Annotated in this window: 51 protein-coding genes and 1 pseudogene (1 of these 52 running past the window's edge); 33 read left to right on the top strand and 19 right to left on the bottom strand. The window is 60.1% G+C overall.

The genetic code is table 11. The features are described 5' to 3' along the window. From ACSFB7_RS34170 to ACSFB7_RS34130, 9 genes are all read left to right on the top strand, one after another. On the top strand, positions 1–260 hold the final stretch of the coding sequence (locus ACSFB7_RS34170) for a glutathione S-transferase family protein (protein WP_435476776.1). It extends 421 nt beyond the left edge of the window; the window shows 260 of its 681 coding nt (coding positions 422–681); its start codon lies off the left edge, out of view; its stop codon occupies positions 258–260. Between the two features lie 61 nt (positions 261–321). Next, on the top strand, positions 322–771 hold the full coding sequence (gene gloA / locus ACSFB7_RS34165) for a lactoylglutathione lyase (protein ID WP_435476775.1): 450 nt from the start codon (positions 322–324) through the stop codon (positions 769–771). A 95-nt stretch (positions 772–866) separates the two neighbouring features. Continuing rightward, positions 867–1,214 (top strand): hypothetical protein, encoded by a 348-nt coding sequence (locus ACSFB7_RS34160; RefSeq protein ID WP_435476774.1) that lies wholly within the window; start codon positions 867–869, stop codon positions 1,212–1,214. A 155-nt stretch (positions 1,215–1,369) separates the two neighbouring features. Next, positions 1,370–1,639, top strand: a complete 270-nt coding sequence (locus ACSFB7_RS34155; protein ID WP_435476773.1) for a hypothetical protein — start codon at positions 1,370–1,372, stop codon at positions 1,637–1,639. Beyond that, a complete protein-coding gene (gene parS / locus ACSFB7_RS34150; protein WP_435476772.1) occupies positions 1,636–2,205 on the top strand; it encodes a type II RES/Xre toxin-antitoxin system antitoxin in 570 nt (189 codons plus the stop codon). The genes ACSFB7_RS34155 and parS overlap by 4 nt, the downstream gene beginning before the upstream one ends. Positions 2,206–2,255: 50 nt before the next feature. Beyond that, on the top strand, positions 2,256–2,723 hold the full coding sequence (locus tag ACSFB7_RS34145) for an RES family NAD+ phosphorylase (protein WP_435476771.1): 468 nt from the start codon (positions 2,256–2,258) through the stop codon (positions 2,721–2,723). A gap of 36 nt (positions 2,724–2,759) precedes the next feature. Beyond that, positions 2,760–3,929: a hypothetical protein gene (locus ACSFB7_RS34140; RefSeq protein ID WP_435476770.1), complete on the top strand. Its 1,170-nt coding sequence runs from the start codon at positions 2,760–2,762 to the stop codon at positions 3,927–3,929. A gap of 119 nt (positions 3,930–4,048) precedes the next feature. Further along, the gene (locus tag ACSFB7_RS34135) at positions 4,049–5,869 is read left to right on the top strand and encodes a hypothetical protein (protein ID WP_435476769.1); all 1,821 of its coding nucleotides are present in this window, start codon (positions 4,049–4,051) and stop codon (positions 5,867–5,869) included. Next, positions 5,866–8,946 carry an AAA family ATPase gene (locus ACSFB7_RS34130; protein ID WP_435476768.1) on the top strand — a complete coding sequence of 1,027 codons (3,081 nt, stop codon included), beginning with the start codon at positions 5,866–5,868 and terminating at the stop codon, positions 8,944–8,946. Before ACSFB7_RS34135 ends, ACSFB7_RS34130 begins: the two co-directional genes overlap by 4 nt. A 122-nt stretch (positions 8,947–9,068) precedes the next feature. Here ACSFB7_RS34130 and ACSFB7_RS34125 read toward each other — a convergent pair whose 3' ends face one another. The 6 genes from ACSFB7_RS34125 to ACSFB7_RS34100 all read right to left on the bottom strand — a co-directional run bounded on the left by ACSFB7_RS34125 (position 9,069) and on the right by ACSFB7_RS34100 (position 14,380). After that, positions 9,069–10,364, bottom strand: coding sequence for a hypothetical protein (locus ACSFB7_RS34125; RefSeq protein WP_435476767.1), 1,296 nt, complete (start codon positions 10,362–10,364; stop codon positions 9,069–9,071). A 533-nt stretch (positions 10,365–10,897) separates the two neighbouring features. Then, entirely contained in the window at positions 10,898–11,539 is a 642-nt protein-coding gene (locus tag ACSFB7_RS34120; protein ID WP_435476766.1) for a hypothetical protein, read from the bottom strand. 84 nt (positions 11,540–11,623) lie between these two features. Beyond that, positions 11,624–11,824 carry a hypothetical protein gene (locus tag ACSFB7_RS34115; protein WP_435476764.1) on the bottom strand — a complete coding sequence of 67 codons (201 nt, stop codon included), beginning with the start codon at positions 11,822–11,824 and terminating at the stop codon, positions 11,624–11,626. Between the two features lie 226 nt (positions 11,825–12,050). Further along, complete coding sequence (locus ACSFB7_RS34110) at positions 12,051–12,215, bottom strand: helix-turn-helix transcriptional regulator (protein WP_435476851.1); 165 nt, start codon at positions 12,213–12,215, stop codon at positions 12,051–12,053. 375 nt (positions 12,216–12,590) lie between these two features. Continuing rightward, positions 12,591–13,691, bottom strand: a complete 1,101-nt coding sequence (locus ACSFB7_RS34105) for an ATP-binding protein (RefSeq protein WP_435476763.1) — start codon at positions 13,689–13,691, stop codon at positions 12,591–12,593. Further along, entirely contained in the window at positions 13,691–14,380 is a 690-nt protein-coding gene (locus tag ACSFB7_RS34100) for a response regulator (protein WP_435476762.1), read from the bottom strand. The genes ACSFB7_RS34105 and ACSFB7_RS34100 overlap by 1 nt, the downstream gene beginning before the upstream one ends. Before the next feature lie 212 nt (positions 14,381–14,592). Between ACSFB7_RS34100 and ACSFB7_RS34095 the strand changes: the two genes are divergently transcribed. The 5 genes from ACSFB7_RS34095 to ACSFB7_RS34075 all read left to right on the top strand — a co-directional run bounded on the left by ACSFB7_RS34095 (position 14,593) and on the right by ACSFB7_RS34075 (position 23,855). Then, positions 14,593–15,861 (top strand): efflux RND transporter periplasmic adaptor subunit, encoded by a 1,269-nt coding sequence (locus ACSFB7_RS34095; protein WP_435476760.1) that lies wholly within the window; start codon positions 14,593–14,595, stop codon positions 15,859–15,861. Next, positions 15,861–19,031, top strand: coding sequence for an efflux RND transporter permease subunit (locus tag ACSFB7_RS34090; RefSeq protein ID WP_435476759.1), 3,171 nt, complete (start codon positions 15,861–15,863; stop codon positions 19,029–19,031). The genes ACSFB7_RS34095 and ACSFB7_RS34090 overlap by 1 nt, the downstream gene beginning before the upstream one ends. Positions 19,032–19,120: 89 nt before the next feature. Next, positions 19,121–20,602, top strand: a complete 1,482-nt coding sequence (locus tag ACSFB7_RS34085) for an efflux transporter outer membrane subunit (RefSeq protein WP_435476758.1) — start codon at positions 19,121–19,123, stop codon at positions 20,600–20,602. Positions 20,603–20,641: 39 nt separating this feature from the next. Then, the gene (locus ACSFB7_RS34080) at positions 20,642–21,874 is read left to right on the top strand and encodes an efflux RND transporter periplasmic adaptor subunit (RefSeq protein ID WP_435476757.1); all 1,233 of its coding nucleotides are present in this window, start codon (positions 20,642–20,644) and stop codon (positions 21,872–21,874) included. A 19-nt stretch (positions 21,875–21,893) separates the two neighbouring features. Beyond that, entirely contained in the window at positions 21,894–23,855 is a 1,962-nt protein-coding gene (locus ACSFB7_RS34075) for a MacB family efflux pump subunit (protein WP_435476756.1), read from the top strand. A gap of 680 nt (positions 23,856–24,535) precedes the next feature. On the opposite strand, the gene ACSFB7_RS34070 is transcribed toward ACSFB7_RS34075, so the two are convergent. Beyond that, positions 24,536–25,813: a bifunctional O-acetylhomoserine aminocarboxypropyltransferase/cysteine synthase gene (locus ACSFB7_RS34070; protein WP_435476755.1), complete on the bottom strand. Its 1,278-nt coding sequence runs from the start codon at positions 25,811–25,813 to the stop codon at positions 24,536–24,538. Between the two features lie 119 nt (positions 25,814–25,932). Continuing rightward, positions 25,933–26,853: an IclR family transcriptional regulator gene (locus tag ACSFB7_RS34065; protein WP_435476754.1), complete on the bottom strand. Its 921-nt coding sequence runs from the start codon at positions 26,851–26,853 to the stop codon at positions 25,933–25,935. Between the two features lie 175 nt (positions 26,854–27,028). Here ACSFB7_RS34065 and ACSFB7_RS34060 point away from each other — a divergent pair, with 175 nt between their 5' ends. The 9 genes from ACSFB7_RS34060 (at position 27,029) to ACSFB7_RS34020 (ending at position 37,637) form a co-directional block, all read left to right on the top strand. Then, a complete protein-coding gene (locus tag ACSFB7_RS34060; RefSeq protein WP_435476753.1) occupies positions 27,029–27,832 on the top strand; it encodes an SDR family NAD(P)-dependent oxidoreductase in 804 nt (267 codons plus the stop codon). Between the two features lie 662 nt (positions 27,833–28,494). Next, positions 28,495–29,358 (top strand): PCC domain-containing protein, encoded by an 864-nt coding sequence (locus ACSFB7_RS34055; protein WP_435476752.1) that lies wholly within the window; start codon positions 28,495–28,497, stop codon positions 29,356–29,358. Next, positions 29,358–31,673: a molybdopterin-dependent oxidoreductase gene (locus ACSFB7_RS34050; RefSeq protein ID WP_435476751.1), complete on the top strand. Its 2,316-nt coding sequence runs from the start codon at positions 29,358–29,360 to the stop codon at positions 31,671–31,673. The genes ACSFB7_RS34055 and ACSFB7_RS34050 overlap by 1 nt, the downstream gene beginning before the upstream one ends. 37 nt (positions 31,674–31,710) lie before the next feature. Next, positions 31,711–32,730, top strand: coding sequence for a TRAP transporter substrate-binding protein (locus tag ACSFB7_RS34045; protein WP_435476750.1), 1,020 nt, complete (start codon positions 31,711–31,713; stop codon positions 32,728–32,730). A gap of 128 nt (positions 32,731–32,858) precedes the next feature. Further along, the gene (locus ACSFB7_RS34040) at positions 32,859–34,670 is read left to right on the top strand and encodes a TRAP transporter large permease (RefSeq protein WP_435476850.1); all 1,812 of its coding nucleotides are present in this window, start codon (positions 32,859–32,861) and stop codon (positions 34,668–34,670) included. Between the two features lie 14 nt (positions 34,671–34,684). Beyond that, positions 34,685–35,536: a transketolase gene (locus tag ACSFB7_RS34035; protein WP_435476749.1), complete on the top strand. Its 852-nt coding sequence runs from the start codon at positions 34,685–34,687 to the stop codon at positions 35,534–35,536. Next, positions 35,533–36,543, top strand: a complete 1,011-nt coding sequence (locus ACSFB7_RS34030) for a transketolase family protein (protein ID WP_435476748.1) — start codon at positions 35,533–35,535, stop codon at positions 36,541–36,543. Before ACSFB7_RS34035 ends, ACSFB7_RS34030 begins: the two co-directional genes overlap by 4 nt. A gap of 92 nt (positions 36,544–36,635) precedes the next feature. Continuing rightward, positions 36,636–37,418, top strand: a complete 783-nt coding sequence (locus ACSFB7_RS34025) for an SDR family NAD(P)-dependent oxidoreductase (RefSeq protein WP_435476747.1) — start codon at positions 36,636–36,638, stop codon at positions 37,416–37,418. A 66-nt stretch (positions 37,419–37,484) separates the two neighbouring features. Then, entirely contained in the window at positions 37,485–37,637 is a 153-nt protein-coding gene (locus ACSFB7_RS34020; RefSeq protein ID WP_435476746.1) for a hypothetical protein, read from the top strand. A gap of 26 nt (positions 37,638–37,663) precedes the next feature. Here the strand turns inward: ACSFB7_RS34020 and ACSFB7_RS34015 are convergent, their stop codons facing one another. The 9 genes from ACSFB7_RS34015 to ACSFB7_RS33975 all read right to left on the bottom strand — a co-directional run bounded on the left by ACSFB7_RS34015 (position 37,664) and on the right by ACSFB7_RS33975 (position 46,884). Continuing rightward, positions 37,664–37,846 carry an IS66 family transposase gene (locus ACSFB7_RS34015; protein ID WP_435476745.1) on the bottom strand — a complete coding sequence of 61 codons (183 nt, stop codon included), beginning with the start codon at positions 37,844–37,846 and terminating at the stop codon, positions 37,664–37,666. A gap of 391 nt (positions 37,847–38,237) precedes the next feature. Next, positions 38,238–39,449 (bottom strand): MFS transporter, encoded by a 1,212-nt coding sequence (locus ACSFB7_RS34010; protein ID WP_435476744.1) that lies wholly within the window; start codon positions 39,447–39,449, stop codon positions 38,238–38,240. 3 nt (positions 39,450–39,452) lie between these two features. Continuing rightward, positions 39,453–40,799: an MFS transporter gene (locus tag ACSFB7_RS34005; protein ID WP_435476743.1), complete on the bottom strand. Its 1,347-nt coding sequence runs from the start codon at positions 40,797–40,799 to the stop codon at positions 39,453–39,455. 105 nt (positions 40,800–40,904) lie between these two features. Further along, positions 40,905–41,354, bottom strand: a complete 450-nt coding sequence (locus ACSFB7_RS34000; protein ID WP_435476742.1) for a MaoC family dehydratase — start codon at positions 41,352–41,354, stop codon at positions 40,905–40,907. A 19-nt stretch (positions 41,355–41,373) separates the two neighbouring features. Beyond that, positions 41,374–42,546 carry a thiolase family protein gene (locus ACSFB7_RS33995; protein WP_435476741.1) on the bottom strand — a complete coding sequence of 391 codons (1,173 nt, stop codon included), beginning with the start codon at positions 42,544–42,546 and terminating at the stop codon, positions 41,374–41,376. Between the two features lies 1 nt (position 42,547). After that, positions 42,548–42,991, bottom strand: a complete 444-nt coding sequence (locus ACSFB7_RS33990) for a Zn-ribbon domain-containing OB-fold protein (protein ID WP_435476740.1) — start codon at positions 42,989–42,991, stop codon at positions 42,548–42,550. After that, positions 42,988–44,145, bottom strand: coding sequence for a thiolase family protein (locus tag ACSFB7_RS33985; RefSeq protein ID WP_435476739.1), 1,158 nt, complete (start codon positions 44,143–44,145; stop codon positions 42,988–42,990). The genes ACSFB7_RS33990 and ACSFB7_RS33985 overlap by 4 nt, the downstream gene beginning before the upstream one ends. Then, positions 44,142–46,112, bottom strand: a complete 1,971-nt coding sequence (locus ACSFB7_RS33980; RefSeq protein ID WP_435476738.1) for an acetoacetate--CoA ligase — start codon at positions 46,110–46,112, stop codon at positions 44,142–44,144. Before ACSFB7_RS33980 ends, ACSFB7_RS33985 begins: the two co-directional genes overlap by 4 nt. A gap of 187 nt (positions 46,113–46,299) precedes the next feature. Beyond that, positions 46,300–46,884, bottom strand: coding sequence for a TetR/AcrR family transcriptional regulator (locus tag ACSFB7_RS33975; protein WP_435476737.1), 585 nt, complete (start codon positions 46,882–46,884; stop codon positions 46,300–46,302). A 173-nt stretch (positions 46,885–47,057) separates the two neighbouring features. Here ACSFB7_RS33975 and soxC point away from each other — a divergent pair, with 173 nt between their 5' ends. The 3 genes from soxC (at position 47,058) to azu (ending at position 49,445) form a co-directional block, all read left to right on the top strand. Beyond that, positions 47,058–48,350 carry a sulfite dehydrogenase gene (soxC, locus tag ACSFB7_RS33970; RefSeq protein ID WP_435476736.1) on the top strand — a complete coding sequence of 431 codons (1,293 nt, stop codon included), beginning with the start codon at positions 47,058–47,060 and terminating at the stop codon, positions 48,348–48,350. Next, positions 48,337–48,924 carry a c-type cytochrome gene (locus ACSFB7_RS33965; RefSeq protein ID WP_435476735.1) on the top strand — a complete coding sequence of 196 codons (588 nt, stop codon included), beginning with the start codon at positions 48,337–48,339 and terminating at the stop codon, positions 48,922–48,924. Before soxC ends, ACSFB7_RS33965 begins: the two co-directional genes overlap by 14 nt. Before the next feature lie 77 nt (positions 48,925–49,001). Next, positions 49,002–49,445: an azurin gene (azu, locus tag ACSFB7_RS33960; protein WP_435476734.1), complete on the top strand. Its 444-nt coding sequence runs from the start codon at positions 49,002–49,004 to the stop codon at positions 49,443–49,445. Positions 49,446–49,565: 120 nt separating this feature from the next. Here the strand turns inward: azu and ACSFB7_RS33955 are convergent. Then, positions 49,566–50,226 (bottom strand): annotated as a pseudogene (locus ACSFB7_RS33955) (aldehyde dehydrogenase family protein); the annotation flags it as partial. 554 nt (positions 50,227–50,780) lie between these two features. Between ACSFB7_RS33955 and ACSFB7_RS33950 the strand changes: the two are divergent. The 4 genes from ACSFB7_RS33950 to ACSFB7_RS33935 all read left to right on the top strand — a co-directional run bounded on the left by ACSFB7_RS33950 (position 50,781) and on the right by ACSFB7_RS33935 (position 53,611). Then, entirely contained in the window at positions 50,781–51,242 is a 462-nt protein-coding gene (locus ACSFB7_RS33950) for an OsmC family protein (protein ID WP_435476733.1), read from the top strand. Between the two features lie 32 nt (positions 51,243–51,274). Next, the gene (locus tag ACSFB7_RS33945; protein WP_435476732.1) at positions 51,275–52,063 is read left to right on the top strand and encodes an enoyl-CoA hydratase; all 789 of its coding nucleotides are present in this window, start codon (positions 51,275–51,277) and stop codon (positions 52,061–52,063) included. A gap of 62 nt (positions 52,064–52,125) precedes the next feature. Continuing rightward, on the top strand, positions 52,126–52,440 hold the full coding sequence (locus ACSFB7_RS33940; protein WP_435476731.1) for an HpcH/HpaI aldolase/citrate lyase family protein: 315 nt from the start codon (positions 52,126–52,128) through the stop codon (positions 52,438–52,440). A gap of 10 nt (positions 52,441–52,450) precedes the next feature. After that, positions 52,451–53,611, top strand: a complete 1,161-nt coding sequence (locus ACSFB7_RS33935; RefSeq protein ID WP_435476730.1) for a LysR family transcriptional regulator — start codon at positions 52,451–52,453, stop codon at positions 53,609–53,611. Positions 53,612–53,613: 2 nt separating this feature from the next. Here the strand turns inward: ACSFB7_RS33935 and ACSFB7_RS33930 are convergent, their stop codons facing one another. Next, complete coding sequence (locus ACSFB7_RS33930) at positions 53,614–54,075, bottom strand: Lrp/AsnC family transcriptional regulator (RefSeq protein WP_435476729.1); 462 nt, start codon at positions 54,073–54,075, stop codon at positions 53,614–53,616. A gap of 335 nt (positions 54,076–54,410) precedes the next feature. On the opposite strand from ACSFB7_RS33930, the gene ACSFB7_RS33925 reads away from it, so the two are divergent. The 3 genes from ACSFB7_RS33925 to ACSFB7_RS33915 all read left to right on the top strand — a co-directional run. After that, the gene (locus tag ACSFB7_RS33925) at positions 54,411–55,799 is read left to right on the top strand and encodes a branched-chain amino acid transporter BcaP (RefSeq protein WP_435476728.1); all 1,389 of its coding nucleotides are present in this window, start codon (positions 54,411–54,413) and stop codon (positions 55,797–55,799) included. Positions 55,800–55,838: 39 nt separating this feature from the next. Beyond that, positions 55,839–57,137 (top strand): MalY/PatB family protein, encoded by a 1,299-nt coding sequence (locus tag ACSFB7_RS33920; RefSeq protein ID WP_435476727.1) that lies wholly within the window; start codon positions 55,839–55,841, stop codon positions 57,135–57,137. Between the two features lie 57 nt (positions 57,138–57,194). Then, positions 57,195–57,671: transposase (locus tag ACSFB7_RS33915; protein ID WP_435476726.1), on the top strand; the 477-nt coding region annotated here is incomplete at its 3' end.

The raw sequence follows: 57,671 nt of genomic DNA, 5'->3' as shown, positions 1-57,671 counted from the left end.
CGCTGGGCACCGGCCCCTATTTCGCGGGCGCGGACTTCAGCCTGGTCGATGCAGTGTTTGCGCCGGTGTTCCGCTACTTCGAGGTGTTCGACGCCCTGCACGACTCGCACATATTCGACGCGCTGCCCAAGGTGAACGCCTGGCGCCAGGCCCTGGCGGCTCGCCCGAGCGTGCGCAACGCTGTGGCGCCCGAGTACCCGCAGCACCTGATGGCCTTCCTGCAACGCCACCAGGCCCACCTGCTGACACTGGCGGCTTGATCGCCGCGCCCGGAGGCCGACAATAGCGGCCTTCCCACCCATAACTACACGGCACCACGAGATGCGACTCCTTCACACCATGCTGCGCGTTGGCAACCTCCAGCGCTCCATCGACTTCTACACAAAAGTGCTCGGCATGAACCTGCTGCGCACATCGGAAAACCCCGAGTACAAGTACAGCCTTGCCTTCATCGGCTACGGCAAGGGCAACCCCGACCAGGCCGAGATCGAGCTGACCTACAACTGGGGCACCGAAAGCTACGAGTTGGGCACCGCCTATGGCCACATCGCGCTCGGCGTGCCCGATGCCTATGCGGCCTGCGAGAAGATCAAGGCCGCGGGCGGCAACGTCACGCGCGAAGCCGGCCCGGTCAAGGGCGGCACGACCGTCATCGCCTTCGTAACGGACCCTGACGGCTACAAGATCGAATTAGTACAAGAGAAATCAACAACTTACGACGACAGACGCCACTTAGACGCCAAAACCGTCGATCCGCTGCGTAGCGCGTAGCGGAAAGGCAACAAAAAGCCTGCGCAAGCAGGCTTTTTGTTTGTCCGTGACCCGTCCTATCCAGCGTTGACAACTCGACCTTGCAGAAAGGGCAGGTGTCATGGAAGCCACGCTCGGACAACTTCTTCAATCGGGATACGACCTGCTTCCGCGCGGCGCTCAAGCTGGCCCTGGAGGATGGTTTCGTCACCCGCAACTTCGCATGGCGCAGCAAGCTCAAGCCCTTGAAAGGTGTGGACCGTTGGCGCGAGCTGTATCCCAACACCAAGAAGCGCCGCACCTTTCGCCATGCGGTCGAAGATCTCGCGCTGTTTGTTCGAGGTATGACCGTCATACCGCTGCGGCCCGGGGCACTTGCGAAGTTGCAGGTGGCACGCTACGTGCCCTCGTCCGCAGACCCGATCCATCGACAACGACAAGGCCGGCCGAGGCCGGCGTATTGACACAACTGCCAAGTTCTTCGAGAAACTCTGCGAGGGCCAGCCGGAACCAGGAGGCCAGCAGAGACCACTGCGTCGCTCATCGGGTGCTTTCAGGCGTCCTTGTTTCATGGCTTGCCATCGGCTCGTCGGAAGGCGGCCTTCCCTCGGGCACCACCATGTACACCCTGCGGCACAACACAATCACCGACCTCGTACAAGCCGGCCTCGACACCCTGACCGTGGCGCAGATTGCCGGCACATCGGTCTGGATGATCGAGCTGTACTACGGCCACCTGACCCGCGAACACGCGAAAACCGGCTGGCTACGCTGGCGCTCTGAAGAATGCCCCTCATGCGCTACCCCCTTGACTCCCCGAGAGAACACCTCAGATTCTCACCGTATGGCACACTATCAGTGCCAAATGGCAGAAGAGGTGCCTCCATGACGACCAAGGAAACCCACGCCCTCCACTCCGGAACCACCGGCTCCTGGGTATTGGCGAGCGATCCCCAGCCCCACATCACGGCAGAGTTGAGGAAGCGATATCGCGCGCTCATCGATGCTAACGGCACGCATCTGGTGATCGCATTGGAACTGCTGGGTGGCCACAAGGTGTTCTCCCATGCGCCCGAAAACCTGCTGGACGTCCATCGCTGGGTATCCCATGGCATTCCCAGCGTCTCGATCACCCACTTGGCCCTCGCCGTGGAACCGCTCTCATCGCACACCTTGAGCGAAGCGCTGGGCGTCAGCCTGCGCACCCTGCATCGCAAGAAGGGGGCGCCAGGCAACACCCTCAGCGTGGTGCAGGGTGGGCGCACCTTCAAGTTCGCCGAAGTGGTCGCCAAGGCCACCGTGGTGCTCGGAAGCCGGGAGACCGCCGTGCAATGGCTGACCTCCCCCGCCATTGGCCTGGACCAGCAAAAACCCATCGATCTACTGGCAACGCCTGTGGGCACCCAACTCGTCGAAGAGTTGCTCGACCGCATCGAGCATGGGGTCTACGCTTGACGCGCGACCACCCGATGATGTCCGTCCCCCGGCTAGTCACAGGTGTTCCTGTGCTCGCCTGGCGCCTGGACCGCGAGCACTACGCCAACACCTGGGACAGCGGCATCGGCGCCGAGAAGCTGGGTGGCCGCTGGAACGTCAAAGGTCAACGCACCGTGTACTGTTCGATCGACCCCAGCACCGCGATCCTGGAGGTTGCGGTGCATGCCGGTTTTCCGGTGTTGGACACCCAGCCTCACATGCTCACCTGCGCGGAGATCATGAAAGAACCGATCCACGTCGTGCAGCCAGAGGACGTGCCCAACCCGGCTTGGCTGATCCCCGGCACGCCCAGCGCCGGCCAGCAAGCTTTCGGCAGCCAGTTGCTCGCGCAGCACGGCATTGTCCTGCTCCCAAGCGCCGTGTCTCGGTTCAGCTGGAACCTGGTGATCGAGCCCAGTGTCGCCAAAGACAGATACCGTCAGCACTCGCAGGCACCGTTCGTTCTCGACACGCGCCTGCATCCTCCCAAACCGTAGTCAGGATGGCGGCCACCTGCACATCGGCGAACAGCGATGACCGGTACGCTGGCGGCCGGTAGCGCACCGATGCAAATAGCCCCTGCAGGGATCGGCGCGTCCATCGATGCGCACCGGGCTCACCCGGAAGTCGATCTGGAAAGGCACAGCCGGAACAGGCAGATCGACTTGGCTAAGAGCCTGAAGGGGCGACGCGCCATCTATCTGGATCTCAAGTTCTGGATCGGCATCCGCGACGCCCAAGCCACCAGTCCCACACTTCATCCCTACAGCGCTCTGCTGGCCTCGCTGCGCGAAGCCGTGGTTGATGGCCGTGCGTTCTTCCCCATCTCGGACAGCTGCTTCCTGGAAGTCTTCAAGCAATCGGACGCCGACACGCGCCGGAGGACCGCAGCGCTGATCGATGAACTGAGCCTCGGGGTTACGATCATTTCGTTCGATCTCCGCATCGGCACCGAGATTGCCCATCTGCTGCATGCAACACTCACGCCGGAGCAGGTTTATCCACTGGATCATCTTGTCTGGACCAAGCTCAGCTATGCGCTGGACCACTTCAGCCCGCCCGTCGGCATGTTCGACGAACAAACCGGCAGGGCAATCGAGAAGGCATTTTTCGATCACATGTGGACCATCCCCTTGGTCGAAATCGAACAACACATCGGCGACGCCATGTCCACCAAAGATCCTGGGCACCATGAGCGCCTGGCTCACACCCTGAACCAAGGCATCGCAGAACATGCGCCGGGGATCAGGAGCTTCAAGCAAGTCTATGAACACGAGCTCGTCGGCGTGATGGATCTTTATGCTGGCCGAGCCGCGGACATCTTGTGCAACATGGCCCCACCCTCCTTGGGACCACGCCCGGCAAAACACACCGACCAATACAAGGCCATAGAACGGCAGTGCCTCAGCTTGCTGGTGGGCGCAATGAGTTCCGGCAAGGGCAAGGCCACCCTGCGAACGCTGCACATCAATACATCGATACATGCTGCCGTTCGCTGGAACAAAGGACAGAAGCTCAAAGCCAACGACTTCTTCGACATGCAGCACGCAGCCGCGGCGGTCGGATACTGCGATGCCTTCTTCACGGAACGCTCACTTGCCAACGTCCTGACCCGCAGCGACCTGGCCTTGGGCAAGCTCTACGACTGCGCTGTCGTATTCACTCCCGAAGCCGCCCTGCAGTACGTCCAGGCGAAGGTCTGACAAGGAACCGATCTATACATGTTGTTACACTGAATCCATAAGGAGCATCACGTCTCAACGCGTGCCTTCTCGCGCGACAAGTATGTTGTCGTATTCACCCGCTCTGAAGAGGAGGAATAGTGACGATAAACATCGTAGACGTCGAAGAGGTGCTGCGTCAGCAGCCGCGTCCTCTGACGCTCCTGAGCCTGGAAGCCCTGAATCCAGCACGCGAGCCCTACCGGACAATCTTGCTTCAGCCAACGGGCATGGTCGAAGCCAATGATGTCCGGGTTGGTCACGCAGATGCTGCACTGGGTCACGCCTTATGCAGCGGATTTCTTTCCTCCGCGGCACAAAGCCATTCTGACCTCGCAGTAGCACCGGAATATTGCGTCCCGTGGTCCGTCGTACAAGAAATCGTGGCGGGGCACTATCGCCCCCCACAAGGCGCAATCTGGGTGCTTGGATGTGAAAGCATCTCTCCGGCTGATTTCCAAGCGTTGGCTCAACGGTACAACGCGGCTGGTGACTGCGTGTTTCACCATGAACCTCTCGACGCGCGGCAAGCTGCGCAACGGCGTTACGTTGACCCGCTGCTCTACGTCTTCTGGGCTGAAAACCAGGACGGACAGCCTGTGCTAGTCCTCCTCACGCAACTCAAGACCGTGGCCTGCCGGGACTACCGGGACGTAGAGCAAACTTCACTGTGCCTCGGCAAGACGGTGTACGCCTTCAATCGCGGCATCGGCCGAATGAGCCTCGTCTCCATTATTTGCTCCGATGCCTTTGACTTCGCTGAGCATATCGAGGCGATCCATATCAACTGTTTGCTCATTCATATCCAGCTCAACCCGAAGCCAGCACATACCGACTATGCGGCCTACCGCGCCAAGCTATGTTCAGTGGGAACCAACAGCCACGTCGAACTCCTGTGCTTGAACTGGGCCAAGAACATCAAAGAGGTCAAGGACGGCGGCAAGCATGCCGATTGGAACAACGTCGCAGGTTCGGCCTGGTATGCGCCGCCCGCAAAATTCAGCGCTGACGATGGGCTCATAGATTCGCTGCACCGCGGCGGTCTTTACTACTGCTTGCTGGCCCAACGATGGCACTCGTTCTTCCTGAACTATGAAGGCCAGATTATTCAGTTGCAAAAGCAGAAGCTGCTTTTTCCCGGTGAGCAAGCGCTGGCCCCGAAGAATTTCGTTGCGGTGGAAGAGCGCTGGTCCTGGAAAGCAGACAGCAACAGCTGGGAGTCTGGTGCGGTTGCCAACGACGGTTTTGCTGACGCCCTGACGGATTACCACGCGATTGCCGAACACCTGCAGCGGGCCTCTCAGGCCAGCCCACTTGCGGTCGAACGAGCTATCGAGATTCTCATGGGGCCCCGTGGAACCCCGGCATCGTGGTACACCGTCAAAGAGCTCGATGCGGTCCATCTGGACAAGGACGAGGAATCGATACGCCGAGTGACGGTCCATCAAGACGTTGATCTGACTCGGCCAGGATCGTCCTACCGGATGCAAAGATTGCAGCGCGCACACGATGCGATCGGACTCGCCCAAAACGAGGTTCCGTGGCCACCGCCGGTACAGGACTTGGCGAACGGCTTCAAGTTCTCATGGAAACGCAAGTCCCCGCACCACAATGTCGAACCCAACACCGGTGGGCGCGGGCCTGCATCACTAGCCTACCTTGCTGACCAGGCGAACAATTCAGCGGTTGAAAGTACGCACCAGAAGCTTAGGCAGGCCATCACCACCCATGCGGTCAATGAGGCCTGCGAAGCAGGCAAGAGCGGAGAAGAGTTGAGCGACGCCATCGTACGCGCCCAAGACCGGCTTTGCGTCGTGTTCCGACGGGACAACCGCTTTGTCGCACGCGGCCCCGAAAGCACGAATCTCATCGACACCCCGGCCAGCGCATCACCGGTAGATTTCTCAGAGGACAGATCATGATCAATGCGCAACGCGTTGAAGCGATGCTCAAGGATCGCTACCCCGATCTTGAAAGCGTTGGGCAGGGTGTATTTCGAGGCGTTGACCGCTTCGGCGCTCGCGACTATGCGATTCGCTACTTCGACCTGAACGATCGGCTCGCAACGACTGTTGATTCGTTGAAAAGCTACCAGGAAGAAGTTCTCTCGCCAATGTATTTCTCCAGCGACGTCGCGACCGATTTGCGCTGGAACCATTACCTGTACTTCGTCACCAGCGATGAAGAAGCCCAGAGGGGCGAATTCGGACGCCTCAAAGCCAAGGTAGAGGCGGACAGGGAGTACGCCCGCAAGCAGGTCGTACGAGAAGGCGAGATCGCCGGTTTGCTTGCCAACGCACAAGCACCCGACCCGCCGACCGCCCTGCCGATCGACCTCGCGACAACATGGTCAAACACCCTCGAACAGCACGGCCTTGCCTTCATTCTGGATAGTGACATCTCCGTTCCGGACGCCGTTCGGCGAATCGTTGCGGGAACGCAGGATGGAGCGTCGCGCCCGATTTCCCCTGTCGCTCTACTCGCTGCCGAACAGGCCGCTGCAAGTCACTTCATCGAGCACTTGACCATCAAGGGCTTCCGCACACATCCGGAGGAGAAGGACCACCCGCTAGGTCGAGTGAATTTGATTGTCGGCAGCAATGGCGTCGGCAAAACCTCACTCCTTGAGGCAATTGAATTCGCCTACTGCGGAAGGAATCGGCGATCCTCCACACTGCTCGGCAACACATCCATTACTGCAGATCTTCTCGGTGTCGTGCACAAGCTGTCTTCGACCACTGATGCCACACGACTTCGAGCGCGCCATTCAAATTGGTATGCTAAGACCGAACTGAAGACGGTCACCATCCAGGACAGTTTCGGGAAATTCAACTTTCTCGACACCGATGCTGCGGTGGGCCTCAGCGTATCGGCAAGTTCAGCACAAATTGGAACGGACGTCACCCGTTTGGTGTTGGGTGCGACTGCAGAGAATCTGGCAGACAGGCTGCGTCGCGTCCTCAAGCAGTTGCAGGATGAGCTGAAGGATCTACGGCGCGACAAGACGAGCAATGAACAGTTGAAGCTGGCCGCCCAGACCCGCCTGGATGCCATCAAAGCGGCCCCCAAGCTATCCGACAGCCTGTTCCTCGAACTTCTCGCGGCGCTGAAGGGCCAGGGATGGAGTCAGCCCCCAGATGAAAAAGGTCAACTCGAAGCATTGCGAGAGCGCCTGCAGGAGGCGACTTCTGCCATCGCACTGGTCCGCCATTCGTCGATCAACGTGCTTCACGCCGAGTCCGATTCCGCGCTTCGGCTACTGACGAACCTGAACGACGAAGCCAGCAAGGCGGAAGCCCTGGATCAGCGGGCTAAAGCCGCCCGGTTGGCACAGGCCAATGCACTTCGAGAGGCGCATGCAGCGGCGGAACTAAGCGCCGCTACGGAGGCACTGCTTCCCTATGCCCGCACCAACTTCCCACAACTTGTCAAGCAGGCATCGGAGTGTCGGGATCGGGTCCGCGCGCAGACTACGAGGCTGAGCCTGGTCGCCAACCTCAGCGATACGAGTGCAATCCATCAGTTTCTGGAAACACCTGTAGCCGACGCCATTGACTCAGTCGACACCGAGATCGGGGAGCATCAGCGGCGGCGCGACGCGGCGCAAACTTCACTTCAGGCTCTGGAAAAGACACAGAGCACGATGACCGTTCTGCGGCAGCGCCTGCTGGGAACCGCCCAGGACATACTGCAGCGGTCGACCAATCCCGATCATTGCCCTCTGTGCAGAACAGAGTTCGAGGAAGGTCAGCTGCTTGCGCGGATGATGGCCGATGTCGAGGTGGGTACATCCGAGCAAGCCAGCCTGCTGCAGGCAGCCATCTCGTCGGCCAGCGAATCGATGGAGGGCGCCCGGGCCATGTTGGCCACGCTGCATCCGTTGCGCGCGTTTACCGGAGACAGTGCACTGACCCTCACGGTAGCCCAAGCGCTTGAACAGATCGCCCAAGAACGAGCTGTATTCGATCGTGATCGACAGGAACTGGAAACGATCCAGGCGCAGGCTCAGCAACTGCAGTCCGATGGGCTGTCCTCCAAAGACCTTGCCAGCAAGTTGCTGGCCGCGGGAATGGCCGAATTGCCTTCATTTGAGGAGTTGCAACGAACCCAGTCGAATCACAAAGAGACGCTGGAAACACTGCAAAGCGCTGAAAAGACCGCGGTACATGAATCGGACGTCGTGCGGCAGGAATGCGATGCAATGGCCGAACGCCTGTCCATCGAGGCCCTCGGCGACACAGACCACCTCGCAAGATCGGTCAAAGAACTGATCTCAGATGCGGAGGCTGCCTTGGGAGCACGCCAAATTCTCGCGTCAATCCTGACGATCAGTACTGAGGCGACCACGGAAGAAATCGCGCTGAATCTCGCAGCTATCCAGCAGTTGCTCGCCCAAGTCGCCACGGCCGTCGCGCAGGAAGGTGCCAACGGCAAGGCGCTCAACGACGAAACCAAGAATGTCGAAGGCCTTGTCAAGAAGATTGAAACCGGCGGCACGAAGATCACGTGCGCAGGCGATGCAGAGCGGGTGCTGGAAGCGCTAGCCGAACAGAGTTCCGGGGGCGAGTTGGAAAGCCAGATCCTGACCGAGAACGCAACAGAGATTGCTCGCACCTTTGCCAGCATCCACATGCCCAACGAGTTTGAAATTCAGGTCGTCCAGGGAAAACTCGTCATTTCTCGCAGGAGCACCGGCGCAGAGGTTCAACTCGAACATATGAGCACAGGTCAGCGCGCCGCGTTTGCTTTGTCGCTGTTCCTGGCGATGAACGGCCGCCTCCGGTCAGGCCCCCCAGTGCTGCTGTTCGACGATCCCGTCGCGCACATCGACGACATCAACATGCTGTCGTTTCTCGATCATCTTCGCCACCTTGCCATCGGCGGATCGAGGCAAATCTTCTTTGCTACAGCAGACACCAAACTTGCAGGGCTCTTCCGTCACAAGTTTCGCTTCCTGGGCAATGAGTTCAAGGAGCTGCGACTATCTCGGACCTCGTGAGAAGGTTGGGCAAAGTTCAACCGGCGCCGACAGCGCAGGCGCACCACGCATGGCACGGCCTTTCCAGCTACGCCGATAAATTGTGGGCGCAATGCTCAGCGCTGCGCCCACAATAATTGCCCCTATGACGCTCGGTACCAAGTGTCAAGCGAGCGCTCCGCTGCCCCCAGGTGCCTCGCGAGCGCGCCCCCGTAAGCCTTGAAGGCGAACTCCTGCAGAAGCAACCCACGAAGCTTGCGCATGTCTTCCTCCAAGGTGCGCCGCTGCTGCCAATCAGGACGAAGAATCGGTTGCGCCGAAGTTTTGTTGACATCGTAGATGGCCAACAACTCGGCATCGGACACGTCTTCCTCGGCCGAGGAGGTCATAAGTAGTTCACGCAGCACATCACGCACGGATTCAAGATGCGTCTTGATTCCGGACCGTCGGCGGCAAAGATTGATCAGCTTGTTGAGCAGCAATCCTGCTTCCCTGTGAAATGCAATCGCCGGAGTCGCGGGATCGCCGTGCTGCATGCGAGCACGCAGCGTTGGCTCAGGCTTGGGAATTGGTTGCCCCTCCAGAGGGCTGCTGAAACGCGATGTCGCGGCAGCAGATTCCCCCGTCCAACGGTCTGCGGTGCACGGGGGAATCGTTTCGACTGCCGCAACCAAGGGCTGCAATGCCACGCCACTGAATGCGTGACTAATGAAGAATATTTGCGATCCGCTCTGCGGCTGGGGGCTGTACATCCCTTTCCACGCAGGCTTGACGATGACCTGGAGATGGCTGATAGCCCATCTTTCACGCTCACGCTCTTCGCTCTCGCCGATGGCCATTTCGTACGGCTCGTCGACAAACAGGTAGCGCCGAGTTGCAGGTTCAAACCAGACGCTAGGATGATCGGAGTGCGGCGCACAGTTGCGCGAGCTTCCCTTCGGATAAACACGGCTGAAACTTGCAGAAGGTCGCAGCCGAGTGGCCACCATAAACTGGAATGCCCGTGCCGCAGCGCATGCGTGTTCACGAGCCTCCATCTGGCCGCCGCAGTTGTATTTACCTTCCAGGTGGTCCAGCGCCATCGGTTGCAAATCGTTTAGAGCGCGGTTGTGGCTCAGCTGTTGAACCGTGATCAGCGACGTCCAGGGAGCCGCAAGCTGAATCGTGAGGGTCTCACGACCCCGTTTGCCGGTCTCCTTGTCCTTCCAGTAGAACGTGAGATACAGCGGATGCAAGTTCGACCGCGTTTCCACCAACGTTGATGCCGCATCGACATGGGCAGCCAACGTTCGCTGCGCGTGAGCGTAGTTCTGGAAATGCGCAGTCTGGGCCGCGCTGTCGAGGGCCGCCGTGTGGGAGGCGCCCGTCGATTGCTTGATCTTTCGGGCGAGGCTCTTGATGCCGCCGATCGATGAGGGGACAGGGGAAATCATGGACATGACAGTTCTCCATGGTCCATATCGAAAACGTCGCCCGCCACCGTCTCCGCATGAACCTTGAGAAAAGGCATGTCAGGAGTTTTAGAATTGAGGGCAAGACTCTCGGAGCTTCGCTGCTGCGGGCGGCGTGCCTATGCCAAAGGCAACGACATATTAACCGGTTTCCCGGCACGCCCGTGGCCGGGCAGCAGGCCTTCGGCAGCGAACTGCTTTCGCAGCACAGCACATGCTGTTCCCCAGCGCCGTGCCCCAGTTCAGTCGGAAGCTGGTGATCGAGCCCAGTGCCGCCAAGGGCCGCTAACGCCAGCATTCGCAGGCCCGGTTCGTCCTCGACACCCGTCTCCATCCTCCGCGGTCCCACCTAGGCCGGGACTGCAGCGGCCAACAGGTGGAGAGACATGATGCCCCGCCCTCACGTCGGCGGTTTGAATGCGAGGAAGTCTTCCAACGCGTGGAATTCGAGTTGCTTAGGAAGCTTCGAGGGTGTCAGGTAGTCGGCGATGTCCGCGAAGATCTTGTCGTGATCCTGAAGATCATTGTCCGTATACACGATTACCGGGATGCCTCTCTTGCGAAAGTAAGCCTTCAGCTTCGACATCTCGCGCTCGAAATTCGCCCTCGCTTCCTCGTTGATGGCTTTCTGGGTCTTGTCCCTTGGTCCCCGTGAGGAGGCCATGGGTCGACCACGGAGACAGTTCAAAGCCTACTTTGGACAGCGTGAACGGATCGATGATGGTGAAGTCCAGCCGGTGTTCATTCTTGACGTCTTTCCCTCCATAGCGCAACTCAGGGATCAGCAGCGGCACCTCCTGTGGCGCCTCGCTCGCTCTGACGAATTCGCAGTAGCGCCTGGCGATGGCCAGTTCGTGGGTTGAACCGGAATTGCGAACCAGCGTGTTGCGGAAGAACGAGAGGTATTGCTCCACGTCCGTGAAATGCATGCACTCGTCCTCGTCCGGAATGACGAACCCGGTCTCCCAAACGTGTCCGATCGTCCAGTATCTCGGTTTGAAGTGCCGAATCTCGCTCTTATCGTTTTCCCAGACGCCGTTCTTGAACCGCGGCGTGACCAGGAGCCCATAGGCGGCATTCTTCTGGCCTATCCAGATCTCGGCCTCCTCGACAAGTGGGCGCTTCTTGGACAGAGCGTCGTATTGCCTGAGATACGTACGCATCAGGAAGAGCCTGAGCCACTTCAGGACCTTCCTGTGCTTGCGGACGTGAACATAGGCTTCGTAGTACCGGTTGCCAGACCTGGCCTAGATGCCCAGGCCCTCCAGCGTGCGAAGAAAGCCTTGGAAATACAGCGCCACGAACTGTTCGGGCGTATCGATCACCTCATTCTTGACGTCGATGTACTCCGCGTGCTTGCCGCCATAGGTCGCATTGAGCGAGTGTTCGTTTTCAAACCCCGTCGACGCAAGCACGTCATCAAGGAGATCGTTGATCTCATCGGTCAACTTGCCGATCTGCTTGTTGCGAAGGGTCTTCGCGGGATCTCGGGTTGCCACAGTCGCTGCCTCCTCCAAGCATTAAATTTTTGAACTCAAGCGGCATTGCGAACTGGCAGCGTGTTGCAAGCAGCTTTCAGGCGCCAGCTTCGTGACCGCCTGCTTGAGGTCGGCATTGGCCATCTCGTTGGAGTCTCCCCCCGATGTGCCATTGACGTTGCAACTGCCGGTGCGCTTATCCTTCTACTCGCTGCGCTATCCAGTTGCGTACCGCTCTGGCCGACCAAGAGGCTGCGCGTAGCTCGATCTTGATCGAACGCGGAAACTGTCCTCGCGACATCTGATCATAGAGTGCCGAACGGCACAGACCCCTCCGACAAAGGACCTCAGGCAACCGCATGAGTCGGTCCTCTTCGACCGCAGCAGGCAATGGCCGGGAATCATCGCCACCCAGCAGCGACAAGACTTCCTGCAACAGCCTCGCAGCTCGATCGAACGTCTCGCCATCGATGTTGCCCGCGCCCTTGTCTCGCTCGTCCGCATCCCTGTTGCTCCCTGGTCCTGGCGTTCTCGACGACCTGCAATCGAAATACACCCGCGTCGAATCCCGACTGTCCCCGAACATCGACCAGCGGGCATCTTGCAGCCGCCTCGAACGTCGGCCGGGACAACATCGATGCGCCCTCCTCTGCACTGCGCGGCACCCCGTGACCGTCGCAAGGCATTCGAACAGCGCGCGGGCATGTACGCGCTGCCTCGCACTTCGGTTGCAACGTCATGGCGGAACGTCGAATGCACGAAACCGTGTCGGCTTCCCAATGGCGAACGGAAGCTTCACCTCAAAGATGGATCCCCCGGCGGACGACCTCAGATATCGCACTTCGCCTGAGTGAGCCAAGACGATCGCCCGGACCACTGCCAATCCGAGGCCCGATCCCCCATATTGCCGCAGCCGCGACGGCTCATCGCGCATGAAGGGGTCGAATGCCTGACGCGCAAATTCTGGCGTCAGTCCCGGGCCTTCGTCTTCCACCCTTAGCACCACATGGCTGGTAGTCGATTCAAGTTCGACCTTGAGCTTTCCTGGGTGGGCATACCGTCGCGCGTTATCAAGAAGCGCCAACAGCGCTTGCCTCAGCCGTGCGGCATCATATCGCAGCACGATTTCTGACTGAGTCACCTCGACAGACAGCCCGGCTTCAGAGAGTGCCGGTCTCATCGATTCGACGGTGCGCCGAACCTCTGCACCAATGTTTTCGGGTTGAATTCGTATATCCAGATGGCCACTGTCCTGCAAAGTGACGATACGCAGGTCATCAACCAAGCGCGAAAGGTTTTCGACGTGCGCGAGAAGACCGCCGATCAATTCGTCACTGGGCGGAAAGACGCCATCTTGGACGCCCTGCAATCGACCCCGCAAGATCGTCAGTGGTGTTCTCAGTTCGTGAGCGATGGCCGCGTTCCAGGAGGCCATGCTCGCGGCCATGTCCTGCAGTTTCGACGCCATGACGTTGAAGTCATCCACGAGATGGGCCGTTTCGCCAAGCGACCGATCGCCGGGAATAGCGCGGGCCGCAAGATCCCCTGCGGCAATACTGCGAGCACTCTCCGCCAAAGAGTTCAGCGGGGTAAGGATCCGACGAGTCAACCGTAGCGCGATGACCACAGCCGCGATCAATCCCATCATCAGAAATGCTGCGACGATCAGGTAGTCCGGGCCGTGAGGAAGAAAGCTGTCCGGCGGTCCCGGGGGTGGAGGAAGAAACCGGAAAAGCATCGCGTAGGCGATGAACGAACCAACAAATCCGATAGCTGTCGTAATGGCCGATACGAGGCTCATCGACAGCACAATTTGACGGCTTAGTTTACCGGCCATCAGACGCCCATCAATCGGTAGCCCACACCGCGCGTACCTACCATCATCCCAGGCGCACCAGCCTGGTCAAGTTTCTTACGCAGGTTGCTGACGTGACTGTCTACAGTCCGCTCCAGCGCATCACCCCCGGGCAGGCAGGCGTCGACCAGCTCGCTTCGGCTGAAAACGCGGCTTGGTGATTTCCCCATGTGAGACAGCAGCCGGAATTCGGTCAATGTCAACCCAAGAGGTGTGTCACCAGCTTCATTTACGACACGCACGACATAGCCCTCCAGATCGATCTCTAACGGGCCCAGCCGAATCACGCTCGAGGTGTTTGCTAGTGCGGCCCGGCGTAACACTGCCTGCGTACGCGCGACAACCTCCACGGGATTGAATGGCTTGACGATGTAGTCGTCGGCACCAAGGCGCAGGCCCTGCAGGCGGTCGATGTCCTGGTCCAGAGCGGTAAGCATGATGACCGGGGTATGCCCCCGCCGACGCAATTCGGCCAGCACGGCCCATCCGTCGATCTTTGGCATTTTGACGTCCAACAAAACCAAGTCTGGCTTCAGCACCCGATGGGCGTCGATGGCCATCTGGCCATCGGGGACCCGGTAGGTGCGAAATCCCTCCCGCGACAGATACGCGTCGAGTATTTCGGCGATTTCCGGTTCGTCTTCGGCAATAAGGATAAGCGAGTTGTTCACGGTTTGGGATGGATCTCTCAATACCAATATTGTCTGCCCTGCCGAAGCGCTGCGGCGAGTACGGATGGGGTTCTCCACGAAATCTCCACGATAACCCAACACTTTCTGGCTCGATGCCGTCGACGATGCGCAGGCCGCAAAAGATGCGACCAGCGCCTGGGTTCGGCAGGCGACACACAACGAAAACGCTCCGTGCAGGAATGAACAGAAGCATGACAGTCAGGACCACCGTAGCGGCATTGCTGCTTTTCGCCCTTGCGGCATGCAAGCAAGCCGACGACGGGGCCACAGTTGCTGAGAAGAAACCAACCGTCAGCGTCGTGACGCTGCATGTGCAGTCGGTTCCGCTCACGGAAGAACTGGCCGGTCGCGTCGTCGCCTCACTGGAGGCGGAGGTCCGCCCACAAGTCGGCGGCATCATTCAGACGCGCCTGTTCACAGAGGGTGGCGAGGTCAAGGCGGGCGCCCCGCTGTACAAGATCGATCCGGCCACCTATCGGGCCGCTTACGACAGCGCCGTCGCTGCGCTTTTGAAAGCCCAAGCCGCTGTACCCAGCGCACAGGCCAAAGCCGATCGCAACAAGGACCTGGTCAGCCAGAAGGCGATCAGCACGCAGGACCATGAAGCAGCGATCGAGGCCTTGGCACAGGCCCGGGCCGGTGTTTCCGCAGCCCAGGCCGCTGTACAGACGGCGAAGATCAACCTCGACTACACCACGATGACCGCACCTATTTCCGGGCGCATCGGCAAATCGTCACTGACTCCTGGTGCGCTTGTCACTGCGGGCCAGGCCACTGCGCTTGCGACCATCCACCAACTCGACCCCATCAACATTGACCTGACCCAGACCAGCGCCAGTTTGCTCAATCTGCGCCAGGCGATCAAGGCCGGACGCATCAAGGCTTCCGGCACTCACATCGACGTGACGCTCAAGCTGGAAAACGGCACGGTCTATCCATTGACAGGCAAATTGGCGTTCGCCGAGTCCAGCGTGAGCACCGCAACAGGCTCCTATACGCTGCGCGCGACTTTTGCCAACCCGGACCGCCTGCTGTTGCCCGGCATGTATGTGCGCGCCGTTGTCGACAAGGGTGCGGCGCCGCAGGCCTTTCTCGTTCCTCAGCGCGCTGTCAGCCGCAATGCGCGCGGAGAAGCCACGGCACTCTTTCTCAAGGACGGCAAGGTGGAGCAGCGCGTGCTGACTGCCAGTCGCTCTATCGGCAACGCATGGGTGGTCGAGAACAACGTGACCGACGGTGACCAAGTGATTGTGGAAGGCACTCAGGGTGTCCGTGAAGGAGACTTAGTCGCATCGGTCAGCGTGGCGATAGATGAGGCGACGGGCCAGATCCCTCAAACGGCCCAGGGGGACGCGGACACTCGGCGGGTGCCAGCGGGAACTAGCGATTCTCGAGCCGTCACCGGCTCTGCCGCATCGGCGACTTTCAATCAACGCGATACGGCGAGCCGAGGCCAGTAATGTCGGAATTCTTTATCAAACGACCGGTCTTCGCCTGGGTCCTTGCCATCGTCGTCATGCTGGGAGGCCTGATGGCACTCCGCACACTTTCGATATCGCAGTACCCGGAGATCGCCCCCACCACCATATCGATTAACGCAAGCTATCCCGGCGCGGATGCCCAGACCGTCGAAAACTCGGTCACCCGCATCATCGAGCAGGGCATGACGGGTCTCGACAATCTTCAGTACATGTCTGCGTCCTCCGACTCCACCGGGTCGGTTGAAATCTCGCTGACCTTCAGCAACGCGGCGAATGCAGATGTGGCCCAGATGCAGGTGCAGAACAAACTCCAGCTCGTCACCTCGTTGCTGCCGTCTATTGTGCAGAGCACGGGGTTGACGGTGACCAAGTCGTCATCCAGCTTCCTCATGGTGATCGGTTTCGTCTCGACGAATGGCAAGCTCACTGCGACCGACTTGGACGACTACGTCAACAGCACGTTGAACGAGACGATCAAACGGGTACCCGGGGTCGGCAAGACGCAGTTGTTCGGCTCCGGCTATGCCATGCGGATCTGGCTCAACGCCGAGCGTCTCGCGCAACATGCGCTGATGCCCGGAGATGTCGAGACTGCCATCAAGGCGCAAAACACCCAGGTATCTGCCGGCCAGCTGGGCGCGCAACCCGCGCGGCAGGGGCAGCAACTCAACGCGACGGTTACAGCCCAGAGCCGTCTGCAGACGGTCGAGCAATTTGGCAACATCATTCTCAAAAGCGCTACCGATGGGTCGGTTGTTCTCCTTCGAGATGTTGCCCGCATCGAAATTGGTGCCGAAAGCTACACCGGCAGCGCGACCTACAACGGCAAGCCGACGTCGGGCCTCGGCGTCAACCTCGCAACCGGCGCCAACACCATCACCACCGCTAAAGCTGTCAAGGCCGCGATCAGCGGGCTCGCAACAACGTTACCCGCGGGCGTGGAGGTCGTCTATCCCTACGAGACGACGCCATTTGTGACACTCTCGATCAAAGAGGTGGTCAAGACGTTGGTAGAGGCCATCGTGCTGGTGTTCATCGTGATGCTTGTGTTTCTCCAGAACGTGCGCGCGACGCTCATCCCCACCCTGGCCATTCCAGTGGTTCTACTTGGAACCTTCGGGGTTTTGTCCATCTTCGGGTATTCAATCAACACGCTGACGATGTTCGCGATGGTGCTCGCGATAGGCCTGCTCGTCGATGACGCCATCGTTGTGGTGGAAAACGTGGAACGCATCATGGCCGAAGAGAACCTCTCGGCGCGCGAGGCGACGCGTAAGTCTATGAAGGAAATCACCGGTGCACTGCTGGGTATCGCAGTCGTGCTGTCTGCCGTATTTGTGCCGATGGCTTTCTTCGCAGGCTCGACCGGCATCATCTATCGTCAGTTCTCGGTCACGATTGTCTCCGCCATGGTGCTGTCGCTCATGGTTGCCTTGATCCTGACGCCGGCGCTGTGCGCATCGGTACTGAAGCCCCCGAAGCCTCATGCGCCGCAACGCGGATTCTTCGGCTGGTTCAATCGTACGTTCGAGCGCGGCTCGCAGCGCTATCGTAGCGGCGTAGAAAAGATTTTGACCCGCCGAAAGCGCTTTTTCATTGCCTTCGTAGGCATTGTGCTTGTCATGGCGTGGATGTTCGCGCGCCTGCCCAGTTCATTCCTGCCCTCTGAAGACCAAGGCATTCTGATCACGTCCGTACAGCTGCCGGCTGGGGCGATGCAGGACAGAACGCGACAGGTGCTGGAGCAGGTTACGGACTACTACCTTCAAGAGGAAAAGGACGCCGTCGACGGCGTCATGGCAGTAACGGGCTTCGGCTTCGGCGGTGCCGGCCAGAACGTGGGCATGGTCTTTGTTCGCCTGAAGGACTTCGACCAACGAAAGTCGACGAGTTTGTCCGCAAGCGCTCTTGCCGCCCGCGCTACCACGGCGTTCGCCAAGACAAAGGATGCCCAGGTGTTCGTACTTTTGCCGCCCGCCATCGAAGGCCTTGGCTCATCGAACGGATTCGACTTCTACCTACAGGACGCCGGTGGGTTGGGTCGCGAACAACTCACCGTCGTCCGCGATCAGTTGCTCAGCGCCGCAGCGAAGGATGCGAGCTTGCGCAACACCCGCCAGAACGGCCAGGAAGGCACGCCACAGTACGCCATCGATATCGACCCGGCGAAAGCGAGTGCGCTGGGCGTGAGCCTGGCCGACGTGAACACCACACTGTCAACGGCTTGGGGTAGCAACTATGTCAACGACTTCATCGATCGGGGGCGCGTCAAGAAAGTGTACGTGCAATCCGATGCGGATTTCCGGATGCAGCCCAAGGATTTGGACAACTGGCACGTACGCAACTCCAGCAACGCCATGGTGCCGTTTGCATCGTTTGCTAGCGGCCATTGGACCTTTGGTCCTGCTCGACTGGAGCGATACAACGGTTTGCCTGCTCTCCAGATTCAAGGGGAAGCCGCTGCAGGCGTCAGCTCGGGCACTGCCATGACCACGATTGATCAACTCGTCGCGAAGCTGCCCAAAGGCTATAGCCATGAATGGACAGGGCTGTCGTACCAGGAGCGCATGTCGGGCAGTCAGGCCATGTCGCTTTACGCGATCTCCGTGCTGGTGGTTTTCCTGTGCTTGGCTGCACTGTATGAGAGCTGGTCTATTCCCTTCGCCGTGATGCTGTCGGTGCCGATCGGGATCGCCGGGGCGCTTCTGGGAGCCCTGCTCTTCGACCAGTCCAATGACGTGTACTTCAAGGTCGGCCTGCTGACGACGATCGGCTTGGCGGCGAAGAACGCTATTCTGATCGTGGAGTTCGCGCTGGAGGGTCAGGCGCGCGGCGCGGGATTGGTCGAAGCCACGCTGGAAGCTGCCAAGCAGCGTCTACGCCCCATCTTGATGACCTCATTTGCCTTCATCCTGGGCGTCGCACCGCTGGCCCTGGCCACCGGCGCTGGCTCCGGCGCGCAACGGTCGATCGGGATTGGGGTGATGGGCGGCATGATCGCCGCCACCGTGCTGGGGATCTTCTTCGTGCCACTGCTCTTTGTAGGTGTGCGCGCTATTTTCAAACGGCAGTCGTCTCCCGATCTTGAACCAGACAACGGATTGCCTGCGAAGAATCCTGCCGCCGGTGATGTGACGAACCCAATATGAGCAAACGGAAAATGATCAGCACGATGGCGACGGCGACGCATGGTCTCGCCCGCCCCCCCCACTCCCTGCCCCAACGCTGCGCACCCGTCATGGCGTTGCTGGTCAGCATGTTCCTTGTGGCCGGCTGCGCCGTGGGCCCTGACTACCACGCACCGCCGGTAACGTTGCCCGCCCAATGGGCCACGACGCAAGATCGCACACTGTCGTCCGCCGCACCGGACCTGTCCCGGTGGTGGACGCGTCTGGACGATCCGCTTTTGAATGAACTTGTGGAAGAGGCAGTAGCCGGCAATTTGGATGTGGCTACCGCGAGTGCCAAGATTCGTGAGGCTCGGGCCACTTACAACCAGGCAGCCGGCTCGTTGGTCCCATCGTTGACGGGCACAGCGTCCGCAACACGGTCCGGCAGCAACGGCGTTGCGTCCGGCGGGACAACCGGCACGACAACTACCGGTCTCACGACCTCCTCAGGCGGCAATACATTCAAGGCGGGGTTCGATGCGAGTTGGGAGCTGGACCTCTTCGGTGCCAACCGGCGCGCGGTCGAAGCGGCGGGTTATGGCGTGGACTCCGCCCAGTGGAGTCTGCGCTCAACGCTGCTCACCCTGATCGGCGATATCACATCCAACTACATTCAGGCGCGCGGCTACCAGACTCGTCTCGCACTGGCTCGCGACACCGTCTCATCGCAAGAAGAAACAGCACGGATCACGCAAGTCAAGTTCGACGCAGGCGCATCTTCCGGCCTGGATGCTGCCAATGCTACAGGCCAGGCGCAAACCACCAAGGCGGCGATTCCAACGTTGGAAAGCTCCTACGCACAGACCGTGCATAGCCTGTCTGTCCTGACGGGCCAGGCACCGGCTGCGCTGATGCAGCGTCTGCAGGCGGTTGAGCCGATCCCCACGCCACCGTTGCCAATCGCGCTCGGCATTCCTGCGAACGTGCTGCTCGCCCGTCCGGACGTTCTGCTGGCTGAACGCCAATACGCCCAATACACAGCCAAGATCGGCCAGGCAGAAGCGGCGCGCTACCCGAGCGTCAGCCTGACCGGCAGTCTGTCGACCTCTGGCAAACAGGTCGGCGACTTGGCAAAGCATTCTTCGATCGGTTGGTCATTCGGTCCGTCCGTGACACTTCCGCTTTTTAATGGCGGCAAGCTGAAGGCTGCGGTGGACATCACTCGGGCACAGCGTGATCAATATTTCATCGCCTACCAGTCCTCTGTATTGGCCGCGCTCAAAGATGTGGAGAACGCTGCAGTCGGCCTGTCCCAAGAGACGGAGCGTGTCCAGAACCTGGAGGCCTCGGTCGAGGCCTATCGCCAAGCGGCGCGCCTATCCCAGGTCCTCTATCAGGCCGGCTCCACGGGCTTCCTGGATGTGCTGACTGCCCAGCGATCGCTTTATACGTCGCAGGATGCGCTGATCCAGAGCCGGGTGCTGATCACCACTCAATATATTGCGCTGAACAAGGCGTTAGGCGGCGGCTGGGACGGTGAGATCGATACGTCAACGCCAGCCGTTAGCGACTCCTATAACGGGCCACGTCTGTCCAGGAGTGCTAAATGAGTACAGCTTGGCTTGGCGTGGCTTGAAGAATGGCCTGAAATGAAAAATCCTCTTTTCTTCCGACCGAGTGCACGCGTTGTGCTCATCGGAGTGTTAGTACTGGGTGTGCTTGCCGCTGCTGTCTGGGCTTGGGTCGCACTGGCCTCGCCGACAACCCCTTCACTGATCACCGCGCAGGTGGCCCGAGGTGATGTGGAACAAAGTGTGCTCGCAAGCGGTACCTTGAAACCCGTGAGGCTGGTGGCGGTGGGCGCGCAGGTGTCAGGCCGGCTGACTGCACTGAAGGTCGCGCTTGGACAGAAGGTCTCCAAGGGCGACCTCATTGCGCAGATCGACTCGGTCACCCAGGAGAATGCCTTGCGCACGGCAGAAGCTGCATTAGCCAACTTGCGGGCGCAACGCGACGAAAAAATAGCAACGCTGGCGCTTCATAATCTGACGCTCGCTCGGCAGCAGACGCTCATCGAACAGAAGGCCATCGCGCAGTCAGACCTGCAGACTGCCGACGCGAATGTCAAAACCACGCAAGCGCAGATCCGCGCGCTTGACGCGCAGATCATTCAAGGTGCAGTCGGAGTTTCCACCGCGCAAGCCAACCTGGCCTACACGCGGATCACCGCGCCCATCGCGGGAGTAGTGCTGTCCGTCGTCACGCAGGAGGGTCAGACGGTCAACGCCGCGCAGTCGGCGCCAACCATCGTCATTCTGGGACAACTGGACACGATGACCATCCGAGCAGAAATTTCGGAGGCCGATGTTGTCAAAACGGCGTCGGGACAGAAGGTTTACTTCACCATCGTCGGCGACCCTGCCCGCCGCTACGATGCCACGCTAGCTTCGATCGAGCCCGCACCGGAATCGATCCGCAGCGACTCGAGCTTTAGCACGTCCTCGACGTCGACATCGAGTTCCTCCTCGTCGACCTCTTCATCGGCCGTCTATTACAACGGCCTGTTCAACGTACCGAATGTCGAAGGGCGGCTTCGGACGTACATGACTGCGCAAGTCCACATTGTTCTCGGCGAAGCCAAAGGTGTTCTGACAATTCCGTCTTCGGCGCTTACGAAAGGTGCTGGAACCAGTCCCTACGTCGTTCGGGTGAAGGACGATAAAGGCAAACTTTCCACGCGCGCGGTCACCGTGGGACTGAATGACAAGGTAATGGCCGAGATCCAGTCCGGACTGAAGGAGGGTGAGCAGGTCGTGATCGGTGAAGCGTCCAAGGCCTCCTCCTCTACGTCCATGGGCGGCCCTCCGCCCATGGGCTTGTGAGGAAAGAACGGTGATTGCCATGACCGAACCGCTCATCGCGATGCGCGCGTTGCGGCGCGAGTTTCCTTCTGGCGACAGCACTATCGCTGTACTCCACGATATCAGTCTCACCATTCGATCTGGCGAAATGGTGGCGATCATCGGCCCGTCCGGCTCCGGCAAGTCCACCCTGATGAACATCCTGGGATGCCTGGACCGGCCAAGTGGCGGCAGCTACCGGATTGCGGGCCAGGAAACCGCCGATCTTGACGCCGATGAACTGGCCAAGCTGCGACGCGAACACTTCGGGTTCATCTTCCAACGCTACCATCTTCTGCCCGAACTGAGTGCACTCGCAAATGTCGAGATGCCAGCGATCTATGCCGGACGTCCGACGGAGGACCGCAGGCAACGTGCGCAAGCTCTGCTGGAGCGACTGGGCATGACACAACGGACGACCCATCGGCCTGGGCAACTCTCAGGCGGTCAACAGCAGCGCGTGTCCATAGCCCGCGCGCTGATGAACGGAGCGTCGGTGATTCTCGCTGATGAGCCCACTGGCGCCTTGGACAGTCACAGCGGAGAGGAGGTGTTGCGCATCCTGGATGAGCTGCATGCCGAAGGTGTGACGGTCATCATCGTCACACACGACATGGCGGTCGCCCGCCGGGCGGACCGCATCATCGAGATCAGCGATGGCCAAATCCTCTCTGATCACGGGAGCGATGCGGTTGGTCCAGCGCCGAGTGAGCCAGCGTCTTTTTCGGTGCACAGCCCTAAAGAAGGTGCCAGCCGCCTGATCGGCGTGCAGTTGAAGGAAGCATTTCGCATGGCATTGGTGGCCATGAACGCCCATCGCCTGCGCACCTTCCTGACGATGCTCGGCATCATCATTGGCATCGCCTCCGTGGTTTGTGTGGTGGCCCTCGGCGAAGGCTCTCGGCAGAAGGTTCTCGCTGACATCTCCGATCTCGGAACAAACACGTTGGAGATTTTTGCGGGGACTGGTTTCGGGGACATGCGCTCCGCGCGGGTAACCACTCTCGTGGCAGCAGATGCGACCGAATTGGCCAAGTTGCCTTATGTAGCAGCTGTCACGCCCACGGTCTCCACGTCCAAGACAGTTCGCTTCGAGGCCATCGAAGCCAGCGCGCTGGTCAACGGTGTGAGCGAAAAGTATTTCGTGGCAAAAGGATCCAAGCTGCTTGAGGGTCAGTTTTTCGATGCCGACAGTGTCCAAACGCGAGCACAGGATGTGGTGATTGATGAGAACACGCGCAAGACCCTGTTCGCAGATGCTGCTGGTGGTGTGATCGGAAAACTCATCCTGGTTGGCAAGGTGCCTTGCCGAATCGTCGGCGTGGTCCAGACTCAGCAAGGCGGATTCGGGTCAAGTCAGAACCTGTCGCTGTACCTGCCGTACACGACTGTGCAGACGCGCATCCTGGGCACCGCCTCGCTGCGGAGCATCACCGTGCGCGTGGCGGACAATGTTGCTCCTGGCGACGTGGAATTGGCCATCTCACAGTTTTTGCTTCAGCGTCATGGCACCAAAGACTTCTTTGTCCTGAACACAGACGACATTCGAAAAACCATTACCGGTGCGACGCAGACAATGACGGTCTTGATTGCAGCCATCGCGCTTATCTCGTTGCTCGTCGGGGGGATTGGAGTGATGAACATCATGCTGGTGTCAGTGTCCGAGCGCGTTCCGGAGATCGGTGTACGAATGGCTGTCGGAGCCCGGCAAGAAGACATACTGCAGCAGTTCCTAATCGAGGCAGTGCTCGTTTGCCTGGTCGGCGGCGTCCTTGGCATTGGGAGCGCGCTCGCCTTCGGCACCGTGTTCACGGCTTTCGGTTCGAGCTTCCCTCTGGTCTATTCGGGAACATCGATCATGGTGGCGTTCGCATGCTCTAGCCTGATCGGTATCATCTTCGGCTACCTGCCGGCGCGCAACGCTTCCATGCTGGACCCTGCGACCGCGTTGTCCAAGGTTTAGGTGAATGGCAGCAGCACATGCGGGGCGAGTTTCAAGTCGGGCTCGCGCGTAGCGAAAGCCCAGCACCCTTTGACTACGGCCTCTCGATCAGGTGTAGACGGCGTGAAGCACCATGGTGAACGGAACGCGCCATGTGTGCCTGTAGCCCGTGTCGGCGATAGCAGTCCGCTGGTTGTTGTTGCACGACAATATCTCTCGCGGCTGGAGGTAGTTGTCATCGAACGAGACCCTCTCGCCGCCGCGTGTAGGTAGGCTCTTCGGCGACACCGCGCGCGCAGAAGCCGTTGCAGCTGGGCTCCGAGGTCCAGGCGCTTCGACCGCCGTATTAAGGCAGCCTCTGCTCACGCGTCCGGGCTTGCCGATGCGCAATCATCAAGTCCCAGGGGCCCAGAGCCTCGTGGCCTTGCTCCGGCCGCGCCCAAGCGAGAGCACCGCCCCCCTCCCGCCGGCGTGACGTCGGCGCGGAAGTTGGCGCCGGCCACCGTGTAGCAAGTAAATGCGTCGATCAGAGGGCGGGCAGCTTTTGCTCTGCGGACGGGCGGGCGGCCTTACACGCTCATAGCGTCAAAGACCCACTATCGGTCCTCCCGTGTGTTTCGGTTCACTGTGCCGGCTGTGCCAGCCATTCAGGATGACGACCGTTAAACTGCGTGCTCGTCGAGGGCAGCGTGCCGATGCTTCTAGCCGGCGGCCGCAGCCAACGCCTGCGTGAGGTCGTCCAAAAGGTCGTCGCAGTGCTCAATCCCAACAGACAGTCGCACCATGTCCCGCGGGACCCCGGCCTCTTCAAGCTCTTTCTCGTCGAGTTGGCGGTGGGTTGTTGAAGCAGGATGACAGGCCAGGGACTTGGCGTCGCCGATGTTCACCAGGCGGACGAATAATTTGAGAGCATCGATGAAACGTGCGCCGGCTTCGTGCCCTCCCTTTACCCCGAACGACAAGATGGAGGCCGGCCGGCCGCCCATGTAGCGTTTGGCCAATTCATGCTCGGGGTGGTCAGTCAGCCCAGCGTACTTTACCCATGACACCGCGGGATGCTCACGCAAGAACGTAGCGACCTTCAAAGCATTCTCCGTGTGACGCTCCATCCGTAGCGCAAGCGTTTCGAGACCCTGCAAGATCAAGAACGCATTGAACGGCGACAGCGCGGCCCCGGTGTTGCGCAATGGCACGACACGGCACCTTCCAATGAACGCGGCTGCTCCGAATGCTTCCGTGTAGGTAACACCGTGGTATGACGGGTCGGGCGTGTTCAACATGGAAAACCGGGCCGCGTTCTCGCGCCAGGGAAAGGCACCCGAGTCCACGACGATGCCGCCAATGCTGGTGCCATGACCGCCCATGTACTTCGTGAGGGAGTGCACCACGATGTCTGCGCCGTGTTCGAACGGTCTGCACAGCATCGGCGTGGCCACGGTGTTGTCGACGATGAGCGGGACTCCGTGCTTGTGCGCCACGTCGGCCAGGGCCCGGATGTCAACGATGTTGCCCGCGGGGTTGCCGATGGATTCGCAGAACACTGCTTTTGTCCTCGCATCGATCAACGCCTCGATGCCCGCCACATCGTCGTGGCCTGCAAAACGCGTCGTGATGCCGAAGCGCGGGAGGGTGTGCGCGAACAAGTTGTACGTGCCTCCATAGAGCTTTGCAACCGAGATGATGTTGTCACCGGCTTCAGCGACCGTTTGAATCGCGTACGTGATCGCCGCCATGCCGGATGCAACGGCCAATGCGCCAACACCCCCTTCCAATGCAGCGACTCGTTTCTCGAGCACGTCGTTGGTCGGATTCATGATGCGCGTGTAGATGTTGCCCGCGACCTTCAGGTCAAACAGATCCGCACCATGTTGCGTGTCGTCGAACGCGTAAGCGGCCGTCTGATAGATGGGCACGGCGACGGACTTCGTCGTCGGGTCGGGGCTGTAGCCGCCGTGGATGGTGATGGTTTCCAGTTTCATAGGTGTCTCCGGTGGGCTGAAACATGACCGCGTTGCGCCCGACGGCTCATGCGAATCAGTGAAAAATCTTTGACTTGGCTAGCGTACGCTGCGCTGTCGAGACAGGCCGCAAAACGTCGTCAGCGATATGGCTTTCTTGCCTGTTCGGCACGAGTCGGCACCTTTTTCTCGTCGGCGACTGTGGGCTTCGTTCTCGCCATCAATTTCCTGCGCAGCTTCTCCGCTTCCTCTCGCATGAGCGGTACCAGAGACTCCTGGCGCGCTTCGGGCAACCGGGTGTCGATCGCGCCGATGGAGAGCGCCGCATTGGGTTGACCGAACTGGTCATAAACAACGACGCCGATGCCCCAAGAACCAGGGTGCACCAGACCGCGGTGTGCTGCAAATCCCCTCGCCCGGGTTTCGACCACGAGCGTCTTCAGACTGTCCACAGATATGGCCGGATACTTTTCTCCATAGATGAGGGCGTTGTCGGCAAGGATCGAATCAACTTCTTCATCTGGCAATGCAGCCAGGATGGCGATGCTCCCTGCACCCACACCTAAAGGGTGCCGGTCGCCAACCGACAGCACATGAGCCCGAATGGGATAGTCACCCTCTTCACGGTGCATGCAGACAGTGAAGTGTCCTCGGCGAACGGTCAAGAACGCTGTGTCTTGAGACACTTGGGCAAGACGCGCGACGCTGCTTTGTGCGAGTTGATGGATGCCGAACCGATCCTTCGCGAGCTCTCCCAACACATAGCTCTCATAGCCCAGGTGGTAGCGCTTGGTTGCGACGTCCTGCTCGACCAATCCCCCGCGGATCAACGCAAGCAGCAATCTGTGGACCGTCGGCTGCTTGAGCCCGCTCTCGGTCACGAGTTGACTGAGTGAAGCGCCTGCCGCGTGCAGCTTGGACACGTGCAACAGGACGGCAATGGCCCGGTCGATAGCCTGGGCCCCATCGGGGGCAGCGCCGCCTGCAGCAGTTCGGACCCGTCTTTCGCTACTTTCCATCGCTTCTCCGTTAGTTCTTAAATCCATATAGTGGATCTCCATGACTCACCAATTCTCTCGGTTTTATTTAAACCTCCACCTTACTTTTACAGAAGAAATAAGGGTTAGTACCTGCAGCAAGCGCGCCCGGATTCAGTATGGTCAAAATCAAGCGCCAACTTCATCAGTCCATTATATGGACTTCTAACATCTTTGTCATTTTTTGTAGAATTCCACCATGTTGCGAACACTTGAGGGCAAATCAGCCCTTGTCTTTGGCGCTGGATTCGAGGGCGACGGCTGGAGCAACGGAAAGGCCGCAGCGGTTGGCTATGCGCGCGCGGGGGCTTGCGTGGCGTGCGCAGACATCGACTTTGCAGCAGCAAAGGCCACTGCGGCGGTCATCGAAAGCGAAGGCCATCGGGCCATCGCCGTACATAGCGACGTGAGAAATTCGGAATCCGTCGAAGCCGCTACGCGCTCTGCACTGTCGTTCTCGGGCACTTTGGACATCCTTCATAACAACGTCGGCGTGACCCACATGGGTGGGCCCGTGGAATTGGATGAAAGCACCTTCCAGTTATCGCTGGACCTGAACCTGGGCTCGGTGTTTCGCACGGTCAAGGCAGCCGTGCCGCACATGCTCAAACAAGGCAGCGGCGCCATCGTCAACATTTCTTCGTTAGCAGCCTTGCGATGGACTGGTTACCCGTACTTCGCGTACTCGGCATCCAAAGCAGCCGTCAACCAAGCAACGGTCGCGATCGCCATGCAGTACGCGAGACAAGGCATTCGAGCCAACTGCATCATTCCTGGCGCAATCGACACGCCCCTCATCTACCGGCAAATCGCGTCCCAGTACGCATCCGTTGAAGAAATGCTGGCGGCGCGCAATCGGATGGTGCCACTGGGACACATGGGTGATCCATGGGACATCGCCAACGCGTCCGTGTTTCTGGCGTCAGACCAAGCCAAGTTCATCACTGGCATCTGCCTTCCAGTCGATGGCGGTCAAAGTTGCGCCACCGCGCCACTGGACTGACAACACCCATTCGCAATAACCCAGTCTAGGCAGCAACCGGCCGAAGGCTGCACATTCGCCAACTCCTGCGCCGACCCAGTGCAGGCCAACGCCAGTTGGCGCGCCCGCGCGCACGACTTGTCGCCACGCCAACGCAAGCAGCCTAACCCGCATCAACGGGACTGGAGTCGCTGCCCGCCGACGTCCCAGGCGCAGTCCTGCCAATCGCAAGGGCTGCGCGCGCGATCATTTTTAGCGGTGTCGCTCCGGCGGACCGCCTTCATGCGATCAAGAACTCGCAGCCCAAACGAGCTCGGCGACCCCCGCAATTTGCGCGCGGCCACAGCCGTCGGCAGCCTTGAATCGCTCACCGAACAAGTCCATAAAGTACGTTGTAAGCCCTCAAAACACGATATGACGAAATCCATAATATGGACTTTAAAAATCGCATGGGCCAGTACTCATCGAACTTCAACCTGTTTGATCCGAAGACCCCATGGAAAACCCCGATCCCGTGGCCGGCAATCCGCGAATAAAGTCCATTTGCCGCATTAATCCGGCAAAGACGATTAGTCCATAATATGGATTTACTGCAGTTTAGATACACCCATATTACGGACTTTAGTTTGTTACCTCTGGCCAACTCCTAGTTCAAATCCCTCGTTGACCTTCAACTAACGACCATGTTCACGACCCTCGTACAACCAGGAATTCCCGAGACCCAGCGACTGGAATCCATAGAGGGGCCGCTGCGCAGCGCCCGCTTCAGCGTTGCCGCAGGGGTAGCTCTGCTTGCAGGGATCAGCCAGGGGATGCATCACGCAGGCATGCGCAGTGGGACGCTTCGCATGGCGGACTTCGATGTGCACGCCCTGCAATACGTTCGGCCGACCGAGACGGACGACGAGGAGCACGTGGCGTTCTACAGCGCGACCCACCGCATCGATGCACCGGTCCGCATCCTGCTGGCGGTGGCGACTTTCGGCGAGAAGGATGGCCAGCCATTCGTGCATTGCCACGCTCTGTGGACGGACGACGAAGGCAAGGTCAAGGGCGGCCATCTGCATAACGACTGCGTACGAGTGTGCGAAGACACGCCAGTAACGGCCTGGGGGCTCGGAAATGCCGCAATGTCTGTCGAGTTCGATGCCGAGACGAACTTCAGCTTGTTCCGTCCCCGGGCAGTGCAAGAGAGGCTGCCTCCGCCCCACAACGCGTCTCGCTGCGTCGTCGCAAAAATCCGCCCGAACGAGGATCTGTTGACCAGCATCGAACACGCTTGCGAGCGGTACGGAATCCGTCGGGCGCGCATCGCCGGCAGCGTAGGCAGTGTGGTGGGTGCAACGTTCAGCGACGGCAGACGGGTATCCGACATCGCCACCGAGATCCTTGTGATCTCTGGACGCGTGGAGCCCGATGCCGAGGGGCCATGCGCTCAGTTGCGCATCGCACTGATCGATCCCAGGGGCGATGTCCATTTTGGGGAGCTCGCCCGCGGGGAGAACGCCGTGCTGATCTGCTTTGAGCTGGTGCTCGTTGAGGTCTGATGATGGCGCGGTACACCCTCTCCCATTGGGGCTTGTATGAGGTCGAGAAGACGGTCGCTGGAGATACGTCTATCGCCGCGTACCGGCACGATCCAGATCCATCCGCCATCGGACTGCACCAACTGGCGCCCGAACTCTCTCGACTCCGTGTACGCAAACCTGCGGTACGCAAAAGCTGGCTTGAGAACGGCCCCGGCGCAAATCCAGAACTCAGGGGGCGGGAAGCGTTTGTCGAAGTCGAATGGGACGAGGCGTCGGATTTGGTGGCCGCCGAGATCGACCGCGTGCGCACGACTCACGGCAATTCAGCTATCTTCGGCGGCTCCTACGGCTGGGCCAGCGCCGGGCGCTTTCACCACGCCCAGAGTCAGATTCACCGCTTTCTGAACGCAGCAGGCGGTTATGTTCGCCACAAGGACTCGTACAGCCTTGGGGCAGCACACGTGATCATGCCGCACGTGGTGGCTGGTATGGACGAGCTCATCAGCATCCATCACACGTGGGATGTGCTGGCCGAACACACCGAATTGCTTGTGACCTTTGGTGGTGTGCCGCACAAGAATGCCCAGTCATCTCCCGGTGGTGTCGGCCGCCACAGGGTGCGCGATGGGCTCGCGTCTTTGCACCGAGCCGGCGTGCGAATCGTGAACGTTGGACCCGTCAATGACAACATCGTGACGGGCGGCCCAATCGAATGGATCCAGCTGCGGCCCAACACCGACGTCGCGATGATGATGGCACTGTGCTGGGTGCTACGCGACGAGAAACTGCACGACGTCGATTTCTTGAGTCGGTACTGCGTGGGCTATGCCAATTTCGAGGCGTACCTGGTGGGTGCCACGGACGGCATCACCAAGACGCCGCAGTGGGCGGCAACCATCACGGGCGTTCCAGCAGAGGTGACGCACCAACTGGCCCGCGACATGGCCAAGAGCCGGACCATGCTCAACGTGGCTTGGTCTCTGCAGCGTGCCGAGCGAGGCGAGCAACCTTTCTGGGGCGTGGTAACCCTAGCCGCCATGCTGGGCCAGATCGGGTTGCCAGGGGGCGGATTCGGCGCCGGCTATGGACCTGCCAACACAATGGGAACGCCGCATCGCAAGATTGGTGGTCCTACCCTGTCGCAAGGCTTCAATCCAGTAAAGCAATTCATCCCGGTCGCGCGGATTGCGGATCTGCTTTCTAACCCCAATGAAGCCTTCACCTACGATGGGAAGACTTACACCTACCCTGACATCCGGATGGTGTATTGGGCCGGCGGCAACCCTTTTCATCATCATCAGGATCTGAATCGGCTGGTGAAGGCATGGCGACGGCCTGAAACGATCGTGTTTCACGAGCAGTATTGGACGGCTGCCGCGAAGTTTTCCGACATCGTACTGCCTGCGACGACCTCCTTGGAACGGGACGACATCGGCTACGCATCGCAAGAGGGTGTGCTGGTCTGGATGTCGAAAACGACGGAGGCCATCGGCGAAGCGCTCAGCGACTACGACATCTTCGCCGGGATCGCCAACAAACTGGGTTGCACCGACGTGTTCACCGAAGGACGCTCAGCCGAAGACTGGCTGAGGTTCATGTACGAAGACCTGACGCCAAAGTATCACCGCATCGGCATCGCACTTCCGGACTTCGAAGCCTTCAAAGAACTGGGACTGATTGATCTCGAAGCATCCGGGTCCAGCAACGTCATGTTCAGCGCCTTTCGCGAAGACCCACTGACCCACCCTCTCAAGACGCGCTCTGGTTTGATCGAGATCACGTGCCGTGACATCGAATCGTTTCAACTGAACGACTGCGGCGGTCACGCGGCCTGGCTGGCCCCGAGCGAATGGTTGGGATCCGATCTGACGGGCAAGTACCCGTTGCATCTGTTGACGGACCAGCCCCGCAACAAGTTGCACAGCCAGTTGGATGCGAGCCCTCACAGCATGGCCTCGAAGGTGAAAGGTCGCGAACCCGTGTACATGAGCGCCGAAGACGCGGGCGCCAGAGGCATCCAACACGGGGATCTGGTGCGCGTGTTCAATGACCGAGGCGCTTGCTTGGCCGTCGCCACCATTTCGGCCGACGTGATGACGGGCGTCTGCCGTATCTCCACTGGCTCCTGGTACGACCCCGATCAGGACACCGGTCTCGACAAGCACGGCAATCCCAACGTCCTGACCAACGACGTTCCGGCTTCCGGACTGTCGCAAGGCTGCGCTGCCCAATCGTGCCTCGTTGAACTGGAGCGCTTTACGGGCGAGCCTCCGCCCGTGACCGCCTTCGAACTGCCCGTCTTTGCCGACCGGGCCGATAACCGCGGCATCTGACGGCTTCCCTTTCATCATTTTCACAAGGAGACATGTCATGTATCAACTTTCACGTCGCAAGATGTTTGGCGTCGCGACGAGCACAGCGCTCGGATTGTCCGCCTGGGTCCATTCGCGTCCAGCGCGCGCTGCGGATTTCACCCTGAAGTACGCGAACAACGCGCCTGCGGCCCACCCTCTCACGGTCCGCATGAAGGAAGCCGCGGAAGCGATCCGCGCCGAGACCAATGGCAAGGTGGACCTTCAGGTCTACTTCAACAGCCAGCTTGGCGGCGACACCGACATGCTCGCCCAGTTGCGTGCGGGTGGCTTGGATTTCTTCACGCTCTCACCCCTGATCCTTTCTTCCATGGTGCCCAAAGCGGCAATAAGCGGCATCGGTTTCGCGTTCTCTGACTACCAGAAAGTATTCAGCGCCATGGACGGCGAGCTCGGCTCGTTCGTCCGCGCAGAGATCGGCAAAACCGGTCTGCATCCATTCGAGAAAATTTTCAACAACGGATTCCGCCAGATCACGACGTCTACGCGCGCGATCAATCAACCGGCCGACCTGAAAAATCTCAAGATCCGCGTCCCACCTGCGCCATTGTGGACATCGATGTTCAAGAGCTTCGATGCGGCGCCCCTCTCGATCAACTTTGCGGAGGTCTATTCCTCATTGCAGACCAAGATTGCCGACGCGCAGGAAAACCCGCTTGTGACCATTGACTCGGCCAAGCTCTACGAAGTCCAGAAGTTCCTGTCGAAGACCAACCACATGTGGGACGGATTTTGGTTCCTAGCAAGCGGGAAGACCTGGAACAAGCTGCCGGCGGACGTGCGCCAAGTCATTGAAAAGCAGGTGAATCGCTTCTGCCTGCTGCAACGCGAAGACGTCATTTCGCAAAACGTGTCGCTCGAGAAGCACGTGGCCGACAGCGGTGTAGCCATCAACAGCGTGGACAGCAAGCCGTTCCAGGCGAAGCTCAGGTCAGCTGGTTTTTACAAGGAGTGGCAGAACCGACTCGGCGACCCGCTGTGGGCCCTGTTGGAAAAGAGCGCTGGAGCTTCGCTCTAAGGCCTATGGAGCCCGCCGCGCCGGGCTTCATCCGTATTGACGTCAAGGATGTTGCGATGAAAGCAGCCGTTTTCCCTCCCATAAGCCAACCGACAGGGCTATCTCGCTTTGCGGGCAGCTTGGATGCCATGATGCGTCCTTTCATCGAGATCCCGTGCGCCCTGCTCGTGGTGATTGACATCGTCGTACTTTCCGTCGGCGTGGCCAGTCGGTACGTTTTCCACAGCCCACTGGTGTGGTCGGACGAGCTTGCGTCGATGGTGTTTCTTTGGTTGGCCATGCTCGGCTCCGTGGCCGCCTTCCAGCGAGGCGAGCACATGCGCATGACGGCGCTTGTGGGCAAACTCAAGCCGGATGCGCGAGCCTTTGTCGACGTGGTCGCCATCGTGGTGCCAATCACGTTCCTTCTGCTGGTGCTTCACCCTTCATACGAGTTCGCCTCGGACGAAGTGATGATGACCACACCCGCGCTGGAAGTCTCGAATGCCTGGCGCGCGGCGGCACTGCCGAGCGGATTCGCGCTCATGACGGTGGTCGCCTTCCTCAAACTGGCACAGGTGACCAGCATGCGTCGCCTCCTCAGCGCAGTCGCTACCGTGACGGTAGTTGTAGCGGGATTTTGGTTCCTGCAGCCCGTTTTCGCAAAGCTGGGCAGCGCCAACTTACTGGTCTTCTTCGTGGGGTTAGTTGCCTTGATGGTCTTGACCGGCGTCCCCATAGCGTTCGCGTTCGGGCTTGCCACCTTCTCGTACCTCGGTCTTACAACGGCTACGCCGACTGTCATCGTGGTAGGTCGGATGGACGAAGGCATGGGACATCTGATCCTCTTGGCCGTCCCGATGTTCGTGTTCCTGGGTCTTCTGATTGAAATGACGGGCATGGCCAAGGCCATGATAGGATTTTTGGCCAGCCTGCTCGGCCACGTTCGCGGCGGCCTGAACTATGTGCTGATCGCAGCGATGTATCTTGTATCGGGCATTTCAGGATCGAAGGCCGCAGACATGGCAGCCATCGCCCCAGTGCTGTTCCCTGAAATGAAGAAGCGAGGTGCCAAACCGGGCGACCTCGTGGCGCTGCTGTCAGCCACCGGCGCGCAGACAGAAACAATCCCGCCCAGCCTGGTGTTGATCACCATCGGCTCCGTGACGGGCGTCTCCATCGCGGCGCTCTTCACAGGTGGCTTACTGCCCGGCGTGGTCCTCGGACTGGCGCTGTGTGTGCTGGTTTGGTGGCGCTACCGCGGCGAGAGCCTCGACGACGTTCAACGTGCCACCAAGCGCGAAATCTGGAACGCCTTCCTTGTCGCGCTGCCCGCGATGGCGTTGCCTTTCATCATCCGGGCCGCAGTGGTCGAGGGTGTGGCGACTGCCACGGAAGTCTCGACGATCGGCATCGTTTACGCCTGCCTGATGGGCATTCTGGTGTACCGCCAGTTCAAGCTGTCTCGACTGTTTCCGATGCTGGTGGACACCGCCTCTCTGACCGGCGCCATCCTGCTCATCATCGGCGCGGCCACCGCGATGGCATGGGCATTGACGCAATCCGGCTTCTCAGCGTCGCTTGCGCAATACATGTCCAGATTGCCCGGTGGTGCACCCGTGTTTATGGCCGTGTCCATCGTCGCGTTCATCGTGCTGGGAAGCGTGCTCGAGGGGATTCCCGCTGTGGTGCTTTTCGGCCCCCTGCTCTTTCCGATCGCAAAGGCGGTGGGCATCCATGAAGTGCATTACGCGATGGTGGTTGTGCTCTCCATGGGCCTTGGCCTCTTCGCTCCACCATTCGGCGTGGGCTACTACGCCGCCTGCGCGATCAGCAAGATACATCCCGACGAAGGCATCCGTCCGATCGTCGGTTACATGGTGGCGCTTTTCATCGGCGTGATCGTCGTCGCAGCCGTGCCCTGGATCTCTATCGGCTTCCTCGCCGCATCACAACCTTAAAAGGAAGATACTTCATGAAACTCCCCAAGGCAGAGCGTGTGCGCATCCTGGCAACGCGAGCGCACAAAGTTCGGATCAACGCTTTGCGCATGGCAGAGATCCACGGCCAAGGCTACATCGCCCAGGCGCTAGGCGTGGCCGATCTGTTGGCGGTCACCTACCTCGACTCGATGCAGACCCGGCCGCACGAGCCGAAATGGGAGGATCGTGACCGCTTCCTCCTTTCGGTCGGACACTATGGCATCGCACACTACGCCATCTTGGCAGAGGCCGGTTACATCGGTGAGGATGAACTCGACACGTACGGATGCGACGACAGCCGTCTCCCGATGTCGGGCATGTCGGGCTATACCCCGGGCGCAGAAATGTCTGGGGGCTCCATCGGCCTTGGTTTGCCGATGGCCGTAGGCATGGGTCTTGGACTGAAGCGCAAGAACAACAAGGCATTTGTCTACACGTTCATGGGCGATGGCGAGATGGCCGAAGGCCCGACCTGGGAAGCAGCGGCCGCCGCGTCGCACTTTGCGCTGGACAACATCATCGGCATCGTCGACTTCAACGGGGTCCAGGCCGACGGCCCGAGCACCCAGATCTTCAAGACGGAACCACTGACGGATAAGTTCCGCGCTTTCGGCTTCCACGTTCAACGCATCGACGGGAATGACCTGGAGGCGCTCGTCGATGCGTTTGAAACGGCGCGCACCCTGAAAGACGCCGTGCCGCGAATCATCATCTGCGACACGAAGATGGGCAAGGGCGTGGACTTTCTGGAAAAGCGTGAGAAAAACCATTTCATCCGTCTGGAAAAGCCGGAATGGTCAACAGCGTACGAGCGCCTTGGCGCAATGAAGAAAGAAGCAGCATGAACAACAGCACCGTGATGGAACAAGCAGCAGTCCAACCGCCGAAGCCCATGGCGCAAATCGCCTCAAACGTCGAGGAAGGGCATCGCGTCCGCGCCACCCCATTCGGCAAGGCACTGGTTGCCCTGGCCGAATCCGATCCTCGCATCGTCGGCATGAGCGCGGACCTGGCCAAGTACACCGACATGCACATCTTCGCGCAGGCCTTCCCTGACCGCTTCTACCAAGTCGGGATGGCCGAGCAGCTGATGGCAACGGCAGCCGGCGGATTGGCGAAGGAGGGCTTTGTTCCTTTCGCTTCGACCTACGCGACTTTCGCATCGAGACGCTGCTATGACTTCATGTCGCAAGCTGTCGCGGAGCAGAACGCCAATGTCAAACTGATCGGCGGCCTGCCTGGCTTGACCACAGGCTACGGCCCGAGCCACCAGGCGACAGACGACCTCGCCATCTTTCGTGCGATGCCGAATCTGGTCGTGATAGATCCCTGCGACGCGCTGGACATCGAACAAATCGTGCCTGCCATCGCAGCCTACCCCGGCCCTGTTTACATGCGGGTGCTGCGCGGCAACGTCCCATTGGTTCTTGACGAGTACGACTACAAGTTTGAGCTCGGGAAGGCCAAGGTCCTGCGAGGCGGCCGCGACGTCGTCATCATCGCGACCGGATTCATGACAATGCGGGCGTTGGATTCGGCCAAGGAGCTCGAGAAGGATGGCATCGACGTCAGCGTCGTGCATGTGCCAACGGTCAAGCCGCTGGACGAAGCGACGATCATCGCGGAAGCCAGTAAGGGCGGCCGCTTGGTCGTGGTCGCGGAGAACCACACGGCCATTGGCGGCTTGGGTGAAGCGGTTGCAGGCACATTGATGCGCGCAGGCGTGTCGTGCCCGTTCCACCAAATAGCCTTGCCGGATGCGTTCCTGCACGCAGGATCTCTGCCAGTCCTTCAGGACCGGTACGGCATCTCACGCAAGGCCATGATGGCCAGCATCAAGAGCTGGCTGTAACACCGCCGTTTCGCCAGCCGCGTCAGCGTACCAACTAGCGTTCGCGTCTAGCCGCCCATGCTGGCCCATCGCCATTCCAACAAAAATCCACCATGAATCACCAAGATCGTGTCTGCATCGTGACTGGAGGCGCCAGTGGCATCGGGCGCTGCATCGTAGAGAAGTTCGCGCTGGAGGAAAGGGCGACGGTATGCTTGCTCGATCGCAACGCCGAAAACGCCCACGCTGTGGCCGAGTCGGTGCGCGCGTCGGGCGGAACGGTGCATCCCTACGCAGTGGATTTGTCGGACATCGCTGCCATCGAACGCGTATTCTCGGATCTCGTCGCTGCCGTGGGCAGCCCGCAGATTCTGATCAACTGCGCCGGCTTCGCATCGGTGGAAGCGGCCGCCACATTCAACATCGACAACTGGCGCAAGAGCCTAGACATCAACGTGACGGCCGCCATGCGCCTTTCCCAACTCTGCATCGCCACCATGCGTGAGCATCGCTGGGGACGCATCGTGAACATCTCTTCTGTGAGTGCCGATCTGGCAGGAACCGGTCGCCTCGCCTATGGCACGTCTAAAGCAGCGCTCAACGCCATGACGCGCCAGTTTTCGGTTGAGGTGGCGCAAGACGGCATCACAGTCAACGCGGTCGCACCCGGCCCGGTCCAGACGTCTCTGACCGGTGAGAACCATGGCGGCAGCACGGCCGACGTCTACAAGAGCATGATCCCGATGGGCCGATATGGCTCCATGGAGGAGATCGCCTATGCCGTTTCGTTTCTTGCCTCTACCGGCGCCAGCTACTTGACTGGCCACACCCTGCCCGTGGATGGCGGATTCCTGGCAAGCGGCATCATCGTCCGTGACCTGTTCGACAACGCCTGAGAAGCAGTTCGGCGGATCCTGTCGTGTAGCGCAGCGAGTTCACGCACGACACGGTAAATTTACGAGATGCGTTCCAAGGTCTCAGCGGCCACTGCTGCGGCCGCCCTCGCGCAGCAGCTCGTCGAAGTTGTGTCAGGCGTGGGCAAGGCGACCGGCAGCCAATCGCTCACGCTGGGCGTCGATCACGCGGTCGTAGGCCGATTGTTCGTCAAGAACTAACTTACCTCGCCAGCACCCGTGCTCGGTCATTTGATCCCATCTGCGCCAAGGAACGGAATCAGGTACTGCGCCTCTCTTCCGGCGCAGAAATCGTAGACCACCATCGGCACCGCATCGAAGGCGCCCCTCGCAAATACCCAGACGTCGGCCCTTTTTGTCATGCCGGCGCCCGGGTCAAGCACGGCAACCGGGGTTTCATCGACGTGCATGGCTTAGCTGGAGCGTACGAAGCGCCTGACCGAAGCGCTCGGCGCGTAATTAGACCTTCGGGTATCTTTGAGGCTTCGGCGACAGATGGTGAGATGGTGGCACAAGATCAAATTTGAGCAGCTCGTCAAGCAGCCCTCACCGATCGAGTGTGCGCAGTGTATTGGCGGTGGGAACGTATGAAGACGGCCTACTTGTACGTCCGTCAGCGGTTTTCCACGCGTAGCAGGCCAAGCAGGCGGGCATAGACTGAATCGCCTTTTGCAACCCTGGCAGCTACGTTCGGAGCCGGGCTACTTCAGCCCGATGCAGTTCGAGCAAAGCTGGTTAACGGCGCAGCACAAATCTGCCGCTTGATGGTCGGGTTACGCACTCCGGTTTTCAGGGCCAATCTCAGCCTGGTCGCCCCAGAAGCGAACGCATCCCAATGAGGCCGATCAGTGGACCAGGGAGTAGAAGCCACGCAATCGAGTTGCCCATGGATTCCGCAACCGATGTCGCCAACAGGATGGACCACACGGTGATGAAGAAGCCAATTGAGTTCTGCAGTGCCAGGGCGCTCCCGATGGCGTGTGGAGGGCACGTGTGCGTCGAGACCGCAGAGAACTGGGGTGAGTCTGCAACAACCGTTGCGCCCCAAAGCAGCATGAGCACGGCCAGGGCGGATGGCGCAAGATAGTTGGCAGCAATCGGGAAGACCAGACAGCAAAGACCAGAAGTCGCCAGCGCTGCAGCAGCGATCTTGGCGCTGCCATAGCGCCGACTCAGCACGCCGCCCAGCAGGCAGCCCGAGGTTCCCGAAGCGATTATTGCGAATGACCAAGCCGATACACTGCCCAAACTTCCAGCGCGTCCAACCAGCGTCTGGCCCACCAGAACCGGCACAAGGGTCCAAAACGTATATAGCTCCCACATGTGCCCAAAGTATCCGAGAGACGCGCCCCGGAATGCATGATTTTTGAAAGCGTCTCCAATCCCGAACGACCTCGGCCCCGCTTTGGGCGCTCGTACCGCGTGAGGGCCATCCCCAAGGAAGAATACAAGCGCACCCGCAATGATAGCTAACACGGACGAAACGGAGACGACGTTCTGCCAGGGCCATCCCTGTCCAACGGCACGTAGACCATGAGGCAATGCTGTGCCCAGCGTCAGCATTCCAACGAGGAGTGCTAGCGAGGTGCCCGCTCGCTTAGGGTCCCACGACACGATCAATTTCATCCCAAGTGGATAGATGCCAGCGAGGCACAAGCCGACGCCAAACCTCATGACTAGGCCTGACGTCAGTCCTCCAGCCAAGGTGAACCCCAAATTCACGCCTGCACCAAGAATGCAACTTAAGGCGAAGATTCGACTTGCTGCAAAGCGATCAGCCAACCCTGTCATTGCGACAGAGAGGGTGCCGACGATAAAGCCGCCTTGCACGGCCATAGTTAACCACCCTATGTCCGAAACGCTCAAGCCCCAAGCTTTGACCAGATCGTCCGCCGCGCTGTTCGCACTGAACCAAAGCGATGTGCCGAGCAACTGCGCGAAGGCAACCACCGCGATGGCGGGGCGAATGCCGCCGGCGTTCGCTGGACTAGGCGACTTGAGCTTCTGCGTCATGAATCAGGTCACTTCTCGGTCATCGAGAGCATCGCGGTACGTCTCACGCGCCATGATGGTCGCAATGACGCTGATCAAACCCAAGCCCACCAAGTACGCCGCAATGCCCCAGGTCTTGCCTCCCTGCGCCGCCAAAAGTGCTGTGGCGATCATGGGTGCAAGACCACCTGATAGCACAGCGCCGACCGCGTAGCCAATGTTGGCACCACTGAGACGCACCTTCGTGCCGAACAGCTCAGAGAAATAGACGGCCTGAGGACCATACATGGCATCGTGAAGAACATTCAGCCCTACGACCATGGCAATCGTGATCAGCCAAACATTGCCGGTCTCGACCAAAGCGAAGAACGGAACAATGAAGATCATGGACGCGATATTGCCGAACAAGTAAACCTTCTTGCGCCCGATCAAATCAGAGAGGAGGGACCAAAGCGGAATGGTCACGATGCCGACGACGGACGAAATCAGGACTGCGTTCAATCCGACCGATCTCGGCATACCAAGAGTCCCCACGATGTAGCTCAGCATAAACACGCTGTAGATATAGAAAACCGCGTTCTGCAGCATCTTCATGCCGATGGTGATCATCAGTACCCGACGGCTACTACGCAGCAGATCGAGCGTCGGTTGCTCAGCGCGCTGCCCTGTCTCCTTGAGCTTCTGAAACACTGGTGACTCGTGAACGCCCATGCGGATGAACATGCCGATAACGATCATGACGATGCTGGCAAGGAACGGAATCCGCCAACCCCAAGCGAGCAGTTCTTCGTCCGTCAGCGCGTAGGACACAAGGGCAAAGACACCCGTTGAAAGAAGGAGGCCGAGGGGCACTCCCATCTGGGGAAAGCTGCCGTAGAGGCCTCGACGGTTCTTGGGCGCATGCTCCACGGCCATCACGACTGCCGATCCCCACTCGCCCCCGACTGCGAAGCCCTGGATCATGCGCAATGCGCAGAGCATGACGGCGGCCCAGATGCCCACGGACGAGTAGGTAGGCAGCAGACCTATCGCAACCGTGCTACCTCCCATCATCAAGAGGGAGATAACGAGCATCGCCTTGCGTCCGACCCGGTCGCCATAGTGGCCGAATATGGCAGCTCCGATAGGGCGTGCCGCAAAGCCCACTGCATAGGTAGCGAATGCAGCCAAAGTCCCCGCGAGGGGATTCATCCCAGGAAAAAAGAGCTTCGGAAACAGGAGGGCTGCATATGTTCCATAGATGAAGTAGTCGTACCATTCAACTGCCGTTCCGATAAGGCTCGCTGTCGCAACCTTGCGGTGCTGCGCGGCGGCTCGCGAATTGTTCTTATCTGCCGACAGGTGGCGCGCGTCGCCAAGTGTTGTGCTCATTGTCTGTCTCCTACTTGCTGTTTTTTCGACGAATAGTCACCCAGCCCGCTGCTTCAGCGGGAGAACGACAAGGCAAAGAAATGGAAGGCGGCCCCGCCGCGTGATTTATTGACGCATCAGCGCAACAGTGAACGTCGTGGCTGTGCCACTCAAACAGACTTCACCTTTCTGGTTTTTGACCGACACGACGACCTTGCAGATCGGCTTGTCTTCGCGAACACTGACGACCTCCAGTTGCGCGATCACCGTGTCGCCGACATAGACGGCTTTGGAAAAACTCAACTCCATGCCAAGGAAAACCGAGCCCGGCCCGGGCAAGTCTTCGGCCACCAGTGCGTTGAGTAAACCGGAGGTCACGCCACCCTGCACGATGAGTCCTCCGAACTGCGACGCCTTGGCCAGCGCCTCGTCAAAGTGAAGCGGGTTCCTGTCGCCGGAGATCTCCGTGAAGAGCTCGATGTCTCGTTGCCGCATCGTCTTGGTGCGCTCGGCGGTCACGCCCTGCTGGGGCATGCCCTTGATGGTCCCAGTCCATCCGTTCTTGCTGGCAGTCATGTTCGTTCCTATAGTTGAGTTAGAGGTTGCAGTTTTCGATAAGGACCGCAAGACCCTGTCCGCCGCCACCGCAAAGGGTGGCGATGCCGCGACGCAGGTTGCGCCGCCGCAGTTCGAGGGCAAGTGTCAGCAGCAATCTGAAGCCGCTGGCGCCCAAGGGGTGACCGAGGGCGATGGCACCCCCATTGACATTGACGACCTCGGGCGAAAGTCCCAGGTCTCTGCTGCTGGCGATAGCCACGCTGGCGAAGGCCTCGTTGATCTCATAGAGATCGATGTCAGCGACACTCAAACCGCATCGCTTGAGCAGGCGTCGAATGGCCATGGCCGGCTTCAGATGCAACGACGCATCCGGCCCGGCAACCAAGCCCCAGTCGACGATGCGTGCTAGCGCAGGCTGCTGCAGTCGCTCGAGGTGGTGTCCGCTGACAACGAGGCCAGCACTTGCTCCGTCGGACATTTGGGAGGAGTTTCCGGCTGTGATCGTCCCACCCTCGCCAAACGCCGGCTTGAGCATGGCCAAGCCCTCGATAGTTGTCTCCGGCCTGATCCCCTGGTCTTCACGGGCATGCACGTCTTCAAGCCGTAGCTCAAACAGTTCGCTCTGTTCAATCTTTGTTTGCGCTTGAGCTGCCCGCTGCTGAGACATTACGGCCCAACTGTCCTGATCATGGCGGGAGATTCCGAGCTCACGGTTAACGCGATCGGATAGCTCGCCCATCGAGGCCCCTGACAGAGCGCAGCCAAGACCATCGGTGAACAAGGCACTTCTGGTAGCGGCCATGTTGCTCTGTTCGTGCTGCGGGGGAATCAGCTGCGGCGCACGAGACATCGAGTCGAAGCCTCCTACAAGGTAGCTGTCACCCTCCCCGGAGCGAATGCGCCGAGCTGCCTCGCACACCGACTCCAGGCTTGCCAGGCAAACCGCGTTGAGTGTCATCGCGGGTGTCGTCATGGATATCCCAGCATGAACCGCCGCGATTCGAGCGGGGTTCTGCCCCAGGCCAGCCTGGACTACAACCCCCATCAGAACCCCATCGGGATTTCGGCCCCACGGCTGGCGAGCGAGCACCGCCTCGATGGCGAGCGCCCCCAGATCAAGAGCAGAGAGAGTGGCGAGGACCCCTTTGTATTTTCCGAAGGGGGTTCTCAGTCCATCAAGCAAGAACGCTTCTTGTGGTGCGACTGCCATGTCACGCCTCCTCGTCCGACAGGACGAACATAGGAAGCGTGAATTTGCCCACTCGAACAAGTTGGACTTTCAACGGCATACCGATGCGCAGGCTGGCTTGGTCCTCGCTGGTGACCAACAAAGTGCTCAGCATGGTGGGCCCTTCCGCCAACTCGACCAACGCAACCGGATAGGGCGCAACCGATTGCCATGCCGCATGGCCGGGACGATGGACGAAAGAGAAGCTTTTCAGACGTCCGCGGCCTTGCGCAGGCTGCCAGTGCAAGCTGCTGCCCCAGCAATGGGGACAGTGGTTGCGGGGGTAGAACACCCATCGGTGGCAGTCGTCGCAGCGTTGAAGCTCGAATCGGCCCTGGGCTGTTGCGTCCCAGAATGGCGCGCTGATGGCGCTGGGGATCGGTCCCGGGATGGTGAGCGCCTGCATTCTTTCAATGATCTCGTTCATGCATCGGCTCCTAGAACCAGGGCGACTGCCTCGCTGACGGTTGCGCCGTTGCCGGTCACCAAGGCAAGGTCGGCGTTGCGAATCTGCCGGTTACCGGCGCTGTGGCGCAGCTGCCTCACAGCTTCGACCACGTGCGTCATCCCGCCAGCCAGGTCTGGCTGCCCGAAACCCAGCTGGCCACCGTGTGTGTTCAGCGGCTTGTCGCCGTCGAAGCCAAGCCGGTGGGACTCGATCCAGTGCCCGAACTGGCCAGGCTTGCAGAGGCCCGCATCTTCGATGGTCAGCGCGACCATGATGGTGTAGCAATCGTAGAGGGACAAGAGGCTCATCTGCCGCACGGATACTCCTGCCTGTGCCATGGCCTGTGACATGGACGGCTTAAGTGGGCCGCTGGTGAGGGTCGGAGCTTGGCTGATGGCACGGTGCGTAAGCTTTTCACCTGCGCCCAGCAGATGGACGGGCCGTTGGTTCAGAGACCTGGCCCGTTCTGCACTCACGACCACGACAGCTTCGCCGCCCGCAACGGGCATGACGATTTCATAGAGATGCAACGGACTCGCGACGATGGGTGACAAAAGGACATCGGACACGGTTGCCGGCTGTCCGTAAAAGATCGCGTCAGGGTTGTACTGCGCGTTGTGGCGAGCCCATGCTGCGATCGCAGCAAAATGCTCAGGCTTCGTGCCGTATTCCGCCATGTGCCGCTGCATGGGCAAAGCGTAGGATATGTTTGCGCCTGAGGCACCGAACGGTACGTCGAACTCGCGGATTGGGTTGCGATTCGGCGATCGTGAGGCTTCTTCCTCACGCGTGTTGGCCAGAACGCAGACAACTGCCTCACACATTCCGGCGGCAATTGCGGCGGCGGCGCGCCAGATCATGCCGGGGCCGGAAGCCCCGCCAAGGTCAACGACGTTGGACATGCGCGGCTGGATGCCCAGGTACTCGCATACAGTCGCTGGCACATGCTGCGGTGTTTCTCCCACCTGCGGCCCCACCAGCAGCCCGTCGATCGCTTCCTTCTCCAGGCCCGCATCGGCAACCGCAAGCCTTACGACCTGGGCGATCATGTCCAATGTGGTGGCGCCCTGCGTTTTTCGCTGCGGTTTCAGCTCACCGATGCCAACGATGGCCCCCATCGATCGCCGGTTCATGACGACTCCCTCTCCATCAGCGCCGCATACTCGGCGAGCGATTCCGGATTGAGTAGTGAGCCCTTGTTTTTCACGGGGAGGCCAGCGAGAGTCGATCGGGCGGCGCCTTCGACGCGCTTGCCGTTGAGCGTGTACGGAACGGACTGCACCTGGAACACTCGGCGCGGTACATGCCGTGGAGATGCCTTGTCGCGAATATCTTTTCGCAGTCGATCAACCAGCTCGCTGTTGAAAAGGTTTTCGCCCTTCATGACCACACACAATACGATCTCTTCGTCGCCATCAATTGGGCGTCCGAACACGATCGCATCCTCGACGTCGGGATGTGTTTCCACGACGCGATAGATCTCGGCTGTTCCGATGCGAACGCCACCCGGCTTGAGCGTCGTATCGGTCCGGCCGTAGATGACGACCGAGCCGCGCGGCGTCTGTTCCGCCAAGTCGCCATGGGTCCAGATGCCGGCCCGCGCTTCGAAGTACGCGGCGTGATAGCGCGCGTCGCCGTCTTCGCCCCAGAACGTCAGCGGCGAGCTTGGGAACGGCTCCGTGCAAACGAGGTCGCCCTTGCGCCCCACGATCGAGGCGCCCCGCTCATCCAGCACGTCCACGGCATAGCCCAGCGCCTTGCAGGTGATCTCGCCACGCCACACCGGGTGGATGGGTGAGCCCAGAACGAAGCAGCCGATGATCTCGGTGCCGCCCGAGATGGAGGCGAAGATCATGTCGCTCTTGACCTTCTCGTACAGCCAATCGTATTGCTCTGGCTGGACGGGAGCGCCAGCGGAAAGCACGCTGCGAAGGCAGCTCAGGTCATGCAGGCGCCCGGGCTCATAGTTGGCCTCCTGCAGTGCCGCCAGGTACCGCGGGCTGGTTCCGAAGTGGGTCACGCGCGCTTGCTGCGCCATGCGCCAAAGCACGCCCATGTCATTTCCGTCTGCGCGCTTGGCGACCGGGGCCCCGTCGTAGAGCACGACTGCAGCATGGCTGGCCAAGCCAGTGATGAGCCAGTGGTACATCATCCACGCTGTGTTGGTGTACCAGCTCATGACGTCGCCAGGGCGGACGTCGCAATGCAGCATGTGTTCCTTGCGATGCTGCAGCAGCACGCCGCCCGCAGTGTGAACGATGCCCTTGGGCAAGCCGGTGGTGCCGGACGTGAACATCACATAGAGCGGCTGCTCGAACGGGAACCGTTCAAACGCCAAGGGCTCCGCGTCGAAAGCCGTCGTGCTCTCCCAGTCGGTAAGTCGCACCCCTTCATGTTCCCTGATCGAGGGCCTCTCGCCGATGTAGACGAGGGTCTGCAGGCCGTGCAACCCGCTGAGGATCGTGTCGAGGTTGCTCGACAGATCGTAGGTCTTTTCGTTGTAGCTGTAGCTGCTGGCCGTCAGGAGCACCTTGGGATGCACCTGGCCGATCCGATCGACGATCCCCGGCGCCCCGAAGTCGGGCGAGCACGACGCCCAGACCGCGCCCAGCGAGGCCGTCGCGAGCAGTGCGACGAGAGCCTGCAGGTTGTTCGGCAGGATGCCGCCGACCGCATCGCCGGGCTTCACACCCAACGCCACCAGCCCTTGCTGAAGGCGGGATACCTCCGCCCGCAGCTCGCCCATCGATACGTTGCGCGCCTCACCGGACTCGCCCACTTCAACGACCGCGAGCCGGGCGTCGGGCCCGCACAGCAGGTTCTCGGCAAAGTTCAGCTTCGCACCCGGGAACCAGCGCGCACCAAACATCTCGCCTTCTGATCGCCTGACCAGAGCTACCTCGCCGCGCTCGCCGATGATGCCCGCGAAATCCCACACCGCTTTCCAGAACCCCTCCAGATCGCTGATGGACCAGCGATGGAGTTCATCGTACTTGGCAGGATCGAACCCGTTTCGTCGCGCAAACTGGGCAAGATTGCTGTTCAGCAATGCCTCGGAATTGGGTTGCCACAGCGGGGTGGCCTTTGGCGCCTGATTCATCATCATCTCCTTGTATGTACCGACCAATCAGTACAGAACGTACTAAAAAAGAGTGGGCGCTTTTTCAGGGAGGTCCCGCGCATCCAAAATGCTGGACACACCCAAAAACTGTACCGATCGGTCGGTATTCTGACCTGCGATCCACCGATTGCAAGGCGTTTTCTTTGAGTGTTTTCCCTAGTGGCCGCTACAGCGTCAGCATCCGAAGTGCCAGCTCGTTGAGCCGCTGGGCGATCGCTTCAGGGCCCAGCGGACGTTCGGGGTTCATCCAGAGGTAGCTGTAGAAGTACATGCCCAGCACGCCCTTGAGCACGATCGGATCGTACGGCCGGAAGCACCGTGCGTCCGCACCATCGACCATCGTGTCCCGCCACACGCGCTCGTACTTCGCGTGCAACTCGAGCACCTCGCCGCGGCGAGGCTCGGTGAGCGACTGAATTTCTCTAAAACACACCGTCAGCTCCGCTTGATGCGAAGCGATCTTGTAAACGAGATGGGTGCCCAGTCGAAGCACCCTCCGCCGCGCATCGGGCTCGTCGCTTTGCGATTGGAGCGCTGACTGGACCAGATCGCTGATGTACTCCCGCGAGATTTCGTAGAGCAGATCTTCCTTGCTGCGAATGTGATGGTAGAGCGCCCCCCGGCCAAGCTGCACGGCCTCCTGAAGATCGCTCATGCCGATCGCGTTGTAGCCGCGCTTGGCGAACATTTGCGCCGCGATCTTGAAAATTCGCTCGCGTTGGGGAAGCTCCGGGTAATCAATGATGTTCATGCTGCTCGACTCTCTAGTTTACGGATGATAGACTTTTGTACCGACCGGTCAACCTGGTCATCCCGCGCGGATAACACTGTACAGGGGCGCCCCGCCGGTATTTTGGAAGCTACTGTCAACAACTCGCTTGTACCGATCAATCGGTCCATTTGACGTCACGCCAAGGAGACGAAATGTCCAATCTGGTAGAAGCCAGCACCTCGCCGAGCAGATCTCGGCGCCAATTCTTGACCAAAGGGGGAAGCGCAGTCGCAGCGGCTGTCGTGGCCCGGGCCGCCGCCGCTCAGCCTGCTGCATCGCTTCCAATTGCGCCGGCCGCAGGGAACAACCTGCCGCCCCACGTGCCGGAGTGGAGCCGCGCCTTGGGGGAGCCGACGGCGGCGCCCTATGGCAAACCCTCCAAGTTTGAAGTGGCTGCGGTCCGCAACATGTACCCGGGCCTTGTCGAGCCCATGTCCGCGTACAGCACGACGCCATTGCAGGAACTCGACGGCATCATCACTCCGAACGGTTTGCACTACGAGCGCCACCACGCGGGCGTGCCGCAGATTGAACCATCGCAGCACCGCCTCATGGTGCATGGCATGACCAAGAAAGACATGCTCTTCACAATGGAAGAGCTGCGTGAGTTCCCCAGCGCCTCCAAGATCTACTTTCTGGAGTGCTCGGGAAATCCGTCGTTCCTGCCCCCGTACGGCAAGACGGCGGCGGAAGTGTCAGGCCTGGTCAGTTGCGCACAATGGACCGGAGTGCCATTGCGCGCCGTCCTGGAGCACGTTGGCGTGAAGCCTGGCGCGAAATGGATCGTGGCCGAAGGCGCCGACGGCGCGGCCATGACGCGCAGCATTCCCCTTGAGAAGTGCCTCGACGACGTCCTGCTTGCCTACAGTCAGAACGGTGAGCGCCTGCGGCCCGAGCAAGGCTACCCGCTGCGGCTTTTCGTTCCCGGCTTTGAAGGAAACATGAGCATCAAGTGGCTGCGCCGGTTGCACGTTGCGGACCAGCCGGCCCACACGCGCGAGGAAACCGCCAAATACACGGACCTGATGGAAGACGGCCGCTCGCGGCAGTTTTCCTTCGTCATGGAATGCAAGTCGATCATTACCTCGCCGTCGGGTACTCACAAGCTCAGCCGCAAGGGCGTGCATGAAATGCGTGGCATTGCGTGGAGCGGCCACGGCCGGATCAAGCACGTCGACGTGTCGATCGACGGCGGCCGCAATTGGAAGGAGGCTTCGCTGGACGCGCCGGTGCTGAACAAGGCGCTCACGTCATTCAGGGCGCCCTTCGAGTGGCACGGAAAGGAGCTGATGCTCATGAGCCGGGCGGTCGACGAAACCGGCTATGTCCAGCCCACGCTGGCGCAGTTAATCGCCACCCGCGGCAAGGTTTCGTTCTATCACAACAACTCGATTCAGCCGTGGAAAGTGGCATCGACTGGGGAGGTGACCAATGGCCGCGCATAAGTTGCTCCCCAGGGCGGCTGCAACGCTGCTGCTCCTTGCCGCCTGCGCCGCGGCAAGCGCTGCAGACTCGACGTCCTTGGGCCGGGTGGCGACCCACGAAGAGGTCGCGGGCTGGAACATCGATGTCTTCGTCAACGGCGCCGGCCTCCCGGCCGGCTCCGGCACCGTCAAGGCGGGCGAGCAGGTCTACCGGAACGCCTGTCTGGGATGTCACGGCGCCAAGTTGGAGGGCGGCCTCGGGCCGGCGCTGACCGGAGGCGCCGGGACGCTTCGCTCAGCCAAGCCCTTGAAGACCGTCGCAAGCTACTGGCCTTACGCCACGACGCTATTCGACTACATCCGCCGTGCCATGCCCTTTCAGGCGCCGCAGTCCTTGACCAACGATGAGGTCTACAGCGTCACCGCCTACATCCTGAACTTCAACGCCATCGTCCCCAGCGACGCCACGATGGATCGCGATTCTTTGCCCAAGGTGAAGATGCCCAATCGAAACAGCTTCTATGTTGACGACAGGCCAGACGCGAAAAACCTCAGGTGCATGAAAAACTGCAAGACGGCCTCTGCCGCCAACTGAGACCTTGCTCGGCGACACCTTCGGTGCCGGTCTTTCAACGTCGTATTCATTCTCACCGCAACCAAAGGAAACTACCAATGAGAAAACTGTTCGCCCTCGCTCTGATGCTCGCTGCCGCGTCCACGCATGCCGCGACCTGCGAGACGACCGTGTCGAGCAACGACCAGATGCAGTTCGACACCAAGAGCATCTCCGTGCCGAAGTCGTGCAAGACCTTCAAGGTGACGCTCAAGCACTCGGGAAAGCTTGCCAAGACCGTGATGGGGCACAACCTAGTGATTGTTTCAGCCGCGGCGATTCAAGGCGTGGCAACCGATGGCATGGCGGCTGGCGCAGCAAACGGCTACATAAAACCCAATGATGAACGCGTCGTCGCAGCCACCGCGCTGATCGGCGGCGGCGAGACCACTTCAACCGAGTTTGACGTCTCCAAGCTCAAGGCCGGCGTCGACTACGGCTTCATCTGCTCGTTCCCCGGTCATTCGAGCCTCATGAAGGGTGCCGTGGTGCTCGTGAACTGATCGTTCGGGCTCACCAACGCCTTTTCCAATGCGTAGGGTGGCGGCCCTGCAAGCCGCCCCCCCCCACGCAACGGTCGCCATTGCGCGGCTCAGCTTGAACCCCGTGGCAGGCCTCCGCAACTAGGCGTTGATGTCGCCGATGCAGAGGTATTTCAACTCAAGATAGTCGTCCATGCCGTGATGCGAGCCCTCTCGACCAAGCCGGACTGTTTGACGCCGCCAAATGGCACGTGCTTGGTGGCAATCACGCCCGCATTGATGCCCACCACGCCGCACTCCAGCGCCTCCGAAACGCGGAAGATGCGGCCCACATCCCGGCTGTAGAAGTAGCTCGCCAAGCAGAATTCGGTGGCGTTGGCCAAGTCGATGGCCTCCTCTTCGGTTGTGAACCGGAAGACAGGCGCGAAAGGACCGAAGGTTTCCTCGCGCGCACAGAGCATCTCGGAAGTCGCGTCGGCGACGACGCGGGCACCTTCCTCGATTGCGTCCGCTAGGTGCTTGTGCACCTTGCGGACCGCCGCAGGCTCAATCAGCGGCCCCTGCGTGACACCGTCCTCAAAACCGTTGCCGACTTTCAGGGCCCGCACCTTTGCCGCGAACTTCTCGACGAACGCGTCGTAGACCCGTCCTGAACGTAGAGCCGGTTGGCGCAAACGCAGGTCTGTCCCGCGTTGCGGTACTTGCTCGCCATGGCGCCCTCCACGGCCGAGTCGATGTTGGCATCGTCGAACACGATGAACGGGGCGTTCCCGCCGAGCTCGAGGCTCATCTTCCTGACCGTGCGTCGTAGCGGACCTTCGGGTTGACGTGGGGAATGACGACATGGTTCGATGCGACCACCGCCAGCGTGTGCCCATCGCCGGGCGAGCGCAGGAGCGTTCCGTGCCAATGATGCCGCCGGCGCCTGGCACGTGCTCCACATAGAACGACTGGCCCAGCTCGGTGCTGAGGAAGGTCGCCCCACGGCGGGCCAGGATGTCGACGGACGAGCCGGCAGAGTTCGGCGTGATGACCCGGACTGCTCGCTTGGGATAGTCCGCCGCGAACGCAGGCAGTGCGGCAGGCAGGAACATGCCGGCGGTGCGCAGTTGCCGGCGGACTTTGAGCACTTCTACGAGGTGCACCCGCCTCGGGAGTTCGGGCGGGGCGGGCCACAAACAACTCACTAAGCCCTTGACCGGGCACAAAGCGGTGCCGGGGATACAAGGGCAACTTCAGTGACTCGTTGATTACTCCTGCTAAGCCTAGCGCTTACTAATCATCGTTTTACGGCGCTTGTTCTGGTGTCTACGATTCGCTCATCCAAATCGCCGTTCTCACCTATTCGGAGGTTCCATGTCCCAGCACCAGGCCGCGATTCAGTGGCAGCGTTCCCCTCATGCCACCGACAGCAAAACATACTCTCGCAACCACGTGGCGTCCTTGAGCGGTCAACAGTCTGTCAATGTTTCGGCATCCGTCGAATACAAGGGCGACCCGATGTGCACAGACCCCGAGCAGATGCTGGTCAGCGCCGTTGCGAGCTGCCACATGCTCTTCTTTCTGGCTATCGCTGAATTCCAGGGCTATCGTGTGGAGCAGTACGAAGACAACGCCGTGGGGTATCTGGAGAAGGCCGAAGGTGTGGGAATGTCGATCACCCGTGTCGAGCTGTCGCCCAGGGTCACTTTTGGGGGAGACAAAGTGCCCGACAATGCGGCACTCAATCGCATCCACGCCGATGCACACAAGAACTGTTTTATTGCCAACTCCCTCAAGGCCCGAGTGACGGTAGCGACTGAGGCGACTACAGCCTGACTTGGCATGCATCATCACGATTGGAGACATTCATGAACGCAGATCGCCCACTTGCGCCTCTGCTCAGGGAAGACAAGGATGGGGTCGCGACCCTGCATCTGAACCGCCCCCTGCAGTTCAATGCCCTGTCCGAAGATCTGCTCGATGCATTGCAGCGTGAACTCGACGCCATAGGCTCAGATCAGCACGTTCGCTGTGTTGTGCTAACAGGCGCCGGCAGAGCGTTTTGTGCCGGGCACGACCTGCGCGAGATGCGAGGACAGCCCCGCCTTGCCTACTACCAGGCGTTGTTCTCCCGCTGCAGTCGGGTCATGCAAGGAATCCAGGCGCTGCCAGTGCCCGTGATCGCGCGCGTCCACGGCGTGGCCACGGCCGCGGGCTGCCAGCTGGTGGCCAGTTGCGATCTCGCAATTGCCGCGGAGACAGCGCGCTTCGCCGTCTCGGGCATCAACGTAGGATTGTTCTGCTCGACGCCGGCCGTCGCGCTGTCACGCAACGTCTCGCCCAAGCGCGCCTTCGACATGCTAATGACTGCGCGCTTCATCGACGCGGCCACGGCGGCAGACTGGGGCCTCGTCAACGAGGCAGTGTCTGACGGCGAGCTGGATGCCGCCGTGGCGCGCAAGACAGCCGAAATTCTTGCCAAGAGCCCTACGGCCGTGCGCTATGGCAAGGCGATGTTTTACCGGCAAAGGCAGATGGCCCTTGCCGAGGCCTACGCCTACGCAGGCGATGTCATGGCACGCAACATGATGGAAGAAGATGCTTGCGAAGGCATCGATGCGTTTCTCGAAAAGCGTCAGCCTCACTGTCGCTCCTGACGGCTCTCGATGCGATCCCATTGATGAGGTGCCGCGTTGAACCGCACCCGTCGGAGATAAACATGACCCCCACCAACCCATATCAACAAGGCCTCGGCCGGACACCGAAGATCCGCGAAGGCATGCTGCGCGAGGCTGCGCTATCTGCTGAGTTGGGTTTCACCGGCAAGGGGGCTATCCACCCCAAACAAATCCCCGACATTAATACCACGTTCACGCCCGATGCAGGCAGCGTGGAGCACGCCCGGCAGGTCATCGAGGCTTTCGCTCAATGCGATGGTGGCTTACTGGTTTACAAGGGAAAATTGATCGAGAAACCGGTGTTGCGCAGCTTCGCCCGGATGCTGGCGGTCCACGACGTGGCCCACGCCAAGTAAGCTACGCTCCATGCGCAAGCCTGCCCCGCCGACTCAACACAAACTCCAACGCGACGCCATTGCGCAGGAGCAAGGCGTGGCCGCAGCGGAAGGCAACGCAATTCAAGCTTGCCTGCCGCAGGATGATGGCCGGGCATGGCCCTTGCCAACCAGCGCCAAGCGCCTGCCACCGCTCATCGCGCTGTCGTACTTCGAGGCTGCGGCCAGGACGCAGAGCTTCGCCGCAGCCGCCAAGGAGCTGCACGTCACGCCCGCTGCAATCAGCCATCAAATCAAGGCACTGGAAGAACATCTCGGCGTCGAGCTGTTCGTCCGCCACCATCGCAAGGTCAGTCTGACGCCGGCAGCCAAGGCGGCGTTACCTACATTGCAAGATGGCTTCGCAGCACTGGCGGACGGCGTGGAGCAGATCCGGGCCCAGAGCGAGGCACGTTGGGTCATCACCGTTTGCGCCGAACCCTTGTTCGCCACCAAGTGGTTGGTGCCTCGGCTGCACCGCTTTTATGCGCACTGTCCGGAAGCGGAAGTGCGCCTGCAGGCAAGCCTCAGTTCTGTTGATTCGGCACGGGGCGGGCCGACTGGCCCCACCACATTTCGTCGCGCAGGGATCGATTTGGCTGTCCGTTTTGGCTACGGAGAGTATGCGGAACTGGATTCGCGCCGCTTATTGACGGTTTCGTTGCTTCCCGTTTGCTCGCCCTCATCGGACAAGGCGCTGCCTTCCGCCTCACCCGTGGCGCTGCTCAAACAGCGACTTCTGAGCGACAGCACAGCCTACCGCTCACCGGAGCGCTTCGGGTGGCCGCAATGGTTTCAGCATGCGGGTATTTCGGTGCCAGGCTCGCTGCGCGAGCAGCGCTTCGGGAATGGACTCCTCGCATTGGAAGCCGCAGTTACGGGCCAGGGCCTGCTACTTGCCAGTCCTCCACTGGTACAAGCAGAGTTGCAGTCAGGAAAGCTAGTCATCGCCGCCAACGTGGAAATGCCCTGTCCCTTCGCCTACTTTGTGGTCTGTCAGCCTTCCGCGTTGGAGCGTCCCATCGTGCAGAAATTCAGGGAGTGGCTATTCGCAGAAGCAGAGTTGTCAGACAGGACCGTCGCTTCGGCAGAAACAACCCGTCAGAAGAAGGTCCATGCACATGTGCGTACTTCAAAGCGAACGCTCCCTTGATGTCACAGCGGTAGGCTCGTTGACCGCTTGATCTCCTTGAGCGAAAAGCCGGTATACATCTCCTTGATGTTGCCTAGCTTGCGAAGGATCTTGTTCAGGGCCAGCTCATGGAAGTTCTCCATGTCGGTCGCGACTACCTGCAGCAGATAGTCATACTTGCCAGAGACGTTGTGACAGGCAATGACATTCGGCAACGCCGTCACGTCGCTCTCGAAACGATTCATGGCCTTCTCAGAATGGTCGTCGAGCAGGATGCTGACGAACGCGAACAGTCCCAGCCCCAGTTCCCGAGGTTCCAGCGAGGCGTGGTAACCCCGGATCACCTTCTCCTCCAGGCGCTTGAGTCGCTTCCAACATGCCGGAGGTGACAGCGCGACGCGCGACGCGATCTCCGTGTTGGCTAGTCGACCGTCGGCCTGCAGAAGCTGCAGGATGGCGCGATCTGTTTTGTCCAACTCAACCATTTCAACTCCTCCATAGGTAGGCCTAAGCAGGCCAAGCTGAGTGAGGGGCTGCCTCCAGAATGGGGGCTCACCAACCCTTCGCGGCCGGCTCGCGCAGGCCTCCATCTCCTCACCTGGTGCATGCGAGGCTTCCGGATATTCAGTTTGTCTAATTTTATTATCCATTTCAATGCAATCTGGGAAATATTAGAAATCAAATTTCCCGCAAGAGTCCCCAGAATCTCCCGTTGAGAGCCCATCGGCAGTTCCTCTACCGATGGTTTCAATCGGCCTGGCCCAGCATTTCAACCACTTGCGCGTCCGGCAAGAAAAAAGAGATTCAACTGGAGACATACGTGAGCCTGTTTCGAACCAAGAGCCTCGACGACCTGGTCGCGAGCGCCCAATCCATCCATGGCCTGAAGAAAGTCCTCGGACCCCTCGATCTCATACTGATCGGCATCGGTGCCATCGTAGGCACCGGCATCTTCGTGCTCACGGGAACAGGGGCGCTCACAGCCGGACCCGCGCTGACCATTTCCTTCATCATCGCGGCCATGGCGTGCGCCTTCGCCGCGCTGTGCTATGCCGAATTCGCCTCGTCGTTCCCCGTGGCCGGGTCGATCTACACCTACAGCTACGCCACGATGGGCGAGTTGATCGCCTGGATCATCGGCTGGGACTTGATGCTGGAATATGGGCTGGCGAGCTCCGCGGTGTCCGTGGGCTGGTCGGGATACTTCCAGTCTTTGTTGAGCGGCTTCGGCATTGCGCTGCCCAAGGCGCTGTCCGCGGCGCCTGGTGCGATTCCCGGTGTCGAAACCTGGTTCAACCTGCCAGCCTTCCTGATCATGCTGGCGCTGACCGCCATGCTTTCCATCGGAATCAAGGAGTCGGTGAAAGTCAATAACCTGCTGGTGGCCATCAAGGTCGCCGTCGTGCTGCTGTTCATCATCGTGGGCTACAAGCATGTGCAGCCCGCCAACTGGCAGCCTTTCGCTCCCTACGGCACCAACGGGATCTTCAGCGCAGCCGCACTGGTGTTCTTCGCGTTCATCGGCTTCGATGCCGTCTCGTCTGCCGCAGAGGAGGTCAAACGTCCCGACCGCGACCTCCCTATCGGCATCATTGGCTCACTCGCGATCTGCGCCGTGCTGTACGTAGCGGTCTCGCTGATCATGACGGGCATCGTGCCCTACCGTGATTTCCTTGGTGTGGACCACCCGGTGTCGCTGGCCTTGCAGCGCGCCAACGAGAACTGGTTTGCAGGCTTCGTTGATCTGGGCGCCATCCTCGGCATGACCACGGTCATCTTGGTCATGATCTATGGCCAGACCCGCATCCTCTTCGCGATGTCGCGCGACGGCCTACTGCCCCAACGGTTTTCCAAAGTCCACCCCCGCTTCGGAACGCCGTTCTTCGCCACTTGGCTCGTGGGCATCTTCTTCGGCCTGATCGCGGCGATCGTGCCTCTCAACGTGCTGGCCGAGCTGATCAACATCGGGACGCTCGCTGCCTTCAGCTTGATCGCGGTGGCCGTCATCTTGCTGCGCAAGACGCGCCCCGACCTGCCGCGCGCCTTTCGTTGCCCCGCAGTCCCCATCGTGCCGCTGCTGGCGATCGGGTTCTGCATCACGCTGATGACCTTCCTACAGGCCACGACCTGGATGGCTTTCGGCATCTGGCTGCTGCTGGGCCTCGTGGTCTATTTCACGTATGCACGCAAGCGCTCCCTACTGAGCTGACATGTTGTGGCCGGGAAGAATTTCCGACCACGAACACCGATGCAAGAACTAGGTCGACGCAGCGCTCAAGCCATCACATCAGATCTGTTTCAGGAGAAGAAGATTCTTATGACGTTCGATTTTGATCAGCCGATCTCGCGCCAGGGCACCAACGCCCTTGCGGAGGATGGTTTCGAAAACTACTTGTTCGGATCCGAACCCTTGATGCCGCCCCTGCAAGTGCCGGCGAAGGAACTGGTGTCCATGTGGGTGGCTGACATGCAGTTCGCCGCACCCGAGGCCGCCATTGGCGCCATGCGTGAGCGGCTGGCGCACCCTATTTTCGGATATACGATGAACTTCGACGACCAGTTGTACGACGCCTTTAGTGCGTGGTGTGACCGGCGATACGGTTGGCGTTTTGATCGTGAGCAGATGCAGATTTCCCTGGGAGTGATCCCAGCGCTATTCGGCCTTGTCGAATACGTGTGCGCCCCCGGTGACAAGGTGCTCAGCCTTACGCCATCGTACGGCTACTTCAAGCATGCAGTCGTCCAACGGGACAGGGTGTTCGAAACCTCGCCTTTGCGCAAAAAGGACGACGGGGACTACGAGATTGACTTCGAGGACTTCGAGCGCAAGGCTCGAGACCCAGCCGTGAAGCTGTTTTTCCTCTGTCATCCCCATAACCCGACCGGGCGCGTCTGGACCGAGGATGAATTGCGTCGCATGGCCGAACTGTGCCTGTCCAATGGCGTCAAGATCGTGTCTGACGAGATCCACTGCGACCTGACCCGCACCGGGGTTGCGCATGTGCCGCTGGCCAAGCTATTCCCGAGCAGCAAGGACATCATCACCTGTATGGCGGTGAGCAAGACGTTCAACCTGGCCGGGATGATGATCGCCACGGTAATCATCCCCGATCCAGAGCTTCGCGCTACATGGAAGCGAAGGCACTATCCGTTCGTCAATCCGCTAAGCCTCGCTGCGGCGGTCGGTGCTTATACAGACGGTGAAGCCTGGCTTGAAGCGCTCAGGCAGTATCTGGACGACAACTTTGCGTTCATGCATCGATATCTCTCGCTTTGGCTGCCCAAGGCACAGTTCCAGATTCCGCAGGCCACGTATCTGGCATGGGTGGACTTGAGTGCCTATTTCGATGACTCCGTAAATCTGACCAGGTTTTTTCTCGAAAAGGCTGGACTGATCCTCGAAGGAGGAGAGATGTTTGTCGCGAACGGTGCGCAGTGCGTTCGACTGAACCTTGCATGCCCGCAAATGCAGGTTGAAGAGGCTTTGAAGAAGTTGGCCACGGCTATCACCGAAAGTCGAAGCTCAGCCACAAGAGTTCGCAATTGACGGGCGTTGTTGCATAACCCTGCGGGAGTAACCTCCGATCGTGGCTAGGCTAGGCAGATGAGCAAGCCACCGCGGGCGAAGTACCGCACGACGAACTGGAGTGAGTACAACGCGGCGCTCAAGCGCAGGGGATCATTTATGGTTTGGCTCGCTGCCGACCTTCAATGGCAGGCTCTTGCCAGTAGTCGCTCAGGCCGCCCCGCTGTGTTCAGCGATGCTGCGATCCAGTTCTGCCTGACCTTGAAGTTCATGTTCGGGCTGGCCCTGCGCCAGGCTACGGGCCTGGCCGAGAGCCTGCTCAAGTTGGCCCACTTGGACTGGGCCGTGCCCGACTACAGCACCTTGTCGCGGCGTCAGAAGACATTGAGTGTGGCCATTGCCACGCGCCGCAGCAGCGCGGGCTTACACCTACTGATCGTAAGCGGATGGGCGCTCCATCTTGACGGTCCCGATCAGCGGTTGCCCCTGCTGCAGAGTCAGGTGAGCGGTTGCCAGCGATGTGGCAGGAGATCGTCAATTCGGCTGTTCAGGTGC

It is taken from the genome of Variovorax raffinosi, from assembly GCF_051216615.1.
Taxonomy (GTDB): Bacteria; Pseudomonadota; Gammaproteobacteria; order Burkholderiales; family Burkholderiaceae_C; genus Variovorax.
This window is presented reverse-complemented; position numbering and strand designations above follow the sequence as displayed.

What these genes read in the sequence shown, in the direction of transcription:
- gloA (WP_435476775.1), top strand. Translation starts at nt 322, where the DNA reads ATGCGACTCCTTCACACCATGCTGCGCGTTGGCAACCTCCAGCGCTCC.
- ACSFB7_RS34155 (WP_435476773.1), top strand. Translation starts at nt 1,370, where the DNA reads ATGTACACCCTGCGGCACAACACAATCACCGACCTCGTACAAGCCGGC.
- parS (WP_435476772.1), top strand. Translation starts at nt 1,636, where the DNA reads ATGACGACCAAGGAAACCCACGCCCTCCACTCCGGAACCACCGGCTCC.
- ACSFB7_RS34140 (WP_435476770.1), top strand. Translation starts at nt 2,760, where the DNA reads ATGACCGGTACGCTGGCGGCCGGTAGCGCACCGATGCAAATAGCCCCT.
- ACSFB7_RS34130 (WP_435476768.1), top strand. Translation starts at nt 5,866, where the DNA reads ATGATCAATGCGCAACGCGTTGAAGCGATGCTCAAGGATCGCTACCCC.
- ACSFB7_RS34125 (WP_435476767.1), bottom strand. Translation starts at nt 10,364, where the DNA reads ATGTCCATGATTTCCCCTGTCCCCTCATCGATCGGCGGCATCAAGAGC.
- ACSFB7_RS34120 (WP_435476766.1), bottom strand. Translation starts at nt 11,539, where the DNA reads ATGCGTACGTATCTCAGGCAATACGACGCTCTGTCCAAGAAGCGCCCA.
- ACSFB7_RS34110 (WP_435476851.1), bottom strand. Translation starts at nt 12,215, where the DNA reads ATGCGGTTGCCTGAGGTCCTTTGTCGGAGGGGTCTGTGCCGTTCGGCA.
- ACSFB7_RS34105 (WP_435476763.1), bottom strand. Translation starts at nt 13,691, where the DNA reads ATGGCCGGTAAACTAAGCCGTCAAATTGTGCTGTCGATGAGCCTCGTA.
- ACSFB7_RS34095 (WP_435476760.1), top strand. Translation starts at nt 14,593, where the DNA reads ATGACAGTCAGGACCACCGTAGCGGCATTGCTGCTTTTCGCCCTTGCG.
- ACSFB7_RS34090 (WP_435476759.1), top strand. Translation starts at nt 15,861, where the DNA reads ATGTCGGAATTCTTTATCAAACGACCGGTCTTCGCCTGGGTCCTTGCC.
- ACSFB7_RS34085 (WP_435476758.1), top strand. Translation starts at nt 19,121, where the DNA reads ATGGCGTTGCTGGTCAGCATGTTCCTTGTGGCCGGCTGCGCCGTGGGC.
- ACSFB7_RS34080 (WP_435476757.1), top strand. Translation starts at nt 20,642, where the DNA reads ATGAAAAATCCTCTTTTCTTCCGACCGAGTGCACGCGTTGTGCTCATC.
- ACSFB7_RS34075 (WP_435476756.1), top strand. Translation starts at nt 21,894, where the DNA reads ATGACCGAACCGCTCATCGCGATGCGCGCGTTGCGGCGCGAGTTTCCT.
- ACSFB7_RS34070 (WP_435476755.1), bottom strand. Translation starts at nt 25,813, where the DNA reads ATGAAACTGGAAACCATCACCATCCACGGCGGCTACAGCCCCGACCCG.
- ACSFB7_RS34065 (WP_435476754.1), bottom strand. Translation starts at nt 26,853, where the DNA reads ATGGAGATCCACTATATGGATTTAAGAACTAACGGAGAAGCGATGGAA.
- ACSFB7_RS34060 (WP_435476753.1), top strand. Translation starts at nt 27,029, where the DNA reads ATGTTGCGAACACTTGAGGGCAAATCAGCCCTTGTCTTTGGCGCTGGA.
- ACSFB7_RS34055 (WP_435476752.1), top strand. Translation starts at nt 28,495, where the DNA reads ATGTTCACGACCCTCGTACAACCAGGAATTCCCGAGACCCAGCGACTG.
- ACSFB7_RS34050 (WP_435476751.1), top strand. Translation starts at nt 29,358, where the DNA reads ATGATGGCGCGGTACACCCTCTCCCATTGGGGCTTGTATGAGGTCGAG.
- ACSFB7_RS34045 (WP_435476750.1), top strand. Translation starts at nt 31,711, where the DNA reads ATGTATCAACTTTCACGTCGCAAGATGTTTGGCGTCGCGACGAGCACA.
- ACSFB7_RS34040 (WP_435476850.1), top strand. Translation starts at nt 32,859, where the DNA reads ATGATGCGTCCTTTCATCGAGATCCCGTGCGCCCTGCTCGTGGTGATT.
- ACSFB7_RS34035 (WP_435476749.1), top strand. Translation starts at nt 34,685, where the DNA reads ATGAAACTCCCCAAGGCAGAGCGTGTGCGCATCCTGGCAACGCGAGCG.
- ACSFB7_RS34030 (WP_435476748.1), top strand. Translation starts at nt 35,533, where the DNA reads ATGAACAACAGCACCGTGATGGAACAAGCAGCAGTCCAACCGCCGAAG.
- ACSFB7_RS34025 (WP_435476747.1), top strand. Translation starts at nt 36,636, where the DNA reads ATGAATCACCAAGATCGTGTCTGCATCGTGACTGGAGGCGCCAGTGGC.
- ACSFB7_RS34020 (WP_435476746.1), top strand. Translation starts at nt 37,485, where the DNA reads ATGCGTTCCAAGGTCTCAGCGGCCACTGCTGCGGCCGCCCTCGCGCAG.
- ACSFB7_RS34015 (WP_435476745.1), bottom strand. Translation starts at nt 37,846, where the DNA reads ATGCACGTCGATGAAACCCCGGTTGCCGTGCTTGACCCGGGCGCCGGC.
- ACSFB7_RS34010 (WP_435476744.1), bottom strand. Translation starts at nt 39,449, where the DNA reads ATGACGCAGAAGCTCAAGTCGCCTAGTCCAGCGAACGCCGGCGGCATT.
- ACSFB7_RS34005 (WP_435476743.1), bottom strand. Translation starts at nt 40,799, where the DNA reads ATGAGCACAACACTTGGCGACGCGCGCCACCTGTCGGCAGATAAGAAC.
- ACSFB7_RS34000 (WP_435476742.1), bottom strand. Translation starts at nt 41,354, where the DNA reads ATGACTGCCAGCAAGAACGGATGGACTGGGACCATCAAGGGCATGCCC.
- ACSFB7_RS33995 (WP_435476741.1), bottom strand. Translation starts at nt 42,546, where the DNA reads ATGGCAGTCGCACCACAAGAAGCGTTCTTGCTTGATGGACTGAGAACC.
- ACSFB7_RS33990 (WP_435476740.1), bottom strand. Translation starts at nt 42,991, where the DNA reads ATGAACGAGATCATTGAAAGAATGCAGGCGCTCACCATCCCGGGACCG.
- ACSFB7_RS33985 (WP_435476739.1), bottom strand. Translation starts at nt 44,145, where the DNA reads ATGAACCGGCGATCGATGGGGGCCATCGTTGGCATCGGTGAGCTGAAA.
- ACSFB7_RS33980 (WP_435476738.1), bottom strand. Translation starts at nt 46,112, where the DNA reads ATGAATCAGGCGCCAAAGGCCACCCCGCTGTGGCAACCCAATTCCGAG.
- ACSFB7_RS33975 (WP_435476737.1), bottom strand. Translation starts at nt 46,884, where the DNA reads ATGAACATCATTGATTACCCGGAGCTTCCCCAACGCGAGCGAATTTTC.
- soxC (WP_435476736.1), top strand. Translation starts at nt 47,058, where the DNA reads ATGTCCAATCTGGTAGAAGCCAGCACCTCGCCGAGCAGATCTCGGCGC.
- ACSFB7_RS33965 (WP_435476735.1), top strand. Translation starts at nt 48,337, where the DNA reads ATGGCCGCGCATAAGTTGCTCCCCAGGGCGGCTGCAACGCTGCTGCTC.
- azu (WP_435476734.1), top strand. Translation starts at nt 49,002, where the DNA reads ATGAGAAAACTGTTCGCCCTCGCTCTGATGCTCGCTGCCGCGTCCACG.
- ACSFB7_RS33950 (WP_435476733.1), top strand. Translation starts at nt 50,781, where the DNA reads ATGTCCCAGCACCAGGCCGCGATTCAGTGGCAGCGTTCCCCTCATGCC.
- ACSFB7_RS33945 (WP_435476732.1), top strand. Translation starts at nt 51,275, where the DNA reads ATGAACGCAGATCGCCCACTTGCGCCTCTGCTCAGGGAAGACAAGGAT.
- ACSFB7_RS33940 (WP_435476731.1), top strand. Translation starts at nt 52,126, where the DNA reads ATGACCCCCACCAACCCATATCAACAAGGCCTCGGCCGGACACCGAAG.
- ACSFB7_RS33935 (WP_435476730.1), top strand. Translation starts at nt 52,451, where the DNA reads ATGCGCAAGCCTGCCCCGCCGACTCAACACAAACTCCAACGCGACGCC.
- ACSFB7_RS33930 (WP_435476729.1), bottom strand. Translation starts at nt 54,075, where the DNA reads ATGGTTGAGTTGGACAAAACAGATCGCGCCATCCTGCAGCTTCTGCAG.
- ACSFB7_RS33920 (WP_435476727.1), top strand. Translation starts at nt 55,839, where the DNA reads ATGCAAGAACTAGGTCGACGCAGCGCTCAAGCCATCACATCAGATCTG.